General features: G+C 60.9%; 55 protein-coding genes, 1 other RNA gene and 1 pseudogene (2 of these 57 running past the window's edge). 33 read left to right on the top strand and 24 right to left on the bottom strand.

From position 1 onward, the window contains the following. The 11 genes from dagF to PG881_RS15545 all read right to left on the bottom strand — a co-directional run. On the bottom strand, nt 1–650 hold the 5' portion of the coding sequence (gene dagF / locus PG881_RS15595) for a 2-dehydro-3-deoxy-phosphogluconate aldolase (RefSeq protein WP_270801200.1). The gene continues 91 nt to the left of window position 1, outside the view; only the first 650 of its 741 coding nucleotides appear in the window; the start codon lies at nt 648–650; the stop codon falls past the left edge of the window. After that, complete coding sequence (locus PG881_RS15590; RefSeq protein ID WP_270801197.1) at nt 650–1,765, bottom strand: DgaE family pyridoxal phosphate-dependent ammonia lyase; 1,116 nt, start codon at nt 1,763–1,765, stop codon at nt 650–652. The genes dagF and PG881_RS15590 overlap by 1 nt, the downstream gene beginning before the upstream one ends. After that, nucleotides 1,749–2,888 carry an amidohydrolase/deacetylase family metallohydrolase gene (locus PG881_RS15585; RefSeq protein WP_270801194.1) on the bottom strand — a complete coding sequence of 380 codons (1,140 nt, stop codon included), beginning with the start codon at nt 2,886–2,888 and terminating at the stop codon, nt 1,749–1,751. Before PG881_RS15585 ends, PG881_RS15590 begins: the two co-directional genes overlap by 17 nt. 43 nt (nt 2,889–2,931) lie before the next feature. Next, entirely contained in the window at nt 2,932–3,582 is a 651-nt protein-coding gene (locus tag PG881_RS15580) for a DUF4310 family protein (RefSeq protein WP_011707606.1), read from the bottom strand. Nucleotides 3,583–3,593: 11 nt separating this feature from the next. After that, nucleotides 3,594–4,370 carry a DUF4311 domain-containing protein gene (locus tag PG881_RS15575; RefSeq protein WP_016352193.1) on the bottom strand — a complete coding sequence of 259 codons (777 nt, stop codon included), beginning with the start codon at nt 4,368–4,370 and terminating at the stop codon, nt 3,594–3,596. Between the two features lie 40 nt (nt 4,371–4,410). Next, complete coding sequence (locus PG881_RS15570) at nt 4,411–4,707, bottom strand: DUF4312 family protein (protein WP_029304679.1); 297 nt, start codon at nt 4,705–4,707, stop codon at nt 4,411–4,413. Then, nucleotides 4,707–5,072 (bottom strand): glycine-rich SFCGS family protein, encoded by a 366-nt coding sequence (locus PG881_RS15565; protein ID WP_011707603.1) that lies wholly within the window; start codon nt 5,070–5,072, stop codon nt 4,707–4,709. The genes PG881_RS15570 and PG881_RS15565 overlap by 1 nt, the downstream gene beginning before the upstream one ends. Then, on the bottom strand, nt 5,073–5,435 hold the full coding sequence (locus PG881_RS15560) for a transcriptional regulator (RefSeq protein WP_017409378.1): 363 nt from the start codon (nt 5,433–5,435) through the stop codon (nt 5,073–5,075). Nucleotides 5,436–5,743: 308 nt separating this feature from the next. Beyond that, nucleotides 5,744–6,865: an outer membrane-stress sensor serine endopeptidase DegS gene (gene degS, locus PG881_RS15555; RefSeq protein WP_043160650.1), complete on the bottom strand. Its 1,122-nt coding sequence runs from the start codon at nt 6,863–6,865 to the stop codon at nt 5,744–5,746. An 89-nt stretch (nt 6,866–6,954) separates the two neighbouring features. Beyond that, complete coding sequence (locus PG881_RS15550) at nt 6,955–8,316, bottom strand: Do family serine endopeptidase (protein ID WP_011707600.1); 1,362 nt, start codon at nt 8,314–8,316, stop codon at nt 6,955–6,957. Between the two features lie 81 nt (nt 8,317–8,397). Beyond that, the gene (locus PG881_RS15545; protein ID WP_011707599.1) at nt 8,398–8,778 is read right to left on the bottom strand and encodes a YhcB family protein; all 381 of its coding nucleotides are present in this window, start codon (nt 8,776–8,778) and stop codon (nt 8,398–8,400) included. A gap of 140 nt (nt 8,779–8,918) precedes the next feature. On the opposite strand from PG881_RS15545, the gene zapE reads away from it, so the two are divergent. The 8 genes from zapE to PG881_RS15505 all read left to right on the top strand — a co-directional run bounded on the left by zapE (nt 8,919) and on the right by PG881_RS15505 (nt 15,086). Further along, on the top strand, nt 8,919–10,007 hold the full coding sequence (gene zapE / locus PG881_RS15540; protein ID WP_270801191.1) for a cell division protein ZapE: 1,089 nt from the start codon (nt 8,919–8,921) through the stop codon (nt 10,005–10,007). A 266-nt stretch (nt 10,008–10,273) separates the two neighbouring features. Next, complete coding sequence (rplM, locus tag PG881_RS15535) at nt 10,274–10,702, top strand: 50S ribosomal protein L13 (RefSeq protein WP_005336289.1); 429 nt, start codon at nt 10,274–10,276, stop codon at nt 10,700–10,702. A gap of 15 nt (nt 10,703–10,717) precedes the next feature. Next, the gene (gene rpsI / locus PG881_RS15530; RefSeq protein WP_005336286.1) at nt 10,718–11,110 is read left to right on the top strand and encodes a 30S ribosomal protein S9; all 393 of its coding nucleotides are present in this window, start codon (nt 10,718–10,720) and stop codon (nt 11,108–11,110) included. 295 nt (nt 11,111–11,405) lie between these two features. Then, nucleotides 11,406–11,996, top strand: a complete 591-nt coding sequence (petA, locus tag PG881_RS15525; RefSeq protein WP_011707597.1) for a ubiquinol-cytochrome c reductase iron-sulfur subunit — start codon at nt 11,406–11,408, stop codon at nt 11,994–11,996. A 2-nt stretch (nt 11,997–11,998) separates the two neighbouring features. Continuing rightward, nucleotides 11,999–13,216: a cytochrome b gene (locus PG881_RS15520; RefSeq protein ID WP_011707596.1), complete on the top strand. Its 1,218-nt coding sequence runs from the start codon at nt 11,999–12,001 to the stop codon at nt 13,214–13,216. Continuing rightward, nucleotides 13,213–13,947, top strand: a complete 735-nt coding sequence (locus tag PG881_RS15515; protein WP_085734751.1) for a cytochrome c1 — start codon at nt 13,213–13,215, stop codon at nt 13,945–13,947. Before PG881_RS15520 ends, PG881_RS15515 begins: the two co-directional genes overlap by 4 nt. A gap of 87 nt (nt 13,948–14,034) precedes the next feature. Next, nucleotides 14,035–14,664, top strand: coding sequence for a stringent starvation protein SspA (sspA, locus tag PG881_RS15510; protein ID WP_011707594.1), 630 nt, complete (start codon nt 14,035–14,037; stop codon nt 14,662–14,664). Continuing rightward, nucleotides 14,661–15,086 (top strand): ClpXP protease specificity-enhancing factor, encoded by a 426-nt coding sequence (locus PG881_RS15505; RefSeq protein WP_017409380.1) that lies wholly within the window; start codon nt 14,661–14,663, stop codon nt 15,084–15,086. The genes sspA and PG881_RS15505 overlap by 4 nt, the downstream gene beginning before the upstream one ends. 52 nt (nt 15,087–15,138) lie before the next feature. Here the strand turns inward: PG881_RS15505 and dolP are convergent, their stop codons facing one another. The 4 genes from dolP to PG881_RS15485 are packed head-to-tail and all read right to left on the bottom strand — an operon-like array spanning nt 15,139 to nt 18,422. Continuing rightward, nucleotides 15,139–15,717 carry a division/outer membrane stress-associated lipid-binding lipoprotein gene (gene dolP / locus PG881_RS15500; protein ID WP_024945441.1) on the bottom strand — a complete coding sequence of 193 codons (579 nt, stop codon included), beginning with the start codon at nt 15,715–15,717 and terminating at the stop codon, nt 15,139–15,141. Nucleotides 15,718–15,721: 4 nt separating this feature from the next. Further along, a complete protein-coding gene (locus tag PG881_RS15495; RefSeq protein WP_270801186.1) occupies nt 15,722–16,312 on the bottom strand; it encodes a D-sedoheptulose-7-phosphate isomerase in 591 nt (196 codons plus the stop codon). Between the two features lie 9 nt (nt 16,313–16,321). Beyond that, nucleotides 16,322–16,714 (bottom strand): YraN family protein, encoded by a 393-nt coding sequence (locus PG881_RS15490; RefSeq protein WP_073351968.1) that lies wholly within the window; start codon nt 16,712–16,714, stop codon nt 16,322–16,324. Beyond that, nucleotides 16,635–18,422: a penicillin-binding protein activator gene (locus PG881_RS15485; RefSeq protein ID WP_045525728.1), complete on the bottom strand. Its 1,788-nt coding sequence runs from the start codon at nt 18,420–18,422 to the stop codon at nt 16,635–16,637. Before PG881_RS15485 ends, PG881_RS15490 begins: the two co-directional genes overlap by 80 nt. A 199-nt stretch (nt 18,423–18,621) precedes the next feature. Here PG881_RS15485 and rsmI point away from each other — a divergent pair, with 199 nt between their 5' ends. The 21 genes and pseudogenes from rsmI to mutT all read left to right on the top strand — a co-directional run bounded on the left by rsmI (nt 18,622) and on the right by mutT (nt 42,585). Continuing rightward, on the top strand, nt 18,622–19,455 hold the full coding sequence (gene rsmI / locus PG881_RS15480; RefSeq protein WP_039213937.1) for a 16S rRNA (cytidine(1402)-2'-O)-methyltransferase: 834 nt from the start codon (nt 18,622–18,624) through the stop codon (nt 19,453–19,455). A 115-nt stretch (nt 19,456–19,570) separates the two neighbouring features. Next, an RNA gene (gene rnpB / locus PG881_RS15475) (RNase P RNA component class A) lies at nt 19,571–19,957 on the top strand. Nucleotides 19,958–20,406: 449 nt separating this feature from the next. After that, the gene (gene mraZ, locus PG881_RS15470; protein ID WP_005305730.1) at nt 20,407–20,865 is read left to right on the top strand and encodes a division/cell wall cluster transcriptional repressor MraZ; all 459 of its coding nucleotides are present in this window, start codon (nt 20,407–20,409) and stop codon (nt 20,863–20,865) included. Beyond that, entirely contained in the window at nt 20,866–21,804 is a 939-nt protein-coding gene (gene rsmH, locus PG881_RS15465; RefSeq protein WP_043126896.1) for a 16S rRNA (cytosine(1402)-N(4))-methyltransferase RsmH, read from the top strand. Nucleotides 21,805–21,807: 3 nt separating this feature from the next. After that, on the top strand, nt 21,808–22,122 hold the full coding sequence (gene ftsL, locus PG881_RS15460) for a cell division protein FtsL (RefSeq protein WP_005305726.1): 315 nt from the start codon (nt 21,808–21,810) through the stop codon (nt 22,120–22,122). Continuing rightward, nucleotides 22,119–23,873: a peptidoglycan glycosyltransferase FtsI gene (locus tag PG881_RS15455; RefSeq protein WP_011707586.1), complete on the top strand. Its 1,755-nt coding sequence runs from the start codon at nt 22,119–22,121 to the stop codon at nt 23,871–23,873. Before ftsL ends, PG881_RS15455 begins: the two co-directional genes overlap by 4 nt. Further along, a complete protein-coding gene (murE, locus tag PG881_RS15450) occupies nt 23,854–25,338 on the top strand; it encodes a UDP-N-acetylmuramoyl-L-alanyl-D-glutamate--2,6-diaminopimelate ligase (protein WP_139388330.1) in 1,485 nt (494 codons plus the stop codon). The genes PG881_RS15455 and murE overlap by 20 nt, the downstream gene beginning before the upstream one ends. Then, the gene (gene murF / locus PG881_RS15445) at nt 25,335–26,690 is read left to right on the top strand and encodes a UDP-N-acetylmuramoyl-tripeptide--D-alanyl-D-alanine ligase (protein WP_270801170.1); all 1,356 of its coding nucleotides are present in this window, start codon (nt 25,335–25,337) and stop codon (nt 26,688–26,690) included. Before murE ends, murF begins: the two co-directional genes overlap by 4 nt. After that, nucleotides 26,684–27,766, top strand: coding sequence for a phospho-N-acetylmuramoyl-pentapeptide-transferase (gene mraY / locus PG881_RS15440; protein ID WP_011707583.1), 1,083 nt, complete (start codon nt 26,684–26,686; stop codon nt 27,764–27,766). Before murF ends, mraY begins: the two co-directional genes overlap by 7 nt. A gap of 3 nt (nt 27,767–27,769) precedes the next feature. Continuing rightward, nucleotides 27,770–29,053, top strand: coding sequence for a UDP-N-acetylmuramoyl-L-alanine--D-glutamate ligase (gene murD, locus PG881_RS15435; RefSeq protein ID WP_017409430.1), 1,284 nt, complete (start codon nt 27,770–27,772; stop codon nt 29,051–29,053). Then, nucleotides 29,050–30,231, top strand: coding sequence for a cell division protein FtsW (gene ftsW, locus PG881_RS15430; RefSeq protein ID WP_016352178.1), 1,182 nt, complete (start codon nt 29,050–29,052; stop codon nt 30,229–30,231). Before murD ends, ftsW begins: the two co-directional genes overlap by 4 nt. Beyond that, on the top strand, nt 30,231–31,316 hold the full coding sequence (gene murG / locus PG881_RS15425; protein ID WP_270801168.1) for an undecaprenyldiphospho-muramoylpentapeptide beta-N-acetylglucosaminyltransferase: 1,086 nt from the start codon (nt 30,231–30,233) through the stop codon (nt 31,314–31,316). The genes ftsW and murG overlap by 1 nt, the downstream gene beginning before the upstream one ends. Further along, nucleotides 31,313–32,767 carry a UDP-N-acetylmuramate--L-alanine ligase gene (murC, locus tag PG881_RS15420; protein ID WP_270801165.1) on the top strand — a complete coding sequence of 485 codons (1,455 nt, stop codon included), beginning with the start codon at nt 31,313–31,315 and terminating at the stop codon, nt 32,765–32,767. Before murG ends, murC begins: the two co-directional genes overlap by 4 nt. Before the next feature lie 97 nt (nt 32,768–32,864). Then, on the top strand, nt 32,865–33,617 hold the full coding sequence (locus PG881_RS15415; RefSeq protein WP_270801163.1) for a cell division protein FtsQ/DivIB: 753 nt from the start codon (nt 32,865–32,867) through the stop codon (nt 33,615–33,617). Continuing rightward, nucleotides 33,598–34,857: a cell division protein FtsA gene (gene ftsA / locus PG881_RS15410; RefSeq protein ID WP_005305690.1), complete on the top strand. Its 1,260-nt coding sequence runs from the start codon at nt 33,598–33,600 to the stop codon at nt 34,855–34,857. The genes PG881_RS15415 and ftsA overlap by 20 nt, the downstream gene beginning before the upstream one ends. Nucleotides 34,858–34,897: 40 nt before the next feature. Beyond that, complete coding sequence (gene ftsZ, locus PG881_RS15405) at nt 34,898–36,049, top strand: cell division protein FtsZ (protein ID WP_005305686.1); 1,152 nt, start codon at nt 34,898–34,900, stop codon at nt 36,047–36,049. A gap of 101 nt (nt 36,050–36,150) precedes the next feature. Next, entirely contained in the window at nt 36,151–37,074 is a 924-nt protein-coding gene (gene lpxC / locus PG881_RS15400; protein WP_011707578.1) for a UDP-3-O-acyl-N-acetylglucosamine deacetylase, read from the top strand. A 140-nt stretch (nt 37,075–37,214) separates the two neighbouring features. Next, nucleotides 37,215–38,120: a M23 family metallopeptidase gene (locus tag PG881_RS15395; protein ID WP_016352175.1), complete on the top strand. Its 906-nt coding sequence runs from the start codon at nt 37,215–37,217 to the stop codon at nt 38,118–38,120. Nucleotides 38,121–38,179: 59 nt separating this feature from the next. Then, the gene (secA, locus tag PG881_RS15390; protein ID WP_011707576.1) at nt 38,180–40,900 is read left to right on the top strand and encodes a preprotein translocase subunit SecA; all 2,721 of its coding nucleotides are present in this window, start codon (nt 38,180–38,182) and stop codon (nt 40,898–40,900) included. A gap of 74 nt (nt 40,901–40,974) precedes the next feature. Further along, a pseudogene (locus PG881_RS15385) lies at nt 40,975–42,163 on the top strand (tetratricopeptide repeat protein). Between the two features lie 8 nt (nt 42,164–42,171). Beyond that, complete coding sequence (mutT, locus tag PG881_RS15380) at nt 42,172–42,585, top strand: 8-oxo-dGTP diphosphatase MutT (RefSeq protein ID WP_016352173.1); 414 nt, start codon at nt 42,172–42,174, stop codon at nt 42,583–42,585. 60 nt (nt 42,586–42,645) lie between these two features. On the opposite strand, the gene yacG is transcribed toward mutT, so the two are convergent. From yacG to PG881_RS15335, 9 genes are all read right to left on the bottom strand, one after another. Continuing rightward, complete coding sequence (yacG, locus tag PG881_RS15375; protein ID WP_005305661.1) at nt 42,646–42,840, bottom strand: DNA gyrase inhibitor YacG; 195 nt, start codon at nt 42,838–42,840, stop codon at nt 42,646–42,648. A gap of 9 nt (nt 42,841–42,849) precedes the next feature. Further along, a complete protein-coding gene (zapD, locus tag PG881_RS15370) occupies nt 42,850–43,572 on the bottom strand; it encodes a cell division protein ZapD (protein ID WP_024945431.1) in 723 nt (240 codons plus the stop codon). A 37-nt stretch (nt 43,573–43,609) separates the two neighbouring features. Further along, the gene (gene coaE / locus PG881_RS15365) at nt 43,610–44,224 is read right to left on the bottom strand and encodes a dephospho-CoA kinase (protein ID WP_270801156.1); all 615 of its coding nucleotides are present in this window, start codon (nt 44,222–44,224) and stop codon (nt 43,610–43,612) included. 19 nt (nt 44,225–44,243) lie between these two features. Next, nucleotides 44,244–45,116, bottom strand: coding sequence for a prepilin peptidase (locus tag PG881_RS15360; protein ID WP_270801150.1), 873 nt, complete (start codon nt 45,114–45,116; stop codon nt 44,244–44,246). A 62-nt stretch (nt 45,117–45,178) separates the two neighbouring features. Next, the gene (locus PG881_RS15355) at nt 45,179–46,420 is read right to left on the bottom strand and encodes a type II secretion system F family protein (protein ID WP_270801147.1); all 1,242 of its coding nucleotides are present in this window, start codon (nt 46,418–46,420) and stop codon (nt 45,179–45,181) included. Nucleotides 46,421–46,535: 115 nt separating this feature from the next. Further along, nucleotides 46,536–48,242, bottom strand: coding sequence for a PilB family type IVa pilus assembly ATPase TapB (gene tapB, locus PG881_RS15350; protein ID WP_270801144.1), 1,707 nt, complete (start codon nt 48,240–48,242; stop codon nt 46,536–46,538). Between the two features lie 3 nt (nt 48,243–48,245). Then, nucleotides 48,246–48,680, bottom strand: coding sequence for a prepilin-type N-terminal cleavage/methylation domain-containing protein (locus PG881_RS15345; protein WP_168754635.1), 435 nt, complete (start codon nt 48,678–48,680; stop codon nt 48,246–48,248). 322 nt (nt 48,681–49,002) lie between these two features. Next, nucleotides 49,003–49,860 carry a carboxylating nicotinate-nucleotide diphosphorylase gene (nadC, locus tag PG881_RS15340; protein WP_270801136.1) on the bottom strand — a complete coding sequence of 286 codons (858 nt, stop codon included), beginning with the start codon at nt 49,858–49,860 and terminating at the stop codon, nt 49,003–49,005. A 5-nt stretch (nt 49,861–49,865) separates the two neighbouring features. Next, nucleotides 49,866–50,336 (bottom strand): retropepsin-like aspartic protease family protein, encoded by a 471-nt coding sequence (locus tag PG881_RS15335; RefSeq protein ID WP_024944772.1) that lies wholly within the window; start codon nt 50,334–50,336, stop codon nt 49,866–49,868. Nucleotides 50,337–50,483: 147 nt separating this feature from the next. Between PG881_RS15335 and ampD the strand changes: the two genes are divergently transcribed. The 4 genes from ampD to aceF all read left to right on the top strand — a co-directional run. Further along, the gene (gene ampD / locus PG881_RS15330) at nt 50,484–51,056 is read left to right on the top strand and encodes a 1,6-anhydro-N-acetylmuramyl-L-alanine amidase AmpD (protein WP_270801134.1); all 573 of its coding nucleotides are present in this window, start codon (nt 50,484–50,486) and stop codon (nt 51,054–51,056) included. A gap of 275 nt (nt 51,057–51,331) precedes the next feature. Further along, nucleotides 51,332–52,096, top strand: coding sequence for a pyruvate dehydrogenase complex transcriptional repressor PdhR (pdhR, locus tag PG881_RS15325; protein ID WP_011707564.1), 765 nt, complete (start codon nt 51,332–51,334; stop codon nt 52,094–52,096). A gap of 79 nt (nt 52,097–52,175) precedes the next feature. Then, nucleotides 52,176–54,836, top strand: coding sequence for a pyruvate dehydrogenase (acetyl-transferring), homodimeric type (gene aceE / locus PG881_RS15320; protein ID WP_049046594.1), 2,661 nt, complete (start codon nt 52,176–52,178; stop codon nt 54,834–54,836). 113 nt (nt 54,837–54,949) lie between these two features. Then, nucleotides 54,950–56,827, top strand: partial view of a pyruvate dehydrogenase complex dihydrolipoyllysine-residue acetyltransferase gene (gene aceF / locus PG881_RS15315; protein WP_270801131.1) — the 5' portion only. 24 nt of this gene lie beyond the right edge of the window; only the first 1,878 of its 1,902 coding nucleotides appear in the window; it begins with the start codon at nt 54,950–54,952; its stop codon lies beyond the right edge, outside the window.

The raw sequence follows: 56,827 nt of genomic DNA, 5'->3' as shown, positions 1-56,827 counted from the left end.
ATATGGGGGATCACCTTCTCGACCCCGGCATCCAGCGCAATCCGCACTATCTCCTCGAAGTTGTCGAGATCGATGCCGCCGGTGGGCTCCAGCCAGAAACCGTGGCGAGCGCAGGCCTCGGCCACCGCCTGATACTCGGCGCGGCAGGCCAGTCCGCCCATGGGGAAGAACTTGACCGAGCTGCCGCCCATGTCCTTGAGCAGGGCGATGGCGGTGTCGATGGGGACGATGCCGTCGGGCTGCTGGCTACTCAGGGGGCCGGTGGAGATCTTCACCATCCCCGGGGTGCCGGTGGGGGAGACAAGGCCATTGACGAGGGTGTCAGACTGGCCGAGCAGTGCCCGGCTGGCGCCGACCCCGGTGAACACCTGGTTGACGTGCTGGGGCTGCAGCTGGCGAGCCAGCTCGGCCACCATGGCGGACTGGCGCGGATCGCCGGCCCCCAGCCCGATGGAGAGGGCGTTGTCGATAAGCTTGGCGTAGGCCTGCATGTCAGCGACGGCGGAGGGCACATCCGGGTAGTTTTTGGAGAGCACGCCGACCAGCACATGGCCCTCGGCGGCCTCATAAATGTCGACGGCATTCTGTCGGGAGCCGGCCAGCACGTTGAGGCAGACCCGATCGCGGTGGTAATTGGGAGTCAAAGGCATCAGTTGTTCTCCTGAACGAGGTGGGCAATGGCGGCATGGATCTGGTCGAGCTGGGGCAGGGTGACGCTGCGCACGTCTATCTCGATGTGCCCCTCGTTGGCCTTGTAGCCACGGCAGTAGATGGCAGGTGTGCCCTGTTGCAGACGGGCGACGACCTGCATTGTGGTCATGCCGATCTGCTGGTGGTCGAAGGCGATGTCGGTGCGGGCGATGTCGCGCCCCGCGCTGTCCCACACCACCTTGGCGCTGACGCCGGGCAGCTGGTTGAGGCGCTCGATGAAGGGGGTCATCTTGGCGACCATGGCGGCGCCGCTCTCCTTCTCCTTGGCCAGATAGCGCTCGATGGCGTGGGTCAGGCCGAGGATCCCCTCCTTGCCCACCTTCATGGCACGGCCGATGCCGTTGGCCTGCTGCTTGACCCACTCCACGTACTGGCGCTTGCCGAGTACCAGCCCGCTGGTGGGCCCTTCGATGGCCTTGGCGCCGCTGTAGATGACCAGATCCGCCCCCTGGTTGTAGTAGAGACGCAGATCTTCCTCGGCCGCCGCATCGACGATGAGCGGGAGCCCGTGGGCCTTGGCCACCTCGGCTGCCTCTGCCACCGACAGAATGCTCTTCTGCACGCAGTGGTGGGACTTGATGTAGAGGATGGCGGCGGTGCTGGCATTGATGGCGGCGGCCAGCTGGGCGGCAGAGCATTCGTTGGCGTAGCCGGCCTCCACCACCTTGCCGCCCCCCAGATTGACCATGGTGCCGACCGGCGCGCCGAAGTTGACGTTGTGCCCCTTGGGCAGCACGATTTCGCTCGGCACATCGTGGGCATGGGCGTGCAACTGCTCGAGGCGGTAGGGGTCGCCGCGCACGATCACCGCGGCCACCGACTGGGCGATGCCGGCGCTGGCGCAGGAGACCACCACCGCATCTTCCACGTCCAGCAAGCCCGCCAGATAGGCGCCGGTCTTGTTGACCAGATCCTTCACCTCGAAGTAGTGGCCGAGGCCGAAGTTGACCGCGTCGACCACCTCCTGTTCGGGGGTGGAGACGCCGAGAATGGTCATGCGCCCGGAGGCGTTGATCACCGGTTTGAGCTGATATTTCTCATACACAGAAGGCATGGTGTGATTTCCCATAGTGAGTCAGAACCAGTTCGCCACCGACCAGGGCGGCGAGGGGCAGCAGCTGCCGATCGCCATTACGGGCGCCGGCTTCGGTATCGGTAAAGAGGGTGGGGCCGCTGCTCACCTCGAACAGGGTCAGGTCGGCAGCGGCGCCCACCTCGAGCTGCCCCTTGCCGGACAGGCGCAGGGCATCGGCGGCATGGTTGGTGACGCAGGCCAGCACCTGCTCCAGCGTCATGCCGATGGCGAGAAATTTCGACATCACGTGGGCCAGGCTGTAGACCGGCCCCTTGATGCGGTTCTTGCAGTAGATGTCGGAGCTGATGGTGCGGGGCAGGATCCCCTGGGCAATGGCCAGTTCCGCCACCTCGAAACTGAAACTGGCGCCGCCGTGGCCGATGTCGAGCAAGAGGCCCCGTTGCATCGCCTCACGCACCGTCTGGCGCAGTTCGCCGGCCGGGGTCAGGATGCGGTTGGGCTTGCCGTTGAAGCAGTGGGTCAGCAGATCGCCATCCCCCAGCAGGGCGACGATCTCGTCCAGATCCGGCGGCGTGTTGCCCACGTGTACCATCAGCGGCAGCCGACCGTGGGCCTGTTGCAGTGCCTTGGCCATGCGCAGCGGCTGCAGGCCGTTCTCACCCACCACGCTGCCGCTCATCCGCGCCTTGATGCCGACGATGAAGCCGGGGTGGCGGGCAATGGCCGCCGAGGCGAGATCCATGTCGAGGTCCCGGCTGTCGGCCAGCTCGTTCTGTCGCAGCAGGCCGATGCGGGAGATGTTGAGCAGGGCGTGCACCCGGGTCTTGCAGCCGGCGGCGAGACGCTGGAAGTCATCCACGTCGTCGGCCCCGGTGCTGCCGGCGTCGATGACGGTGGTGACGCCGGACTCCACGCCCACCTTGTCCGGCTCATCGTGATAGATGGGGGAAGCGGGATAGCAGTGGGTGTGGCCGTCGATCCAGCCGGCGCTCACATGCACCCGGCCGCCGAGATCCAGGATCTGCTGCGCCGCGGTCGTCTCCGGCAGGGTGCCGATGGCGGCTATCTTGCCCTGCTGGATGGCGATATCGACGAGCTGGCCATCTCCCTGGCGCCCCGCTCTGATGATGATGTCGTACATGCTAGATGGCCTCTCGAGCGCCGCCCCGCAGGGCGGCGGATGGTTATGCAAGTGCAACCGGGAAGAAGGTGCCGAGCAGCATGGCCCCCAGGATGGCACCGCCGGTGATGGGCTTGCCCCACACGTAGAACAGCAGCGCACCCAGCAGGGAGCCGATACCGATGGGGATCGAGGCGCCCATGGCGGAGAGGATGATGAGTGGGCCGAGGAAGCGGCCCGAGCTGTTGCCAGCCCCCATCATGACGTCTGCACCGTAGGTGGAGTTGCTCTGGTTGATGGTGAACTTACGCGCCAGGATGATCACGTAGCCGATGGCCAGACCAATCCCCATGCCGGTTGCCAGCGAGGCACCGAAGTTCTCCACCGGATAGACGATGCCGGCCCCCAGCAGCAGGGCGGGTACGCCGAGGCCGACCCCGGTCTGGATGGCACCGCCGATATCCAGGATCCCCACCAGGGAGCCCTCGATGATGCGGGCAAACAGGAAGCTGGCGCCGAAGGCCGCCACCGCGCCATAGGCACCGGTGTCCATGCCGGCCTTGAGCATGGCGACGAAGGCCACCTCGTTGAAGGCACCGACCCCGTACAGATAGAACATGTGGGTACCGGCAAAGACCCCGGCCGACAGCAGGCCGACAAAGATGGGGAAGGACCAGTCGGCGTACCAGAAGTTGTTTTTCAGTTTCTCATCCACGGTGTGACCCCTTATTTGCCGCTCAGCAGGTTATGGACGTTTTCCAGCCACAGGGGAACACCCAGATGGAAGGACTCGATGAGTTTCATGTCGAAGCCGCGGAAGAAGCCGCTCAGCACGAACAGCAGGACAATGGCTGCCATCATCACCTTGGTGACATGGTTCCAGCCGCTCTCTTCCACGCCCTTGCCGATCAGGATGCCGAGCACCAGGCCCGGTACCGCGTTGCCCATGATGAGCTGGGCCAGGCCGCCGAAGATGGTGGCCCAGAAACCGGACTTCTTGCCCGCCTCGATGGCGGCCAACCAGAAGATCACCGGCATGACGGTGTTGACCAGCAGGTTGGCGGCCGGTACCAGCACCTTGACCGCGGTGACCTGCAGGGCGGCCGGTACGGCGGCGGCCGTGCTGTTGAGGAAGGCGACCACGATGGCACCTATGATGCCGCCGGCAATGGCCATCTTCTTCGGGTCGTGCAGGGTGGTGGCGAGATCCCGGTTCTTGAACAGCAGTGCCGCCGTGGCCCAGTGCGGAATGATGCGGTGATCCACATCCTGGGTGAAGGCGCCGGCTGCCACGGTGGAAGCCCAGGCGTTGAAGAAGAAGCCCAGACCAAACGAGAAGTGGGAGGCGGGGTCTCCTTCGCAGGAGTTGAGCTCGCCCAGGGTACGGAAAGCTCCCATGCCCTGTACGGTCGGCGCGTGGAACATCCGTGCCGCGCCAGCCCCCACCCCGACGCCTACCAGGCCGCCGATGATGAGTGACTTGATAAATATGATTAGAAACATCCAACGTATCCTTCTTGTGGGGTGGTACCCGCGTGCGGCGTCACACCAGGGTGAACGTCACTTGCTCGGCATCCAGGCTGGTGACCTTGACCGTGATCGCCAGCTGGACCCGGAATTCGCGGCGCTGGCGCGGCAGGAAGAAGAACAGGAACTTCTCCACCCGGACCGACTCTTCGGCCTTGAGCACCTGCACCTCGAGCGGCTCGATGCGCAGCATCACCCGCGGGTTGTCCTTGAGCAGCGTTGGCTGCACCTGGCTGAGGGCGGCGGCGAACGCCTGCTGGCGAGTCGGCCCCTTGCCGTTGACCATGACCTGGGTGGTGAAGTCCTCTTTCATCAGGCGCGTCCGTGTTTCTTGGCGAAGGCTTCGATCAGCTTCTGACCCAGCTCTTCCTTGTCCATGAAGCCGAAGCCCAGCACCACGCAGCCTTCGTTGATGGCGGTGACGCCCTCTTCGATGGAGCGCATGCCGTAGCGGCACTTGTAGCCGTACTTGGTCTGCGCCGTGATGGCACCGGCGCCGCCGCTGCCGCAGAAGGAGATGCCGAGATCCGCCTGCTCCTTGTTCATCACGTCACCGAGCTTCATGTCGGCGGCCATGCCGGGGATGATGGTCACGCTGGCGCCGGCGGTTTCTGCGCCTGCCCCCACTTTCTGGCCCTTGCCGAGTCGATCACCGATCACGAGTTTGATGGCTGTCATTTAGCTTTCTCCTTTCACTGAGCTGAGTTCGTTTTCTTTGGCAACTTCGAAATGGACGGACAGCAGATGGGCCTCTTCATAGGCCAGCTTGTCCAGCCAGGCGACGACCTGTTCGGCCAGGCGCAGGGAGAGGGGGGAGATCTCCTCGAACAGGCTGAGATCCACCTCCGGCAGCGACTCACCGCTGTAGGAGCGCCACACCATGGCTTTGACGTGGGAGGCCAGCATCTGCCGCTGTACCTCGTTGGGGCGGATGCCCTGCTCGCCGAGCAGGGTGTGGATGCGCGCCAGCGTGTGGTCGGTCTGGCGCAGCAACGCCGGGCTGTCCGGGGTCAGGTTCTGGTCATGGGTCTCTGTGTGCAAGGTCTGCTCTCCAAGGCTGGCAGAAGGGATAGCGTTACCCTAAGCCGGCAGTAGAGGAGAGAGGAGGCACTGTTTTTCCGATTCGAAGCGGAAATTCCCGCACGCCTGGGCCGAAAACGGTGATTTTTGTGGAGTGGAGAGGCAAAGGGCTGCTATCGGGGCCGACTTTGTGTGATCGAGGGCGCACTTGGCCCGTCGGGCCGGGACGAGCAGGCTTGCTGGAAACTGTGAGTCGCCTCACGGATGGGGGAGTGTGGGGGAAGCAAACAGGGGCGGTTGACCGCCCCTGTTAAAGAGTATTGGCGGGATCAGCTGGCGGTGGCGGCGCTCGGGCTGGCCCGGTTCTGGTAGCGCAGATCCTCTTCGATGGTGACCTCCACCTCCAGCGGCTTGCCGTCACGGATCACCGAGATGGTGAGCTTGGTGCCCGGCCGGCTCTCGACGATCTTGTCCATGGCGGTACGCACGCCGCTGATGGCCTCGCCGTTGATCTTGAGCAGCACGTCGCCCCGCTTCAACCCGCCTCTGGTGGCCGGGCCGTTGGGATCCAGGCTCTCCACCACCAGGCCGCGCAGATCGCCCAGATTCATCATGCGGGCGACGATGGGGTTGATCTCGACGCTGGAGATGCCGAGGTAGCCACGAATCACCCGACCGTTGGCGATCAGCTCATCCATGATGCGCTTGGCCAGCTTGTAGGGGATGGCGAAGCTGATGCCGTAGCTCTCCTGGTTGCCGTTGAGGTGGTAGGCGGCGGTGTTGATGCCCACCAGATCGCCGCGGGCATTGACCAGGGCGCCCCCCGAGTTGCCCTCGTTGATGGCGGCATCGGTCTGCAGCAGATCCTGCCGGCCGTTGCTGTCCGGGCCCATGCTGGAGAGGCCGATGCGGCCGGTGGCGCTGATGATGCCCTGGGTGATGGTCTGGCCGACGTTGTAGGGGTTGCCGATGGCGAGCACCACGTCGCCCACGTCGGGCAGGCGCTCCGGATCCTGCGGGATCACCGGCAGATTGTCCGACTCGATGTAGAGCACCGCCAGATCGGTCAGCTGATCGGAGCCGACCAGCTCGGCGCTGAATACCCGCCCATCCTGCAGCGCAACGATGATCTGGTCCGCATCGGCGATGACGTGATAGTTGGTCAGCACGTGGCCGCGCTGGCTCATGATGACGCCGGAGCCGAGCCCCTGCGGCCTGAGCTCGGCCTGATTGCCCTGGTTGCGGGCGAAGCTGCGGGTATAGATGTTGACGACCGCCGGCCCGGCGCGGTGGGCGGCGTAGGAGAAACTCAGTTCACGGGCATTGGTGATGAGGCCGGGCAGCTGGGCCCCGCCACGGAAATTGGGAAACAGCAGCAACAGAAGAGCCGCCACGGTGAGACCGAAGCCGACAGACTTGCCCAAGTAACTGACTAGAGGGGGAATTTTCATGTCATTCTCATCCGTACATACAGCGCGCAGAGAATAACACTATCGGTGGATAAAAATCACCCGCGGCGAGGGCCGCGGGTGAGAGGGAGTTAACGGATCACCAGATAGAGGGAGGATTCCCCGCGCTGGATGTTCAGCGCCAGCACATCCGGCTTGTTCTTCAACGCCTTGCTCAGCTCTTCCAGCGAGTTGATGCGCAGGCGGTTGACCCCGATGATGATGTCACCTTTCTGCAAGCCGGAAGCGGCGGCAGGCGAGCGCGGATCGATGTCAGCCACAGCCACGCCGGTCACCGGCTCGGCGGTGGTGCTCAGCTTGGCCCCTTCCAGTGCCGGGTGCAGGGCGCTGGCCAGGATCTCGCTGTCATCTGCCTTCTTCAGCGTGACCTTGACGGTCTGCTCCTTGCCATCGCGGATGAGGCCCAGGGCGACCTGCTTGTCAGCCCCCATGGTGGCGATCTTGGCGCGCAGCTCACCAAACGAGCGGATGGCCTTGCCATCGATGCTGATGATGATGTCGCCGGCCTTGATACCCGCCTTGGCTGCAGCGGAGTCAGGCATGACCTGGTTGACGAAGGCGCCATCCTTCTTGTTGTAACCGAAGGTCTTGGCGATTTCGGAGGTGAGCTCGGTGCCGGTGATGCCCAGCTGGCCGCGGCGCACTTCCCCGTATTTCACGATCTGCTCGGACAGGTCGCGTACCATGTTGGATGGAATGGCGAAGCCGATGCCGATGTTGCCGCCGTTCGGGCCCAGGATGGCGGTGTTGATACCGATCAGCTCGCCGCGCAGGTTGAGCAGGGCGCCACCTGAGTTGCCGGAGTTGATGGCCGCATCGGTCTGGATGAAGTTTTCCAGATTTTCGATGTTGAGGCCGCTGCGCCCGAGCGCACTGACGATGCCGGAGGTGACGGTCTGGCCGAGGCCGAACGGGTTGCCGATGGCCAGCGCATAGTCACCGACCCGCAGCTCGTCGGAGTCGGCAAACTTGATCTGCACCAGATCCTCGGCCTTGATTTGCAGCAGCGCGATGTCGGACTGCTTGTCCTCGCCGATCTTCTTGGCGGCGTATTCACGGCCATCCTTCAGGTTGACCTTGATCTCGTCCGCCTCGTGCACCACGTGGGCGTTGGTGATCACGTAGCCCTTCTTGGCATCGATGATGACGCCGGAGCCGAGCGCCTGGAAGGGTTGCTCGCTCACCTGTTCGTCGGGCATGTTGGGGCCGAAGAAGAAACGGAACTGTTCCGGCAGACGCTGGCGGGTGATCTTCTTGCCGGAGACTGAAATGTTGACCACGGCAGGAGTGACCTGCTCGAGTACCGGCGCCAGGCTCGGCATCTCCTGATTGTTCGCCAGCAGAGAGGGCAGTGCAGCCTGTACAGGGGCCGCAGACATGGCGATACCGACACTGAGGGCTAACACACTGAGCACAGAAAGAGGTTTACGCATATGAAAAACAGCTCCCAGAAAAAGTTGCAATGCAATCGTCAAGGTCTGACCACGCTACCGCGCAATTAGTTCCGCAGGGAACTAACTGGACTGCTTGAGCAGACCGGAGGCCCCTGCATAGTCACGGGGTGGTACGCCCGGTTCTTCATTGGCCGGGACATCGCTGCTCTCGTCGAGCAGGGTTTCACGGAACAGTGGCTCCTGAGCCTTGGCCAGGAACTTGCTCTGCTCCGCCATATGGCGATAAAGGGTCTGGTACTGCTCGGCCAGCTGCTCCATCAGGGCGGCGCTGTCAGCGAAGTGGGTATTGATCTGGCCCTGGTAGCTTTCAAGTTCCTTGTGAGCCTTCTTCAGTTCTTGTTCCAGACGGCCGGCATCCCGGCTGCGCACTGTGAAGCGGCCGATGATGACACCGATAATCAAGGCGGCGACAGCCAGCAGGATCCCGTTTAACAGACTCATAGATGCTCCTTGTTACAGCTAAATCAATGTGGGTTGATGCGGCCAAAGCGGCCGCTACGCCTTGATGGCACTATACCGTGCACCCCGAGAGCGTGATACCATTTTGTCCTTCATTCAGGGACTTGAAGGCAATCGACAGGATGACCCCGCAGCAAAAGTATCAGCAGGATTTGCAGCGCCCCGGCTTCGTGGCCGACCCCGCCCAGGCGATGGCAGTGGCCCGTCTGGAGCGACTCTATCAGGATTTGTGCCAAACCCCGACTCCGACCAGATCCCGCGGCCTGCTGGGCTGGCTGCAAAAGCCGAAACCCCGCACGCCCATCCTGGGTCTATATATGTGGGGCGGAGTGGGCAGAGGCAAGACCTGGCTGATGGATACTTTTTTCGACAGCCTGCCGGGAGAGCGCAAGCTGCGCATTCACTTCCACCGTTTCATGCACCGGGTGCACGATGAGCTCAAGGGGCTGACCGGTCAGGCCGATCCGCTCAAGCTGATCGCCAGCAAGCTGGCCGGCGAGACCGACGTCATCTGCTTCGACGAGTTTTTCGTCTCCGACATCACCGACGCCATGCTGTTGGGGACTCTGTTCCAGGAGTTGTTCGGCCATGGAGTGGTACTGGTGGCGACCTCGAACATACCACCGCAGGATTTGTATCGAAATGGTCTGCAGCGGGCCCGTTTTCTACCGGCGATCGCGCTCATCGAGCGCCATTGCGAGATACTTAACGTGGACGGCGGCACCGACTATCGCCTGCGCACGCTGGAGCAGGCGGAGATTTATCACTTCCCGCTGGATCAGCAGGCAAAATCCAATCTGGATCGTTATTTTCGGCAGTTAACCGGGCTGGAAGAGGCCCGGGCGGGCAGTGTCGAGATCAATCACCGTCAACTGATGTCGCTGGGGATGGGAGAAGGTGTGCTCTATATGGAGTTTGAGCAACTTTGCTGTACTCCCCGCTCACAGGGCGATTACATCGAACTGGCCCGGCTGTTTCACACCGTCCTGCTGGCCAATGTGCAGCCAATGGGCACGGATGACGCGGCGCGGCGCTTCATCGCCATGGTGGACGAGTTCTATGAGAGGCACGTCAAGCTGATCATATCGGCGGCGGTACCCATGCAGGAACTCTATGGCAACGGGCTGCTGAATTTCGAGTTCAAACGTTGTCTTTCACGGCTTCAGGAAATGCAATCGCACGAATACCTTGCCAGAGTGCACCTTCCTTAGTCACAATACCGCGCCTGCCAGTCGGATGGGCATCTGCGGCAGGTAGGGCCGGGCGACATTTGCTAGCTTCATGGCAGTGAAATTAGCAGGTGATATTTAAGGCAACTTCACTTATAATCGCCCGGCCCACGTTACAGCTGTCGATAAGACAGCAACACTTTAAGCTTTACTTGTATTCGAAGGGGTACAGGTAGGCCATCGTTTGTTGTTTGTGGGAGAGCCCCCATAAGCAATTGGGTCTGTAACAGGTAATTGGGTTTAACTTAATGAAAACTTTCGTTGCCAAGCCAGAAACCGTAAAACGTGACTGGTACATTGTGGACGCAGAAGGTAAAACTCTGGGTCGTATCGCAACCGAGATCGCTGCTCGTCTGCGTGGTAAGCACAAAGCTGAGTACACTCCGCACGTTGACACCGGTGATTACATCATCGTTGTAAACGCTGAGAAGGTACACGTAACCGGTAAGAAATTTACCGACAAAATGTACCATGCTCACTCCGGTTTCCCGGGTGGTATCAAGTCCATCAGCTTCGACAAGCTGATTCAGCGTAAACCGGAAATGGTAATCGAAGCTGCCGTCAAAGGCATGCTGCCGAAGGGTCCGCTGGGCCGTGCCATGTTCCGTAAGCTGAAAGTTTACGCAGGCGCCGAGCACGCTCATGCTGCTCAGCAACCTCAAGTACTGGATATCTAACGGGAACTGGCAACAATGGCAGAAAATCAATACTACGGTACCGGCCGTCGCAAAAGCTCCACTGCTCGCGTATTTATCAAAGCGGGTAGCGGTAAAATCGTAATCAACCAGCGCTCCCTGGAGCAGTACTTCGGCCGTCCGACTGCCCGCATGGTAGTTCGTCAGCCGCTGGAACTGGTTGAGATGACCGAGAAACTGGACCTGTACATCACCGTTAACGGTGGTGGCATCTCCGGTCAAGCTGGTGCGATCCGCCACGGTATCACTCGTGCTCTGATGCAGTACGATGAAACCCTGCGTTCCGAACTGCGTAAAGCAGGCTTTGTTACTCGCGATGCCCGTAAGGTTGAGCGTAAGAAAGTCGGTCTGCACAAAGCTCGTAAGCGTCCGCAGTACTCCAAGCGTTAATTCGCTTTTTGTACGCGCTCTCGCGAGTGTCAAAAAAGCCTGGCCATGTGCCAGGCTTTTTTTATTGGTAATATTACCAACGACATTGCTAACACCACGTCACAAAAGACAAAAAATTGTGTATTTATTGTTTTTGACCTTCGCTTCTCTTTCTTGTCAAGTTGTTATCTTTTCTTTAAAATTCCCTCGGTTTTTCTGTGACAATTGTAACTCCGCTTCCGCCGCTGTTGTCACGGAAGAAAGGGGAACAGGGACACAATAAGAATGTGCGGAGTCCACATGGGAGAGTTTTTGGATGAGCAATGCGCCAGTTGATACCGGTCGCCGCAGATTTCTTACCTGGTCAACGGTCGCCGTTGGTGGGGTAGGAGCTGCTTTTACCGCAGTGCCGTTTATTAAGTCATGGAACCCGAGTGCCAAAGCCAAAGCGGCGGGTGCTCCGGTAGAAGTGGATATCAGTAAGTTGGAACCAGGCCAGCTCATCCGTGTTGAGTGGCGAGGCAAGCCGGTCTGGGTGGTGAAACGCACCAAGCAGACGCTGGATGCCCTGGCCGCGCACGACGACAAGTTGCGCGATCCGGCTTCCGACGAGCCCCAGCAACCCGACTATGCCCACAACGGTTACAGATCCATCAAGCCGGAGATCTTCGTGGCCGTCGGTATCTGCACTCACCTGGGCTGCTCCCCCTCCTATCTGCCGGACAGCTTTGGCGAGCAGGTGCAAGGCGTGACCTCAGGCTTCTTCTGCCCCTGTCATGGCTCCAAGTTCGACATGGCTGGTCGAGTGTTCCAGGGGGTGCCAGCACCCTTGAACCTGGTCATTCCGCCGTACAAATATCTTAGCGACACCACCATCCTGGTCGGTGCCGATGGCAAGGAGGCCTGACCATGTTTGCCAAACTGATGGGCTGGATTGACTACCGCTTTCCGCTCACTGCCATGTACAACGACCACATGGCCAAGTACCCGGCGCCCAAGAACCTGAACTTCTGGTACTTCTTTGGCTCGCTCGCCATGCTGGTGCTGGTCAACCAGATCATCACGGGTATCTGGCTGACCATGAACTACAACCCCTCCGCCGAAGGTGCCTTCGCCTCCGTCGAGTACATCATGCGGGATGTGGACTACGGCTGGTTGCTGCGCTACATGCACTCCACCGGTGCATCCGCCTTCTTCATCGTGGTCTATCTGCACATGTTCCGCGGCATGATCTACGGCTCCTACCAGAAGCCGCGCGAGCTGCTGTGGATCTTCGGCATGCTGATCTTCCTCTGCCTGATGGCGGAAGCCTTCATGGGCTATCTGCTGCCGTGGGGCCAGATGTCGTTCTGGGGTGCCCAGGTCATCATCTCGCTGTTTGGCGCCATTCCGGTCATCGGTGACGATCTGACCCTGTGGATCCGCGGTGACTACGTCATCTCCGGCGCTACCCTGAACCGCTTCTTCGCGTTGCACGTCATCGCCCTGCCGCTGGTACTGGTGATGCTGGTTGCCATGCACATCCTGGCGTTGCACGAAGTGGGTTCCAACAACCCGGACGGCATCGACATCAAGAAGCACAAGGACGAGAACGGCTGGCCGCTGGATGCTGTGGCATTCCACCCCTACTTCACCGTCAAGGACATGATCGGGGTTGCAGGCTTCCTGTTCCTGTTCTGCGCCATCATCTTCTTCAAACCGGACATGTGGGGTTATTTCCTCGAGAAGCCGAACTTTGAAGTGGCCAACGGTCTGAAGACCCCGGCACACATTGCCCCTGTCTGGTATTTCACCCCCTTCTACGCCATCTTGCGGGCGGTGCCTGACAAGCTGCTGGGCGTCATCATGATGGGGCTTTCCATCGTGGTGCTGTTCCTGCTGCCCTGGCTGGATCGCTGCAAGGTACGTTCGGTGCGCTATCGCAGTACCCTGCACAAGCTGAACATCGCCCAGTTCGTGGTCTGCTTCATCATTCTCGGGGTGCTCGGCGTCTTGCCATCGACTCCGACCCTGACGCTGATCGCCCAGATCTGTACCCTGGGTTATTTCGGGTTCTTCGTCCTGTTGTTCTTCTACAGCAAGAATGAAAGCACCAAGCCGCTGCCGGAGAGGGTGACATTTAAATGAAAAGAATAATTTTTGCAGTGCTGACCCTGCTGCCGTCGCTGGTGTTTGCCAACACCGGGGTTGTGCACCTGGACAAGGCCAACTACGACCTGAACGACAAGGCGTCGTTGCAGCGTGGTGCGGCAACCTTCATGAACTATTGCTTTGGCTGTCACAGCACCCAGTACCAGCGTTACAACCGGGTGGCGGCAGACATCGGTATTCCGGAAGATCTGATGGCGGCCAACCTGATCGTCAATGGTGCCAAGATCGGCGATCTGATGGAAAACTCGGTGCCGGACAAGGATGCGGCCAAATGGTTTGGCGCCCCCCCCCCCGATCTGACCCTGGTTGCCCGGGTACGTGGTGCCGACTGGATTTACACCTACCTGCGTTCTTTCTACGTGGATGAGACCCGTCCGTTTGGCGTGAACAACGTGGTATTCCCGTCCGTGGGCATGCCCCATGTGCTGGAGCCGCTGCAAGGCACGCCCCGCGCCGAGTTCGCGACCCACACCGTCGACGGAGTGGAAGTACAGCAGGTTGTCAGTGTCAAATCTGACGGCAACGGTGAAATGAATAACGAAGAGTATGATCAGACGGTACTGGATCTGGTAAACTTCTTGGTCTACTCGGCTGAACCGGTACAACAGGAGCGCGAACGCATGGGCTTCTGGGTACTTGGCTTCATCGTGATCTTCTTCATCTTCACTGTGCTGTTGAAGAAGGAATTCTGGCGCGACGTTCACTAAGCGACCAGATCCGGGTAATATAATGCACGGCAATGAAGACCAAGAGGCTTCATTGCCGTTTCTGTTTTTTAATGACGGGAGGGTTCAATGGCTGTAGCTGCCAATAAGCGTTCGGTAATGACGCTGTTTTCCGGTGCCAACGATATGTTCAGCCATCAGGTGCGCATTGTCCTGGCGGAGAAGGGTGTTAGCGTAGATATCTGCCAGGTTGACCCAAGCAACCTGCCGGATGAGCTGGCCGAGCTGAACCCCTACAACACCGTACCGACCCTGGTCGATCGCGAGCTGGCGTTGTACACCTCACGCATCATCATGGAGTATCTGGACGAGCGCTTCCCGCACCCGCCCCTGATGCCGGTCTACCCTGTGGCCCGCGGCAACAGCCGTCTGATGATGCATCGTATCGAGCTGGACTGGTATTCTCTGGCCGACAAGATCATGGCGGGTACTGACGTGGATGCGGCGCGTGCCGAACTGCGGGACAACCTGCTGGCCATCGCGCCGATCTTCGGTGAAATGCCCTATTTCATGAGCGAAGAGTTTGGCCTGGTCGACTGCTACATGGCCCCGCTGCTGTGGCGTCTGCCGAGCCTCGGTATCGACTTCACCGGTCGTGGCGCCAAAGAGCTGAAGGCCTACATGGTTCGTCTGTTCGAGCGCGAGTCTTTCCAGGCTTCCCTGACTGAAGCCGAGCGCGAGATCCGTGCCGGCGTATGAGCATGGAACCGACAATGACACCCAGTCGCCCGTACCTGCTGCGGGCGTTCTTCGACTGGTTGCTGGACAATGACCTGACCCCGCATCTGGTGGTCAACGTCAACATCCCTCATGTGATGGTGCCGATGCAGTTTGTCCAGGATGGACAGATAGTGCTGAACATCGCCCCCCGTGCGGTAGGGCAGTTCCACATGGACAATGAAGCCATCAGCTTCAGCGCCCGTTTTGGTGGTGTCTCCCAGCAGGTTTACATCCCGATGGCGGCCGTATTGGCCATCCATGCCCGGGAAAACGGCGTGGGAACCCTGTTCCCGCCTGAGCCGGGTTATGACCTCTGGCTGGAGCAAGCCGAAGCACCGGTGGAACCCGAGCCGGAACCGCCGCGTCCGAGCGGTCGTCCGACCCTGAAGGTCATCAAATAAAAAACGCAGCCAGCTGGCTGCGTTTTTTTATGCCGAGAGTCGGCGGTCAGTGCTAGTTCTGGGCGAACTCGAAGGCCTTGATCACGCGCTTCACGCCGCTGACGTGGCGGGCGATCTCGACGGCGTGATCCCCTTCCTGGCGGGTCACCAGGCCAATCAGGAATACCTCGCCGTTCTCGGTGACCACCTTGACCTTGGCACTGTCAAAATTCTTGGCGCCCAGCATGTCTGCCCGCACCTTGGAGGTGATCCAGGAGTCGTTGCTGCGAACCCCTATGCTGACCGGCTGGCCGAGGCGCAATTCGTTGTAGACGTGGCGCACCCCCTCGATGCGGGCCACTATCTTGCCAGCTTCGAGCTTGTAAGCGTCAGAAGGTGTCTGGCCGACCAGCAGCACGCGGCCGTTGTTGCTGTAGACGCTGATCTTGCTGGCCGCGCTCAGCGGCTTGTTGTCAGCCAGCAGGTTGGCCGCTTTCAGCTCGATGGCCTGATCATCCCACTGGGCGCCCAGGGTGCGGCGATCGCCGGAGGCTTTGGCGGTGCCAGCGGCACCGCCTACCACTACGGCCGCGCAGCCTTGCAGCAGCAGGGTGCCGGCCAGCAGGCCGAGCAGGAGCATTTGCTTGTTCATGGTTTCAATCTTCCTGTTGCGGGAAAAGAGTCTGGTCGATGAGATCACACAGGCAGTGCAGGGTCAACAGGTTCACTTCCAGAATGCGGGGTCGACGAGCCGACGGTACCCGGATCTCCACGTCGTTGGGGCCGAGCAGGCCGGCGATCTCGCCGCCGTCACCACCACCCAGCACCACTATGGTCATGTCGCGGGAGAGGGCGGCCTCGGCGGCCTTGATCAGGCTGCGGCTGTTGCCGGTGGTGGTGATGACCACCAGGATATCGCCGGGCTGACCGAGCGCCCGGATCTGCTTGGCATACACCTCTTCAAAACCGTGATCGGTGGCGATGGCACTGATGGTGGCCATGTCAGGGGTCAGCGCCATGCCGGGCAGGGAAGGGCGCTCGGTTTCGTAGCAGTTGACCAATTCCGAGATGAACAGCTGGGCCAGCGCTGCGGAAGGACCGTTGCCGCATGCCATCACCTTGTGGCCATTGAGCAGGCAGATGGTCAGCATCTGGGCTGCGGTATGGATGGCATCCGACAGCGCCTCGGCGGCGGCTATCTTGGTCTGGATGCTCTCGGTGTAGTTCTCTTTGATGCGGTCAGTCATGGGGTCCTCTTAAAATGCGTTCTGGATCCAGTCTGGCTGGTCGCCCTCGAACGCGATCACATCGAATCGGCAGGCCTGGCTGGCCTCGTTGATGGCATGTTGCTTGAAATAGTGGCGCGCTGCCAGCACGATCTTGTGCTGCTTGCGCCGGGTGACCGAGGCGGCGGCGCCGCCATGGCTGGTCTGGGCGCGGTAGCGGACCTCAACAAACACCAGGGTCTCCCCCTGGCGCATGATGAGATCGATCTCGCCGCCCCGGCAGCGGTAGTTGCGGGTCACGGGTTGCAGGCCGCGGGCCTGCAACCAGCGTTCCGCTAGCTGCTCAAAGTGCTGTCCCTTGCTCGGTGCTGACGGGAACAGGTTCTGCCACTGCTGGTGCATCCGTGCCAATAGACCCTTCATGGGGGGCTCCCTCGAGCTGAGGCATGGCACTGTCGCTGACCAGCTTGCCATTCTGGTAGGTGGCCCAGTCCAGTACCCGCACTATGTTACCGCTGGCATCCACGCTCAGCTGGCCGCTCATGCCAGGCTGCTGCATGGCATTGACCTTGCGCATTTGCTGCAGGTTTTCCGCCAGCGCCACGGCATCGTAGCCCAGGGCGAACAGGCGCAGCAGATCACCCTGGGTTTGCGGCCAGAGCAGGGCGATCTGTTCGCGCTGCTTCTCGTAACCGCCCAGCAGCAGCGGCATGTCGGAGATATGCATGCCGTTGAGCTCGGAGGCCACTTCGGTGGTGGCGCTGTCATAGCTGCGCGAGCTGCTGTAGATCGGCAGGCTGCCCATCGGATTGACCGAGATGTCCACATACGGCTTGATCATCCGGGTCTCCAGGCTGTTGGCGACCACATAGACCACGTCGATGCTGCGTGGCGCCGTGTCAGCCAGCTGCACCACTTCGCCGGCCCGGGCGGTGGAGCGACCGCTCAGGGCGTTCTTGACCATGCCCTGCACTTCGTTGCGAGCGCCGAAGGTGGCGACGACCGGCTTGTCCTGGCTCACGGTAGCCCAGGCCTGTTCAAACGCCTTGATGCTGCCATAACCGATCCGCCCCTGGGCGGCGATCAGCAGGGGTTTGCGATAGCCCTGGCCATAGAGGTACTGGGCAGCCTGCGCTGCATCGGCGGCGGCGGAGAGGGAGAAGTAGAAGGTGTTGTCATTGACGATCGGCTTGTCCAGCTCGTTGAGTGCCAGCACCGGTACGGTCGGATTGGACTTGAGCAGCTCCTCGACCCGGTCTTTGAGCAGCGGGCCGATGATCATGTTGGCCCCTTCCTGAATCGCCTGTTTGTAGAGCTCGCCCATCGCCTTGGTCTGGGTGTCGTAGAAGTTCAGGGTGAACTGGCCCTGATTCTCCTTGTAAGACATCAGCATGCCGTTGCGGATGGCGGCGCCCTGAGGCTCCAGATTGCCGGAGAGCGGCAGGAACACGGCGATCTGCTGCAGGGTGTTGATGTTGCTGGTCGTCAGATCGCCCAGACCCGCTGGCATGTCTTTCTGGGCAGGGTGGTTCGGGAAGGCCTGCTTCCAGCCAGCGAGCTGGCGTGCCAGCTGATTGGGCTGGGCGCCGAACTCGTTCACCAGCGCCGCCAGTCGCAGCCAGCCGGTAGTCACGTCGGGAGCCGGCGCCTCTTCCAGTGCCTGCAGGGTGGAGGGGGTCATGCTTTTGAGCAGTGACCAGATTTGCTGGTGATTGGTCGCCAGCTCATTCTGGGCCAGATAGGGCTCCAGCAGGATCAGCGACTTGGCGGCACCGAACTTGTTGTTGATGTCCAGTTGCAGCACCACCCGCTGGCGATACCAGTCTTTCTGGGTATCGGCATCCAGCGCCACCTCGGGTTTGCCCTCCAGCAGGATCAGCGCCTGGTTGGCGTTGCCCTGGGCGAGCAGCAGGTGAGCCTGCAACAGTTGCAGCTGGGCTTTTTGCTCGGCGCTCTGGCCCTGCTTCTGCAGTTGCTGGAACAGGGCCGCGGCCGGCTTGGCCTGACCGAGCGCCAGATAGCTGCGCGCCGCCATCACCTGCCAGGTGAAGGCTTCGGCCGGTTTGGCCGGATCCACCTGCGCCAGATACCACTGGGCATTCTTGGTCAGATCCGAGAAGGCCGACGGCATGCCGGATTGTCCGGTTGATTGATTGGGCTCCGACGCACAGGCGGCAAGCAGTACTGCCGCGAGTAGGATGCCGAAGAGTCGTGATACACTTAGCTGCTTTGTAACCCGGTTCAAGTTCATTCCCCGACCAGTGTTGAAATTCTCCATAGTGTAAACGGGCCAATATGGCGACACAATTGTCGGGACACTCGGAGCTCCCATGAGTGACATCCCAACCCTGTACATAGTCCCCACCCCGATCGGCAATCTGGCTGACATTACCCAGCGTGCATTGGACATTTTACGCAGTGTCGATCTGGTGGCTGCCGAGGATACCCGCCATACCGGCATCCTGCTCAGCCACTATCAAATCTCGGTGTCCACCTTCGCGCTGCACGATCACAACGAACAGCAGAAGGCGGACGTGCTGATCGGCCGGATAAAAGATGGCAAGAGCGTGGCCCTGGTCTCCGATGCCGGTACGCCACTCATCAGCGACCCCGGTTATCACCTGGTCACCCGTTGTCGCGAAGCCGGGGTCAAGGTAGTTCCGCTGCCCGGCCCCTGCGCTGCCATCACGGCACTTTCTGCGGCCGGGCTGCCCACCGACCGGTTTGCCTTCGAAGGTTTTTTGCCTGCCAAGAGCAAGGGACGTGACGACCGTTTGCAGGCGGTGATCGAAGACACCCGCTCACTGGTGTTCTACGAATCCCCGCGTCGGGTGCAGGACACGGTGGAAGCGATCGCCCGCATTCTCGGCGAACGCCAGGTGGTGGTGTGTCGCGAGCTGACCAAGACCTTCGAGTCGATCCACGGTCTGCCTGCTTCCGAGATGCTGGTCTGGCTGGGCGAAGACGAAAATCGCTGCCGCGGCGAGATCGTGCTGGTGGTCGCGGGCGCCAATAAAACGGAAGAGGAACTGCCGGCCGAGGCGATCCGTACCCTGGGGCTGCTAGTGGCCGAACTACCGCTCAAAAAAGCGGCGGCGCTCACCGCCGAGATCCACGGGGTGAAGAAGAACGCGCTCTACAAGTACGGCCTCGAACATTACTGAGGCGGGCAGATACAGGCCGGAGGCCAGCCTTGGCGTTCTCTCGAGTACGATTAACTCGGTCAAAACTCAATTGCAGGTTTACCCGAGGTGCCGGACAAGGCTATAATTCGCGCCCGGAGTTGGCTGGGCAATCGCTGCTTCGTCGTTGTGTCCCTCGGGACAGACGGGCGGAGGGGAGGAAAGTCCGGGCTTCATAGGGCAGGGTGCCAGGTAACGCCTGGGGGGCGTGAGCCTACGACCAGTGCAACAGAGAGCAAACCGCCGATGGCCCGCAAGGGATCAGGTAAGGGTGAAAGGGTGCGGTAAGAGCGCACCGCGCGACTGGTAACAGTTCGTGGCACGGTAAACTCCACCCGAAGCAAGACCAAATAGGCCCCTATTGGCGCGGCCCGCGTTGGGGGCGGGTAGGTTGCTTGAGCCAGCGAGCGATTGCTGGCCTAGAGGAATGATTGCTACCCGGGGCAACCCGGTACAGAACCCGGCTTACAGGCCGACTCCGACCTATTCCTGAAGAGCCTTGCGATTTATCGCGAGGCTCTTTTTTATTGGCGAGAAAATAGCAGCTTGTACCGAGAGATATATGTGTTGGCGGATCGTGAGATGGTCGACTCTATGCATATAGATCAGTTGGTTATGGTTTTTTCATACAAAATGCCTGAGTTATGTGGGTACCTGTGAATCTGAGCGGATCATCCCGCTGCTTATTGGTTCACCCTGCTGATCTTTTAATTCTTCGCAATTAATCGGATTGCCGTAAACACAAATAACTTGTGGAAAATCAACTCATTTAATCCTCGCTGCTGAAACGCTGCGTCAATATGTTCCCCATGCCCGAGATCCTCGCTTGAAAAGCCCTCAGCACGTCCTTAAACTTCAAGGTGGGGAAAAGTGGATCAAAGTGGTTTTTATCGGGCGGTTTGCCCCCTTTAACTCATTTTCAGGGACTGCAATTTGTTGCGTGGTGCGCATGCCATCAGCCTCGACAGCAAGGGGCGATTGGCGATTCCGACCAAGTACCGTGATTGGCTGCGCGACGAAAGCGAGGGCCAGCTGGTCTGCACCATCGATATTGCTCATCCCTGCCTGCTGCTTTACCCCCTGAATGAATGGGAAGAGATCGAGCGCAAGCTCAAGACGCTCTCCAGCATGAATCCCCTTGAGCGCCGCCTGCAGCGGCTGTTGCTCGGGCATGCGACCGAATGCGAGCTGGACGGCAATGGCCGTCTGCTGCTCAGCCAGCCACTGCGCAGCCATGCAGGGCTGGACAAGAAGATCATGCTGGTGGGCCAGCTCAACAAGTTTGAGCTGTGGGATGAAGCCCGCTGGCAACAACAGGTCAATGACGACATTCAGGGTCTGCCCGAAGATGACTGGGCAAGCTCGCCACGACTACAGGATTTCTCTTTATAAATGACCCAAGCCGCTGAACACATCACAGTGCTGCTGCACGAAGCCGTTGAAGGGCTGGCCATCAAGCCGGACGGCATCTACGTCGACGGTACGTTTGGCCGGGGTGGTCACTCTCGTCTCATTCTCCAGCAGCTTGGCCCCCATGGCCGGCTGATCGCCATCGACCGGGATCCCCAGGCCATTGCCGAAGCGGCCAAGATCCAGGATCCGCGCTTCGAAATCGTGCACGGCCCCTTCTCCGGTATTGCCTCCTATCTGGATGAACGCGGCCTGCTGGGCAAGGTAGACGGTTTCCTGCTGGATCTCGGGGTGTCTTCTCCCCAGCTGGACGATGCCGAGCGCGGTTTCAGCTTCATGAAGGACGGTCCGCTCGACATGCGGATGGACCCCACCTCCGGTCAGAGCGCCGCCGAATGGCTCGCTCGCGCCGATGTGGACGACATCGCCTGGGTGCTGAAGACCTTTGGCGAGGAGCGTTTCGCCAAGAAGATCGCCCGCGCCATCGTGCACGATCGTGTCACCGAGCCCTATGTCCGCACCCGTCAACTGGCGGAGATGATTGCCCGGGTCAATCCGAGCAAGGAGAAGGGCAAGCACGCCGCCACTCGCAGCTTCCAGGCCATCCGTATCTACATCAACAGCGAGCTGGACGAGATCGAGACTGCGCTCAACGGGGCCCTGCAGGTGCTGGCACCGGAAGGTCGTCTCTCCGTCATCAGCTTCCACTCGCTGGAAGATCGGCTGGTGAAGCATTTCATTCGCAAGCATGAGAAAGGCCCGGAAGTGCCGCACGGCATTCCGTTGACCGAGGCCCAGTTGGCCGGCGGTCGCAAATTGAAGTCGGTCGGCAAGGCGCTTAAGCCTTCCGAGCACGAGGTCAATGAAAACAGCCGATCCCGCAGCTCGGTGCTGCGGGTTGCCCAGCGGTTGGCGGAGTAAGCCATGAGCGAGGTGCGCGTTCATCTGGCCAGGGAGATCCTCGGTGATCTCTGGCGGCACAAGCTGCAGGTAGTGCTCGCCATCGCCGTGCTGATCACCGCCTTTGCGGTGATCCTGGTGACCAACATGACCCGCGGTCTGACGGCCAAGCAGAACGACCTGATGGCGGAGGAGGATCGGCTCAATATCGAATGGCGGCACCTGTTGCTGGAGCAGGGCACGCTGGCCGAGCACTCCCGGGTGGCGAGTCTGGCCATGGACAAGTTGCAGATGGCTCGCCCGCTGGTGACCACCGAGAAGGTAATTACACAACCATGAAACGCAAGGCTTCCGCCAAGGCCCAACCCAAGGTCAAAGCTCCGTCACTCTATCCGTGGCGCTTTCGCACGCTGGTGTTCTTCATCGGCATTGCGTTTGCCGGCTTGATCCTGCGACTGGCCTGGATCCAGGTGATCGACCCGGATCGGCTGCGCCAGGAAGGGGACATGCGTTCGCTGCGTACCACCGCCACTCAGGCGGTGCGCGGCATGATCACCGATCGCAACGGCGAGCAGCTGGCGGTTTCGGTGCCTGTTGAGGCTGTCTGGGCCGATCCCAAGACGGTGCACGAGTCTGGCGCCATCCATAACGAGCGGGCCTGGCTGGCCCTGTCCGCCGTGCTCAAGCTCGACATCAACACCCTCAAGCACCGCATCTCCAACCCGAGCAAGCGCTTCGTCTACCTGCAGCGTCAGGTGACGCCGGCGGTGGCGGAATACATCAAGGGCCTCAAGCTGGGTGGCATCTATCTGCGCCCCGAGGCACGCCGTTTCTACCCGACCGGCGAGATCAGCGCCCACCTGGTGGGGGTAACCAATATCGACGGCAGCGGCATCGAGGGGATCGAGCGCAGCTACAACGAGTGGCTGACGGCAACCCCTGGCGAGATGCGGGTGCGCAAGGACAGGCAGGGCCGGGTCATCGAGCGGCTTGGTCTGGTGAAAGAGGGCAAGAACGCCAACGACCTGCAGCTGAGCATCGATCAACGGGTGCAGGCGCTGGCCTACCGGGCACTCAAGCGTGCCACCGACGAGAACAAGGCGACCTCCGGCTCCATGGTGATGCTGGACGTCAAGACCGGCGAAGTGCTCGCCATGGTCAACACCCCCTCCTACAACCCCAATAATCGCGGTCAGTATCAGAGTTTCCGGGTACGCAACCGGGTGGTGACCGATACCTATGAGCCGGGCTCCACCGTCAAGCCGCTGATCCTGCTCAGCGCCCTGCAAGCCGGCGTTACCAGCTGGAAGGACACTATTCCGGGCGGCCCGCTCTTTATCGGGGCCAAGCAGATCCGCGACGTGAGTATCCACAAGGCCACCAACCTGTACGACATTCTTCGCTACTCCTCCAACATCGGCATGTCGCGCATTGCGCTGCGGATGCCGGCGCAGGAGATGATCAACACCCTCAGCATGGTGGGCTTCGGGATGGACACCGGCAGCGGCCTGATGGGTGAGAGCAGCGGCATGTTGCCCCAGCGTCGGCGCTGGTCTGACATCGAACGGGCCACCCTGTCGTTCGGCTATGGCCTGCGGGTCACCCCGCTGCAGCTGGCCTCCGCCTATGCCACCCTGGCCAACAAGGGTAAGCGGGTGCCGCTCTCCATCGTCAAGGTGACCGAGCCACCCAAAGGGGAGCAGGTCATCGACCACAACAACGCCACCGCCATGTTGCAGGCGCTGGAGTACGTGGTCAGCAATGCCATTCCGAAAGCACAGATCCCCGGTTACCGGGTCGGCGGCAAGAGTGGTACCGCCAAGGTCGCGGTCGCAGGTGGCTACGGCAAGGATTACATGGCCTGGTTCGCCGGTTTCGCCCCGGCCAGCAATCCCCGTTTCGTCATGGTAGTGGTGATCAACGAGCCCAAGGGCGACGCCTACTACGGTGGTGCCGTGGCGACGCCGCCGTTTGCCGAAGCCATGGGCGGGGTACTGCAGCTCTTCAATATTCGTCCCGACGCGGTACCGCCTGCGGTGCCCACCAAACTTGCCCGTACGGAGGCTTCCAATGTTGTCCCGCGCACTTGATCAACTGATGCGCCCCTTTGGCATTACAGCCCCGGCGCTCGCGCTTACCGACATCCAGCTGGACAGTCGGCGGGTCGGGCCCGGTTGTCTCTTCGTGGCGATTCGCGGGCATCAGGTGGATGGCAGACGGTTTATCGAACAGGCGGTGGCTCAGGGAGCGACCGCCGTACTGTTTGAAGAGGACGGTGAATTCGTGGCACCGGCGCTGAGCGTGCCTTGTCTCGGGATCCCGAGTCTGCCAGCTAGGCTCTCCGAGCTGGCCGGCTATTTCTACGACCAGCCGGCCAGCAAGCTGGATCTGGTGGGTATCACCGGCACCAACGGCAAGAGCACCACGGCGCTGCTGGTGGCCAACTGGCGCACCCTGCTGGGGGGCAAGGCCGGGGTGATGGGCACCATCGGCAACGGCCTGTTCGGCGAGCTGGTGGAAGCGGAAAACACCACCGGCAGCGCGGTGCAGGTGCAGGCCAATCTGGCCGCTCTGCAAGCGCAGGGGGCGGATCTGGTGGCGATGGAGGTTTCCAGCCACGGCCTGGTACAGCATCGCGTGGCGGCCCTGCCGTTTGCTGCCGCCGTGTTCACCAACCTGAGCCGGGATCATTTGGACTATCACGGCACCATGGAGGCCTACGGCGCCGCCAAGGAAGAGCTGCTGAAACTGGTAGACGAACCCTGCGCCGTGCTCAATGCCGACGACCGGTTGGGCCGCCAATGGCTGGCCGCCTACCCGGCCGCCGTGGCGTTCAGCGTGCACGGCCCGGTGGCCGGTCACCCGGGGCGACAGCTGACGGCGCAGGATCCCCATTTCCACCAGCAAGGTTTTCGCACGCAGATTAACTCCAGCTGGGGGAATGGTGTATTATCCGCCCCCTTGCTCGGGCGCTTCAACGTCAGCAACGTGCTGGCCGCGATGGGCGCCATGCTGGTGCTCGGTTATGACTTCGACGAGTTGCTGGCCAGCGCGCCGCAACTGCAGCCGGTAACCGGCCGCATGGAGTGCTTCGGTGGCGGCAAGGCGCCGCTCGCCGTGGTCGATTATGCCCACACGCCGGATGCGTTGGAGAAGGCCTTGCAGGCCCTGCGGGTGCACTGTGAAGGGCGGCTCTGGTGCTTGGTGGGTTGTGGTGGCGACAGGGATCGCGGCAAGCGGCCCATGATGGCCGCCATGGCCGAGCTGCATGCGGATCGCGTGATCCTGACCGATGACAATCCCCGTACCGAGGAGCCGGCCCGGATCATGGCCGACATGGTGGCGGGTCTTCGCGATCCCGGCGCCGTGCAGATCGAGCACGACAGGACCAAGGCAATCCAGCTGGCACTGAGCCAGGCGAGCAAACAGGACATCATCCTGGTGGCCGGTAAGGGTCACGAGGATTATCAGATCATTGGAACCGACAAGCGGCACTACAGCGACCGGGAAACCGTCGCGGCCGCTTTGCACACATTATTGGAGTCATTCGCATGATGACCCTCAGGCTTGCCGAGCTGGCGCAGGTACTCGATGCCCGTCTGATTGGTGAAGACGGAGCGATCACGGCTGTCAGCACCGACACCCGTACCCTGGGCGCAGGCGCGCTGTTTGTTGCGCTGCGCGGCGAGTGTTTCGATGCCCACGATTTCTGCGAGCAGGCCGTGGCCGCCGGGGCATCGGCCCTGCTGGTCGAGCGTGAACTGCCGTTGGCGATCCCCCAGCTGGTGGTGACCGACAGTCTCAAGGGGCTGGGTCGTCTCGGCCGGTTGGTGCGCGAGCGGATCAACCCGAAAGTGCTGGCCATCACCGGCAGCTGTGGCAAGACCACGGTGAAGGAGATGGCGACCGCCATCCTGCGTCAGGAAGGGGAAGTGTTGGCCACCGCCGGCAACTTCAACAACGAAGTGGGGGTGCCGCTGACCCTGCTGCGCCTCGAGCCACAACACCAGTTTGCGGTGATGGAGCTGGGGGCCAACCACCCGGGCGAGATCGCCTGGACCACCTCGCTGGCCAAACCCGATGCCGCCATCATCAACAACGTGGCGGCCGCGCACCTGGAGGGCTTCGGCTCGCTGGAAGGGGTATTCCACGCCAAGAGCGAAATCTTCGAGGGGCTGGGTGAAGGTGGCTGCGCCATCGTCAATGCCGACAACGAATTCTGGCCGAAGTGGCAGGCCCGCGGGATCCACTGCGCCTTCTCCATCGAGGATCAGCGTCAGCCGTTCCACGCCAGAAACGTGGTGATCAACCAGCAGGGTTGTGCCGAGTTCGTGATGGTGACCCCGCAGGGCGAAGTGAGCCTGACCCTGGCCATCCCGGGCCGCCACAACGTGGCGAACGCCCTGGCCGCCGCCGCCGGCACGCTGGCGCTCGGCGCCTCGCTCGCCTCGGTCAAGGCCGGGCTCGAGCAGATGGCACCGGTCAAGGGCCGTTTCTGCGTCCAGCGCTGGGGTGGTCTCACCTTGGTGGACGACACCTACAACGCCAGCGTGGAGTCCGTGCTGGCGGGCATCGATGCCCTGACCGCCATGAGCGGCTACAAGGTGCTGGTGTTCGGTGACATGAAGGAGTTGGGTGAGGAGTCCGCCGAGCAACACGCCCGGGTCGGACGCCACGCCAGCGAGCGCGGCCTCGATGCCGTGCTGACCGTAGGGGAACAGAGTCGCCACACCGCAGATGCCGCGGCTGGCCGACATTTCGATAACAAGGCGTCGTTGTTTGAAGTGCTTGCGCAAATGATAAATACACATCAAGAAATCGCGATCCTGGTCAAGGGTGCCCGCGGCTCCCGCATGGAAGATATCGTCGAGATGGTCAAAGACCGTCAGGAGTCAGCCACATGCTAGTCTGGCTGGCGGAACTGCTCACCCCGCACTTCACCTTCTTCAACGTCTTCTCCTACCTGACGTTTCGCGCCATCCTGTCGATCATCACCGGCCTGGTGGTGGCGCTCTGGATGGGGCCGCGCCTCATCCGTCGCCTGCAGATCCTCAAATTCGGCCAGGTGATCCGCAACGACGGTCCGGAGTCGCACCTGAGCAAGAAAGGCACCCCGACCATGGGCGGCCTGATGATCATCGCCGCCATCTTCATTTCGGTGCTGCTCTGGTGCCGCCTCGACAACCCCTATGTCTGGCTGGTGCTGTTCGTGCTGGGTGCCTATGGCGCCATCGGCTTTGCCGATGACTACCTCAAGGTGGTACGCAAGAACACCGACGGCCTGATCGCCCGCTGGAAGTACTTCTGGCAATCCGCCGTTGCGCTGGGGGTGGCCGTGTTCCTTTACGCCACCGCCACGCACGACGGTCAGACCCAGCTGGTGGTGCCCTTCCTCAAGGATGTGATGCCGCAACTCGGGCTGATGTTCATCGTACTGACCTACTTCGTCATCGTCGGCACCTCCAACGCGGTCAATCTCACGGATGGCCTGGATGGTCTGGCCATCATGCCGACCGTGATGGTGGCGGGGGGCTTCGCCTTCATCGCCTGGGCCACCGGCAACGTCAATTTCGCCAACTACCTGCATATTCCCTATGTACCCTATACCTCCGAGCTGGTGATCGTCTGTACCGCCATCGTCGGGGCGGGTCTGGGTTTCCTCTGGTTCAACACCTATCCGGCCCAGGTGTTCATGGGGGACGTGGGCTCCCTGGCGCTGGGCGGCGCACTCGGCACCATCGCCGTGCTGGTGCGTCAGGAGTTCCTGCTGGTGATCATGGGCGGCGTCTTCGTGATGGAGACCGTCTCGGTGATCCTGCAGGTGGGGTCCTACAAGCTGCGCGGCGTGCGCATCTTCCGCATGGCACCGATCCATCACCACTATGAGAAGAAGGGCTGGCCGGAGCCGCGCGTCATCGTGCGCTTCTGGATCATCACGCTCATGCTGGTGCTGCTCGGCCTCGCCACCCTGAAGGTGAGGTAAGCCATGGTCATCATCATCGGACTCGGCAAAACCGGACTCTCCTGCGTCGACTATTTCCTCGGCCGTGGCGTGACGCCGCTGGTGATGGACACCCGCGCCAACCCGCCCGGCAGGGATCAACTGCCTGCCGAGGTGGAACTCATCCACGGGCTGGATGGCGAGCTGCTCAAGCAGGCGCACATGATAGTGGCGAGTCCGGGCATTGCCCTGGCAACGCCGGAACTGCAAGCGGCCGCCGAGTTCGGGGTGCGCATCGTCGGCGACATCGAGCTGTTCGTGCGCGAGACCCAGGTGCCGGTGATCGCCATCACCGGCTCCAACGGCAAGAGCACGGTCACCACCCTGGTGGGTGAGATGATTGCCGAAGCCGGCCTCAAGGTCGGGGTGGGTGGCAACATAGGCACGCCGGCGCTCGAGCTGCTCAAGCAGCCGATGGATCTCTGCGTGCTGGAGCTCTCCAGCTTCCAGCTGGAGACCACCCACAGCCTGCGTGCCGCCGCCTCCGTGGTATTGAACCTCAGTGAAGACCATATGGATCGCTATCAGGGCATGGCCGACTATCGCGCCGCCAAGATGGAGATCCATCAGCACTCCCAGCACATCCTGATCAATCGTGACGATGCCCAGACCCTGCCTGACGTGGGTCAGGTGTGGCAGAGCTTCGGCCTCGACTGCAACGGCTATGGCCGCTGCGAGCTGGATGGCCGTCACTGGCTGACCCTGCACGGCGAGCCGTTGCTGGCGGTGGACGAGATGAAGATCGTCGGTGCCCACAACCAGGCCAACGCGCTGGCCGCCATGGCCCTGTGCGATGCGGTCGGCATCCCGCGCGAGCCGCAGTTGCGAGTGCTGCGCCGTTTCGAGGGGCTGCCTCACCGTGCCCGCTTCGTGCGGGAGGTGAATGGGGTGCGCTGGATCAACGACTCCAAGGCCACCAACGTGGGGGCGACCCTGGCTGCCGTGGCCGGGGTGCGCGAGTCGGTGAAGGGCCGTCTGCTGCTGCTGGCCGGTGGCCAGGGCAAGGGCCAGGATTTCGGCCCGGTTCAGGCGCTGCTCGGCAGCCAGATCGATCACATGTACTGTTTCGGCCAGGATGCCGAGGTGCTGCTGGCGCTGGGTGAGCAGACCGAACGGGTCGCGGATCTGGATGCCGCGGTCGCCAAGGCGGCCGCCGATGCCAGACCCGGCGACTGGGTGCTGCTGGCGCCGGCCTGCGCCAGCCTGGACCAATTCAAGTCTTTCGAAGCGCGCGGTGATCGTTTCACCGAGCTGGTACAAAAGTTATGAACGCCCTTCGCGCAGTCGCAGGCTTCTTGCAGCGCTGGCTGTTGCCGGCGCGCCCTGCCGGTCTCTATGACCGGCAGCTGGTCGTGCTGGCGCTGGCGCTGATGGCGGTAGGTCTGGTGATCGTGGCCTCCGCCTCGATCCCGGAGGGGATCGCCATCAACAACGATCCCTTCATGTTCGTGAAGCGTCACGGCCTGTTTCTGCTGATGGCGCTCGGCATCTCCTGGTTCGTGCTGCAGGTGCCGATGGCGCGCTGGCAGCACTACAACGGCCCCATGCTGCTGCTGGCTATCGTCATGCTGGTGCTGGTGCTGCTGGTGGGACGCAGCGTCAACGGCTCGGTGCGCTGGTTGCCGCTTGGTCCGTTCAACCTGCAGCCGGCCGAGTTCGGCAAGCTGGCACTGTTCGTCTATCTGGCGGGCTATCTGGTGCGTCGCCAGAGCGAGGTGCGCGAGCGCTTCATCGGTTTCATGAAGCCGATGGCGGTGTTGTTCGTGGTGGCCATCCTGCTGCTGGCCCAGCCCGATCTGGGATCGGTGGTGGTGATGTTCGTCACCTCGCTCGGCATGCTGTTCCTGGCCGGCGCCCGCTTGGTGCAGTTCATCGGTCTTATCCTGGTGGGGGTGAGCGCCGTGGTGACCCTGATCATCGCCGAGCCTTACCGGATGCGGCGGGTGACCTCCTTCCTCGATCCCTGGGCCGATCCGTTCGGCAGCGGCTACCAGCTGACCCAGTCGCTGATGGCCTTCGGCCGTGGCAGCTGGTTTGGCGAGGGGCTTGGCAACTCCATCCAGAAGATGGAGTACCTGCCGGAGGCGCACACCGACTTCGTGTTCGCCATCCTGGGTGAAGAGCTGGGCTATGTGGGCGTGCTGGGCGCGCTGTTTCTCATCTTTGCGCTGGCAATCAAGGCGCTCAAGCTGGGGCACCAGGCGCTGGTGGCCGAGCGACTGTATGAAGGCTATCTGGCCATCGGCATCGGCATCTGGTTCAGCTTCCAGACCTTCGTCAACGTGGGGGCAGCCAGCGGCATGATGCCGACCAAGGGGCTGACCCTGCCGTTGGTCAGTTATGGTGGTTCGAGCCTCATCATCATGATGGTGGCGGTGAGCATGTTGATTCGTATCGATTTCGAGTTGCGCCAGGCCAGTGCCCAGGCGCGCGTGCGGGAGGTTTAGTGAGCAAGACGCTGTTGGTGATGGCAGGCGGTACCGGGGGCCATGTGTTCCCCGGCTTGGCCGTGGCTGATCGCCTCAAGGCCCAGGGCTGGACCATTCACTGGCTCGGCACCGCCGACCGGATGGAGGCCGAGCTGGTGCCTGCCCATGGTTACCCCATCTCCTTCATCGATATCCAGGGGGTGCGTGGCAACGGCATCAAGCGTCTGCTGGTGGCGCCCTATCGCATCGTCAAATCCGTGCTGCAGGCGCGGCGGGTGCTCAAGACCATTCGCCCCGACGTGGTGCTCGGCATGGGCGGCTTTGCCTCCGGCCCGGGTGGCGTGGCGGCCTGGCTGTCCGGTATCCCGCTGCTGCTGCACGAGCAGAATGCTGCCGCCGGCCTGACCAACAAGCTGCTGGCTCGCCTCGCCAAGCGGGTGCTGATGGCATTTCCGGGCGCCTTTGCGCCGAGCCGTCGCACCGCCGTGGTGGGCAACCCGGTACGCCCCGAAGTGGTGGCACTGCCGGATCCTCAACTGCGCAGCGGGGAAGAGCCACTGCGGCTGCTGATCGTCGGTGGCAGCCTGGGGGCCCGGGTGCTCAACGAGCAGGTGCCGCCAGCGGTGGCGGCGGCTGGCGTGCCCATCGAGGTGCGTCACCAGTGTGGCAAGGGCAATCGGGATGCCGTGGCCGAAGCCTACGCCAAGCAGGGTGTTGCGGCTGAAGTGAGTGAATTTATCAAGGACATGGCAGGTGCCTATGCCTGGGCCGATCTGGTGGTGTGCCGGGCGGGGGCGCTGACCGTCTCCGAAGTGGCTGCCGCCGGGGTGGCCGCCATTTTTGTACCACTGCCCCACGCGGTGGATGATCACCAGACCCGCAACGCCCTGACCCTGGTCGACGGCGGTGCGGCTGAATTCCTGCCCCAATCCGAGCTGACGACGGCCTCGCTGGCCGCCCGTCTCTCCTGGCTTGCCGGGCGCAGAGAAACCCTATTGAACATGGCCCAGGCCGCCCGTCGCGTGGCCATTACCGATGCCGCCGAGCGGGTTGCCGACGAGTGCAAACGCCTGGCGACCGGGCAGATTGAGAGAGAACTATGACCAAGGTTGAACTGGCAAAACTGCGTACCGTTATCCCTGAAATGCGCCGCGTGCGTCGCATCCACTTCATCGGCATCGGTGGTGCCGGGATGGGCGGTATCGCCGAAGTACTTGCCAACGAAGGGTATCAGGTAACCGGCTCGGATCTGGCCCGCAATGCGGTGACCGAGCGACTCGAGTCCCTTGGTGCCCACATCTTCGTCGGCCACAGTGCCGAGCACGTGAACGAGGCGAGCGTGGTGGTGGTCTCCACCGCCATCAAGCAGGACAACCCCGAGCTGCTGGCCGCCCGCGAGCTGCGCATTCCCGTGGTGCGCCGCGCCGAGATGCTGGCCGAGCTGATGCGCTTCCGCCACGGCATCGCCATCGCCGGCACCCATGGCAAGACCACCACCACCAGTCTGGTGGCGAGCATCTATGCCGAAGCGGACCGGGATCCGACCTTCGTCATCGGCGGCCTGCTCAACAGCGCCGGCACCAATGCCCGCCTGGGCAGCAGTCGCTATCTGATTGCCGAGGCGGACGAGAGCGACGCCTCCTTCCTGCATCTGCAGCCGATGGTCTCCATCGTGACCAACATCGAAGCGGATCACATGGACACCTATGGTGGCGACTTCTCCAGGCTGAAGGCCACCTTCATCGACTTCCTGCACAACCTGCCGTTCTACGGGCTGGCCGTGGTATGCGTGGATGACCCGGTGATCCGCGGCATGCTGCCGGAGATCGCCCGTCCCACCATCACCTACGGCCTGAGTGATGATGCCGACGTGCAGGTGCTGGACTTCGTACAGACCAGCAACCGCAGTCGCTTCCTGGTGCGCCGCAAAGATGCCGGCGAGCTGGAGGTGACCCTCAACCTGCCCGGCATCCACAACGCGCTCAATGCCGCCGCGGCGATTGCGGTCGCCACCGAGGACGGGATCGGCGATGATGCCATCATCCGGGCGCTGGCCAAGTTTGAAGGGGTGGGTCGCCGCTTCCAGCAGTATGGCGAGTTCGAGACAGGTCGCGGCAAGGCCATGCTGGTGGACGACTACGGTCATCACCCGAGCGAGGTCAAGGTCACCATCAACGCAGCTCGCGCCGGCTGGCCCGAGAAGCGGTTGGTGATGGTGTTCCAGCCGCACCGCTACACCCGTACCCGCGATCTCTACGAAGACTTCGCGGATGTGCTCTCCAAGGTGGACGTGCTGGTGATGCTGGAGGTTTATGCCGCCGGTGAAGAGCCGATTCCGGGCGCCGATGGCCGCGCCCTGTGTCGCTCCATCCGTTCCCGCGGCAGCCTGGAGCCCATCTTTGTCGCGACGCCGGACGATGTGCCGGCGGTGCTGGCCGGGCTGGTCGGTGAAGGCGATCTGGTGCTGACCCAGGGGGCAGGGAACGTCGGCGCACTGGCTCGCCGTCTCGGCGAGATGAAATTGAGCATCGAGAGCATGAAATCCGGCGCCTGAGGGCCCAATGAGTATTTTGACCGCCAAGCCGGGGCCTATATAATGGCGAACCGGTCTGCAAAGGGCCGGCATGGCGCGTTAAACGGGGATCGATCGGGTGGAGGCAAGGGCACAAGGGCGCACCAAGGGGGGCTTCATCGCCGGGGTGGGATTTTTCATCCTGGTCATGTGGGGCCTCTACCAGACCGCGCTGGATGTTAAAGATTGGCTGACGGATGCCAATCGGTTGCCCATGAGCGAGCTGTTGCTGCAGGGGCAACACCAGTATTTGCAAACCGATGAACTGCGCAGCGCCGTGCTGGATGGCGCCGAGTTGCGCAACTTCTTCGAGTTGGATGTGAACGAATTGCAGGCGCGGTTGAACGCCTTGCCTTGGGTGGCCCAGGTCTCGGTACGCAAGAAGTGGCCCAACAAGATCAAGGTCTACCTCACCGAACAGGCGGTCGCGGCCCGCTGGAATGGCAACCGCTTCGTCAACACCAAGGGTGAGGTGTTCAGTGCGCCGGACAGGGTGAAGACCCCTCTGATCCAGCTGTCCGGGCCAGAAGATCAGGCCGTCAAGGTGCTGGAGGCCAGCCGCCAATACGAGGCGCAGCTGGCGGCTAGAGGGTACAAGCTGCTGGGGGTGAATCTGACCCCCCGCCATGCCTGGGAACTGACCCTGGATGGCAACATTCAGCTGTTTTTGGGGCGCTCGGATATCGCGCTTCGATTGCAGCGGTTTATCGATGCCTTTCCGGTCATCGAACCTCGTGAGCGGGTTGCTTACGTGGATCTTCGATACGACACCGGAATGGCAGTTGGCTGGAAGAAGAACGAAGAGAAAGTGAATGACCAAAACCGCAGATAGAAATCTGATTGTCGGGCTGGATATCGGCACAACCAAGGTGGCGGTTCTGGTTGGCGAAGTGCTGCCAGACGGTGAGCTCAATGTCATCGGCATGGGCAGTCACGCCTCTCGCGGCATGGACAAGGGCGGGGTCAACGATCTTGATTCCGTGGTCAAGTCCCTGCGTCGCGCGGTGGAAGAGGCTGAAATGATGGCCGACTGCCAGATCAGCTCCGTCTATCTGGGGTTGTCCGGCAAGCATATCGACTGTCGCAATGAAACCGGCATGGTGCCCATCTCCGATGAAGAGGTGACTCAGGAAGACGTGGACAACGTCATCCACACCGCCAAGTCGGTACGGTTGTCCGATGAGCTCCGGGTGCTGCACGTGCTGCCCCAGGAGTTCGCCATCGACTACCAGGAAGGGATCAAGAACCCGGTCGGCCTCTCCGGCGTGCGGATGGCGGCCAAGGTGCACCTGATCACCTGCCACAACGACATGGCTCGCAACATCGAGAAATGCGTGGAGAAGGTGGGTCTGCGGGTGGATCAGCTGATCTTCTCCGCACTGGCGTCCAGCTACGCCGTGCTGACCGAAGATGAGAAAGAGCTGGGTGTCTGCGTGGTGGACATCGGTGGCGGCACCATGGACATGTCGCTGTTTACCGGCGGCGCCCTGCGTCACACCAAGGTGATCCCGTACGCCGGCAGCACGGTGACCAGCGACATCGCCTATGCCTTCGGCACCCCGCCGCTGGATGCGGAGGCGATCAAGGTGCGCTATGGCTGCGCCCTCGGCCGGCTGGTCAGTAAGGAAGACAATATTGAAGTACCCAGTGTCGGCGGTCGTCCGGCGCGCAGCCTGCAGCGGCAGACACTGGCTGAAGTGATTGAGCCCCGTTACACCGAGTTGCTCTCCATGGTGAATGATGAGCTGGTGCGGGTACAAAGCGAATTGAAAGCGCAGGGGGTCAAGCATCAGCTTGCAGCCGGTGTGGTCTTGACCGGCGGCGCTGCCCAGATCGAAGGCATTGTGGAGTGCGCAGAGCAGATCTTCCAGAGCCAGGTCCGGGTAGGGGAGCCCATGAATATCCGGGGATTGAGTGATTATGTGCAGGCGCCTGTGTACTCGACCGCGGTCGGGTTGCTGCAGTATGGCCGCACCCATCAATCCACCGGCAGTAGCAAGGAATATGCCGCCAAGGCAAGCGTAGGTGGGCTGGTCAAACGGGTCAGCAACTGGTTGCGTGGCGAGTTCTAAAAGATTTTGCTGAGTCAGGCAAATAAAGCGGAGAGACAACATGTTTGAATTTATGGATAGCCACACTGACGAAGCCGTCATTAAAGTGATTGGTGTGGGTGGCGGCGGCGGCAACGCGGTCGAGCACATGGTTCGTCAAAACATCGAAGGCGTTGAATTCATTACCGTCAACACCGACGCCCAGGCTCTGCGTAACTCCAGCGCCAACACAACCCTGCAGATCGGCGGTGGCATCACCAAGGGTCTGGGTGCCGGAGCCAATCCGGAAGTGGGTCGTGATGCGGCCATGGAAGATCGGGAAGCGCTGCGCGAGCTGCTGACTGGCTCCGACATGGTGTTCATCGCTGCCGGCATGGGTGGTGGTACCGGTACCGGTGCTGCACCGATCGTGGCCGAAGTGGCTCGCGAGATGGGGATCCTGACAGTTGCTGTCGTAACCAAGCCGTTCTCCTTCGAAGGGAAGAAGCGGATGGGCTTTGCTGCTCACGGCATCGAAGAGCTGTCCAAGAACGTCGACTCCCTGATCACCATCCCCAACGACAAGTTGCTGAAAGTGCTGGGTCGCGGCATCTCCCTGCTGGACGCTTTCAAGGCTGCCAACGACGTACTGCTTGGCGCGGTACAGGGCATTGCCGAGCTGATCACCCGTCCGGGCTTGATCAACGTCGACTTCGCGGACGTGCGTACCGTGATGCGTGAAATGGGTACCGCCATGATGGGTACCGGTTCAGCCTCCGGTGATGACCGTGCCGAAGAAGCGGCCGAGAAAGCCATCTCCAGCCCGCTGCTGGAAGACGTGGACCTGGCCGGTGCCCGTGGCATCCTGGTCAACATCACCGCCGGCATGGACATGACCATCGAAGAGTTCGAAACCGTGGGTAACGCGGTCAAGGCCTTCGCCTCCGAGAACGCCACCGTGGTGGTGGGTACCGTAATCGACCCGGAAATGCACGACGAACTGCGTGTGACCGTGGTTGCCACCGGTATCGGTGCCGAGCGCAAGCCGGACATCACGCTGGTGAAGAACAACATGGTACAAGAGCGTCCGGCCCGTCAGCCCCTGATCAGCGAAGCCCTGCAGTCTCGCGTGATGGAAGAGGCCCCGGCCAAGGTGGTCAACGCCGAGCCGCAAGCTCGTCGCGAACCGGATTATCTCGATATTCCTGCGTTCCTGCGCAAGCAAGCCGACTAAGCCTCCAATGACGCTGGTTTGTTTGTTGCTTAAGGAATGTGCTAAGATGGCCCGGCAACGACCATCTGGTCAGGAATTTGAGCTGTTAAGCGGATACGCCCATGATTAGACAAAGAACCTTGAAAACGAGTGTCCAGGCCACCGGTGTCGGCCTGCATTCGGGTCGGAAAGTCACAATGACGTTCCGTCCGGCGCCTGTTAACACAGGGATCGTTTACTTGCGTACCGATCTGAATCCTGTGGTAGAGCTGCCAGCCAATGCCGATCAGGTGCGTGATACCGTGCTTTGTACCGCTCTGGTCAATGAAGCCGGTGTCCGAGTCTCTACCATTGAGCACCTCTCTGCCGCGCTGGCCGGGATGGGCATCGACAACCTCTATGTCGAGGTTGATGCGCCCGAGATCCCGGTGATGGACGGCAGTGCGCACCCCTTTATCTACCTGCTGCAAGAAGTCGGTATCCGTGAACAGAATGCGCCCAAGCAGTTTGTGCGGATCAAGCAGAGCATCCGGGTTGAAGACGGCGACAAGTGGGCGGAATTCCACCCCTATCGCAACGGCTTCAAAATGGATCTCGAGATCGACTTCCAGCATCCGGTATTTGAAGGACGCAATCAGCGTTGCGTGCTGGACTTCTCCGGTGCCTCTTTCGTGAAAGAGATCAGCCGTGCTCGTACGTTCGGTTTCATGCGTGACATCGAGTACCTGCGTTCCCAGAACCTGGCGCTGGGCGGTAGCCTGGAAAACGCCGTGGTGCTGGATGACTACCGGGTACTGAACGAAGATGGCCTGCGCTATGAAGATGAATTCGTCAAACACAAGATGTTGGATGCGATCGGTGACCTTTACATGTGTAACCGCAGCATCATCGGCGAATTCCGTGCCTACAAGACCGGCCATGCCCTGAACAACAAGCTGCTGCGTGCCTTGCTGGCCAAGCAGGAGGCCTGGGAACTGGTGACCTTCGAGGGTGAGGGCGACAAAGCGCCCATCGCTTACTACGATAACGGTCTGGTTCTGGCCTGATAGCTGTGCAACGGAACGTCGGTCCTCTCTCCGCACCGACGTTCCGTCATTTGTTTACTCCATTCTGTAACACCGATTATCTCCCGGTTTTATTTCCCGTGCGGGCCAATGGCCACACCTGACCGAGCAGACTGATTTCTATGAGCATTACCCTGATCCTCAATGGCAAGCAGCGACGCAAGTTGCACTTACCGAAACAACGTCTGGCCTGGGTCGGCGGTATCTTCTTCACTGTATTGGCCCTGAGTGGTGGCTGGCTCTGGCAGAGCTGGCATCAAAAAATGGAGGCGCTGGAAGTCGCGCTGGCCATGGCCGAACAGCAAAAATCCACGCAAGGGGCTGACGAAGCCCGCGAACAGCTTGCCATGCTGGCCGCCCAGGTGGGCACCATGCAGGGGCAGCTGGGCCGTCTCAACGCGCTCGGCGAGCGGCTGACCGAAAAGGCCGACCTCGATCCCGAAGAGTTCAATTTCAAGGAGCTGCCTCCCATGGGCGGCCCCTCCTATGATGCGGATCTGGAAGTCAGCCTCAACGAGCTGCAGGACTCCATGAAGCATCTCAGCCAGCAGCTCAGCAGTCGTGAAGAGCAGCTGTCGGTACTTGAATCTTTCATCATGAATCACCATATAACCGATGCCGGCTTTATTTCCGGAACACCGGTCAAGCAGGAGCGGGTTTGGGTCTCCTCTGGCTTTGGTGGCCGGGTCGATCCGTTCAACGGTCGCGCCAAGATGCACAAAGGGGTGGATTTCCGTGGCAAGCCCGGCACCCCCATTCTGGCGACGGGCCCAGGGGTTGTGAGCTGGGCGGGCCGTCATCCGGAATTTGGCAACATGGTGGAGATCAACCACGGCAATGGTTTGGTGACCCGCTATGCCCACAACTCCAAGTTGCTGGTCGAAGTGGGCACCCTGGTCGATGAGGGCCAGAAAATTGCCTTGATGGGACGCACCGGTCGCGCGACCGGGGTCCATTTGCATTACGAAGTGTTGAAAGATGGTCGTCAGGTGGACCCCGCGCGTTTTCTCAATGCCAGACGGGGTTAGGTTTTTTTCTCCAGGTTCCAGTGACGGAACACTTATATAACCAGAAATAGTTGGTACCCATGATTAGCACACTGCTTACCAAGATTATCGGCAGCCGGAACGACAGAACGCTCAAGGCTCTGCGCAAAATTGTAAAACAGATCAATGCGATGGAGCCTCAGTTCGAAGCTCTGTCCGATGCACAGTTGCAGGCCAAGACGGCCGAGTATCGTCAGCGTCTGGAGCAGGGTGAGACACTGGAGCAGTTGCTGCCGGAGGCCTTTGCCACCGTGCGTGAAGCCTCTCGCCGGGTGTTCGGCATGCGTCACTTCGACGTCCAGCTGATCGGTGGCATGGTGCTGAACTCCAACCGCATCGCCGAGATGAAGACAGGTGAAGGCAAGACCCTCACCGCGACCCTGCCGGCCTACCTGAACGCCCTGAGCGGTCGTGGTGTGCACGTGGTGACCGTGAACGACTATCTGGCCAAGCGTGACGCCGAGGCGAACCGCCCGCTGTTCGCCTTCCTCGGCATGACAGTCGACTGCAACGTGCCCGGCATGGACGCGTCCCAGAAGCGTGACGCCTACGCTGCCGACATCACCTACGGTACCAACAACGAATTCGGTTTCGACTACCTGCGCGACAACATGGCATTCTCGCCCGAGCAGCGCGTGCAGCGTCCGCTCAACTATGCGCTGGTGGATGAGGTGGACTCGGTGCTCATCGATGAAGCCCGTACCCCGCTCATCATCTCCGGCCCGGCAGAAGACAGCTCCGAGCTCTATATCCGCGTCAACAAGCTGATCCCGCTGCTGGTCAAGCAGGACAAGGAAGACTCCGAAGAGTACACTGGCGACGGCCACTACACGGTGGACGAGAAGAACCGCCAGGCATTGCTGACCGAGAACGGCCAGATCTTCGTGGAAGAGCTGCTCAAGAAAGAGGGGCTGCTGGCCGAGGACGACTCCCTGTTCTCCGCCACCAACATCAGCCTGCTGCACCACGTCAACGCCGGCCTGCGTGCTCACACCTTGTTTGAACGCAACGTCGACTACATCGTCCAGAAGGACGAGATCGTCATCGTCGACGAGCACACCGGCCGTACCATGCCGGGCCGTCGCTGGTCCGATGGTCTGCACCAGGCGGTCGAAGCGAAGGAAGGGGTCAAGATCCAGAACGAGAACCAGACCCTGGCCTCCATCACCTTCCAGAACTACTTCCGTCTGTACGACAAGCTGGCGGGCATGACGGGTACTGCTGATACCGAAGCCTTTGAATTCCAGCAGATTTATGGCCTGGATACCGTGGTTATCCCGACCAACAAGCCGATGGTGCGCAAGGACATGGGCGATCTGGTCTACCTGACCGCCAACGAGAAGTATGCCGCCATCATCGAAGACATTCGCGGTTGCGTCGAGCGCGGCCAGCCGGTGCTGGTCGGTACCGTCTCCATCGAGAACTCCGAGCTGCTCTCCGGCATCCTGACCAAGGAAAACATCCCGCACAAGGTGCTGAACGCCAAGTTCCACGCCATGGAAGCGGAGATCGTCGCCCAGGCAGGCCAGACCGGCGCCGTCACCATCGCCACCAACATGGCCGGTCGTGGTACCGACATCGTGCTCGGCGGTAACTGGCAAGCGGAAATCGCCCAGCTGGAGAACCCGACCGAGGCACAAATCGCCGAGCTGAAAGCGGCTTGGCAGGTGCGTCACGATGCGGTACTGGCCGCCGGTGGTCTGCACATCATAGGTACCGAGCGCCACGAATCCCGTCGTATCGACAACCAGCTGCGCGGCCGTTCCGGTCGTCAGGGCGACCCGGGTTCCTCCCGTTTCTACCTCTCCATGGAAGATACCCTGATGCGGATCTTCGCCTCCGATCGCGTCACCGGCATGATGAAGAAACTGGGGATGGAAGAGGGCGAGGCCATCGAGCACCCGTGGGTGACCAAGGCGATCGAAAATGCCCAGCGCAAGGTGGAAGGTCGCAACTTCGACATCCGCAAGAGCCTGCTGGAATTTGATGACGTGGCCAACGACCAGCGCAAGGTGGTCTATGAGCAGCGCAACGAGCTGCTGGACACCAGCGACATCTCCGAGACCATCCATGTCATCCGTGACGATGTCTATGGCGCCATCATCGACGAGTACATCCCGCCGCAGTCCCTGGAAGAGATGTGGGACGTGCCGGGTCTGGAAGCCCGCCTGAAGTCCGACTTCGCGCTGGATCTGCCGTTGCAGCAGTGGCTGGCGGAAGATGACAAGCTCTATGAAGAGAAGCTGCGCGAGCGCATCCTGGATGAAGCCACCAAACTCTATGCCCACAAGGAAGAGCTGGTCGGCAAGGAAGTGCTGCGCAACTTCGAAAAGGCGGTGATGCTGCAAACCCTGGACGGCCTGTGGAAAGAGCACCTGGCGGCCATGGATCACCTGCGTCAGGGCATCCATCTGCGCGGTTACGCCCAGAAGAACCCCAAGCAGGAGTACAAGCGCGAATCCTTCGATCTGTTCACCCAGATGCTGGAAACCCTCAAGCGCGACGTGGTCAGCATCCTGAGCCGAGTACAGGTTCAGGAGCGCGACGTGGAGGCGATGGAAGAGCAGCAGCGCCAGCAGGCCGAAGCCGCTCCCCGCACCTACACCCATGCCGCGGCCGACAACCAGCTGGCTGACGACGAGGCCCAGGCCGAAGCTGCGCCGGTTACCTTCGTGCGGGACGAGCAGAAGGTGGGACGCAATGACCCCTGCCCATGCGGCTCAGGCAAAAAATACAAGCACTGCCACGGTCAGTTGACCTGATAGCGCAATGACGATGATGCACCGCCTCCGGGCGGTGCATTCATTTCCGGCAGGCAAAGAAGGAGAGCCATGCGATGAGCAAGATGCCGACAGGATGGGATACTACTGCCCACAATAGCTGGCTGGCTGGCGGGCCAGCGCCAGGTTGCCATCCAGCAACTGCTGGCCCGGCTCAACGGCAGCATGGCCAAGCCGATTGCCTTGCTGCTGCAGTTTGCCTATTACCTCTTCCTGTGCGACGACCCGGCTTCCGCGGCGCAGGTGCTGGAGATGGCCCACAAGGCCGAACCCGGCAATGACGAGGTGCTGCGCAACCTCTGCGCTTGCTTGTCGCGGGCCGGTCAGTACGAGCTGGGCGTGGCGCGTTTGCAGACCCTGCTGCAGCGCGTCTCCGACGATTTCCATGCGCTGGACGCCCTCTGCGCCTCGTTGGCCAAGCTGGATCGCTACGATGAGGCTGCCCAGGCGGGAACTCGCTCACTGACCCTGAAGGCCCGGTCGGCGGGAAAGGCGCCACCATCCTGGGCATTGCCTGCGGCAGAACCGGCCGTCTGGTTGGCCGATGGCAGTCGCAAGCCGGATGTCATCGCTTTTTCCCTGTGGGGTAGTGGTCCCCGTTATCTGCGGGGGGCCATCGACAACGTGCTGGCGGCGTCCTATCTCTACCCGGGTTGGCGGGTGCGTTTCTACGTGGATGAGAGCGTGCCTGCCGAGTTGCTCGCTGCGCTGCGCGAACTGGGGGCAGAGCTCTTGTTGCAACCTGCCGGTCAGTCTTTGCGTCAGCGTTTGTGCTGGCGTTTTCAGGTGGCCAATGATCCATTGGTGGGACGCTTTCTGGTACGGGATGTGGATTCGGTGCCGGGCGTGCGCGAGCGGCTGGCGGTACAGGAGTGGCTTGCATCGACGCGCTGGTTTCATATCATGCGCGACTGGTGGAGTCATACCGATCTGGTGCTGGCGGGGATGTGGGGTGGGATGGCCGGCGTATTGCCGCCGTTGGCGCCCCTGCTCGAAGGCTATCAGCCCGACGTGATGGAGACGCCGAACATCGACCAATGGTTTTTGCGCGACCGGCTCTGGGGTTATCTCTCGCAGAGCTGTCTGGTGCACGATCGCTGCTTCACGCCGCCAGGCGCCATACCCTGGCCGCAGCCCGCCCCTGGCGGGAGCGAGCATGTGGGGCAGGATATCTTTACGGCACAAAGGGAGCCGCAGGCCCGTCGGCTGGCGTCCTGGATTGCCCGTTTGCCGTGTTTACGTTGAGGACAATGATGGAACAGAAGAAACGGATCTGGGTGGCGGTCGGCGTCATCGAGAACGAACGGGGCGATATCTTTATCGCCAAGCGCTCCGCCGATCGCCATCAGGGGGATCGCTGGGAGTTTCCCGGTGGCAAGGTGGAAGCCGGAGAGGATCTGCTTACCGCGCTGGATCGCGAACTGTGGGAAGAGATCGGGATCCGGGTGCAGGATTGCGCCCCCTTCATGGAACTGCATCACGACTACCCGGACAAGCAGGTGCTGCTGGATATCTGGAAGGTGACCCGCTTCAGCGGCGAGCCGTTCGGCAAGGAGGGGCAGGAGTGTCGCTGGGTGCCGCTGGCCTCGCTGCACGAGTATCACTTCCCCGACGCCAATGGCCCGATCGTGACGCGCCTGCAGGCATCACTGGCCGCACAGGGCTGATGTGAGCCGCAGTGCATACCAAAACAAAAAGGGCCGTATCGGCCCTTTTTGCTTGCTGGCTTACTGCCACTGCTCCCCTTCTTCGGGGTAGGGCAGCAGCTCCGGGTCTATTTCCCCCGGGATCCGCTTCTCCTCGTCGGCCCACTCGCCGAGATCGATCAGCTGGCAGCGCTTGCTGCAGAACGGGCGAAACGGGCTTTGCGGGCCCCATTCCAGCTCGGTTTGGCAGGTCGGGCACTTTACTTTGGTCACCATGAATGCTCCTTAGCAGCAGGCAAGCTGGAAAGGGACATCACCGATCTGCTGCTCCGTGGTGGGCAGGAAACGCAGGGCGAACCGGTTCTTGTGGCCGCTCAGGGTGGGGTAGCACTGCTGGGTGCCGGTCAGACGGATGCGGATCAGCTCGGCGCTCTCGGCGGTATCCTGGAAGAAGCCGTTGACGGCAACCTGCTCGCTGAAGTTGCCGGACTCACGCCACAGCCGCAGCAGCAGGGAGATGGCGTTCATCAACAGGTTGATGTCGCTCAGCCACAGCTGCATCTGCTGATGACGGGCGATGGCCGGGGTAGCGAGCCAGTGGTGCAGTTGCGGCACGTCGAAGGCGCACAACCCGCCCGGAATGGAGAAGCGCTGGCGAATGGAGCCGAGCAGCCGATCCTCTTTGAGGCGGGCACCTGGACGCGGGGCACTCAGCAGGTTGCGGGAGAGTTGGGCGCTCTCCTGCTGCATCTGGCTGATCTGCTCCAGGTCGACATCGGGCAGGCTGGCCCAGTGGCTCAGGCGCTGGCCGAGGCGCTCCAGATCCTTGATCAGATCGGCGCGCAGGTCGCCGCGCTCCAGCAACTCCTGCAGGTCGAACAGACCCTTGAAAAAGGCGATATGTGCCCAGGACTGGTCGCTCTCCAGATTGTCGCGGATCTGGGAAAACAGGGACTCCAGACGAAGATAGGTCCGGCTTTTTTCATTGAGGGGAAAATCGTAAATCATGCCTAATCCTGGCCAGCCATAAACCGGCCTAGTGTACTCACAGTTGGCGGGCTTGTTGAGAGGCAAATGCCAGATATGTCTCGTGCAGCGCTAAAATTCGGCTCTTTATCGCCTCGGGCGTGCCATTCTGGTTGTCCAGCACATCGTCGGCTGCCGCCAGCCGTTCGGTCCGGCTCGCCTGGGCGGCCAGGATGGCTTGCGCCTGCTCGCGGCTCACACCGTCCCGGCGGCAGGTACGCTCAATCTGGGTCGCTTCGTCCACGTCGATCACCAGTACCCGATTGGCCAGGGCTGTGAGCCGGTTTTCCACCAGCAAGGGCACTACCAGCAAGCAATAGGGGGAGCGAGCGGCCGCACACTGGCGCTGCATCTCGGTGCGAATGAGGGGGTGGAGCAGAGCGTTGAGCCAGCCCTTGGCCTGCGGGTCAGTGAAAACCCGCTCACGCAGCCGACGGCGATCGAGCTGGCCAGCGGGGGTGATGACTGCTGAGCTAAAATGGGCGGCGATGGCGGCCAGGGCCGGGGTTCCGGGCTCGACTACCTCGCGGGCGATGACGTCCGCATCCACTACTTCGATGCCCAGTTCGGCAAACTGATTGGCAACCGTGGTCTTGCCGCTGCCAATTCCACCGGTGATTGCGACTACATACATGGGTCAGTGTTGCCTTTGATCAGAGAAACGTCGTGAGGTACCAGCGGGTGATGGTATCGCCCCACAACAGTGCGATCCAGCCGGCGATAGCCAGATAGGGGCCGAAGGGGATGGGTTTGTTCTGATGATGGTTGCGCAGCAAGATGAGACCAATCCCGATGAAAGCGCCAACCAGCGACGAGAGCAGCAACACGATGGGCAGTGCCTGCCAGCCGAGCCAGGCACCCAGCGCCGCCAGCAGCTTGAAGTCACCATAGCCCATCCCTTCCTTGCCGGTCAGCAGCTTGAAGGCCCAGTAGAGGTTCCAGAGCACCAGATAGCCGGCCATGGTGCCGATCACCGCATCGGCCAGTGGTACAAATCCCCCTGTCAGGTTGAACAGCAGGCCGCCCCACAGCAGTGGCAGGGTCAGCTGATCCGGCAGAAGCATTTTGTCCAGATCGATGAAAGTGAGTGCCACCAGTACCCAGGTGAGCAGCAGGGCGGCCAGTAAGCCCCAGCTTGGTGGGAATATCGCGGCGACGACCAGCGAGAGTAGGGCCGTCAGCAGCTCCACCAGAGGATAACGGGCCGAGATGGGGGCCTGGCATTCACGGCAGCGCCCCTTGAGCCAGAGCCAGCTGAGCAGGGGGATGTTCTCTATGGCCGTGATGGCGTGGCCGCAATGAGGGCAGGCAGAACGCGGCACCATCAGGTTGTAGCGTTCTTCCTGCTGCGGCTGTGTCTCTGGGTTGAAATAGCCGAGATATTCGGCTTGCCACTCCCGCTCCAGCATGATGGGCAGGCGATGGATGACCACGTTGAGAAAACTGCCGATCATCAGAGAAAAGAGGAATACCAGCGAGAAATAGAGCCAGGGCAGGCCATATTCCAGCTCGAGGAGAAGTGTCATAACCAACCGTCTGTCATGAATTGGGAGGAAGGGTATGTGTTGTTAGCACATACCCTCGTGAATCAGCCTACTACATCGCCTAGCTTGAAGATGGGCAAATACATGGCGACCACCATGCCGCCGACCAGAACCCCCAGCACTACCATGATGAGAGGCTCCAGCAGGCTGGTGAGGCCGTCGACCAGATCGTCCACCTCCTGCTCGAAGATGGTGGCGACCTTGGAGAGCATATCATCGATGGCGCCAGACTCCTCGCCGATCATCACCATCTGGATCACCATGTCCGGGAACAGATCGACGGTGCGCATGGCCACGTTGATCTGCATGCCGGCCACCACCTCGTTGCGAATGGCCATGACGGCAGTGCGATAGACATAGTTGCCAGAGGCGCCTGCCGCAGAGACCAAGGCATCCACCAGTGGAATACCGGCGGAGAAGGTAGTGGAGAGGGTGCGGGCGAAGCGGGCCATGGCGGCCTTGTGCAATATCATGCCGACCACGGGGATGGTCAGTATGAACTTGTCGGTGTTGTCCTTGACCTTCTGGGAGGCGCGCCAGGCGCGCACGTAGAGAAAGATGGCGAGCGCTATGCCGCCAAAGATCACATACCACCAGTTCTGCATGAAACGGGAGATACCGATGACGAACTGGGTGAAGATGGGCAGTTCGGCACCGAAGCTCTTGAAGATGTCCTCGAACTGGGGAATGACGAACAGCAGCAGGATGGAGGTAACGACAATGGCCACCAGGATGACCATGGTGGGGTAGAACATGGCTTTCTTGATCTTGGACTTGAGTGCTTCCGATTTCTCGCGATAGGTGGCGATGCGATCGTAGATGGTCTCCAGGGCGCCGGACTGTTCGCCAGCCTCCACCAGATCGCAGTAAAGATCGTCAAAGTGGCGGGGATGGCGGCGCAGCGCTTCGGACATGGGAGTACCGGTCTCCACATCGGCGGCAATCTGGCCCATGAGCTCGCGCATGGCGGCCTTCTCGTGGCTGCGAGCGATGATCTGCAGGCTTTGGACCAGAGGTACGCCGGCTGACAGCATGGTGGTGATCTGGCGGGAGACGACGGCGATGTCCATCGGCTTGATCTTGGCGCCGCCCTTGGAGAAGAGCCCCTGGCTCTTCTTGCTCACCTTGGTGACGTTGACACCCTGTTTGCGCAGCTCTGTCTTGACCGTGTTGATGCTGTCGGCCTGTAATTCGCCGGAGACCTTCTGGCCCTTGCGATTCACCCCGCTCCAGCGAAAGGCGAAGACTTTCTTGGGGGCATTCTGTTTCTGGGTTAGCGTTGCCATCACTGCGTCCTGCAATGGGGCTCGGGTTGCTCGTCATGAGGAGAAGCAGCCTCGGCCTGATGGAAATCGCCAGGGCCGGCGGCACCTGGATGAATCGGCTGAGCGATAGACTCTGTCAGTTGGTTGTTACCCGGTTTATCTCCGCCAGACTGGTCACCCCCAGGCGGGCCTTCTCAAGGCCGGAGGTACGCAAGGTACGCATCCCTTCCTTCTGGGCGATGGCAGCAATTTGCAGAGAGTTGGCCCCCTGCATGATCAATTTTGCGATGTTTTCAGACATTAGCATGATTTCGTAGATGCCGACCCGGCCCTTGTAGCCACCCGAGCACTCTTTGCAGCCAACCGGTTTGAACAGCCGCAAGCCAGCGGCCAGTTGCTGCTGGGTAAAACCCAGCTCAAGCAGCTCAGCCTCTGGCACCACTTCGGGGGCTTTGCAGTGATCGCACAGTTTACGCGCCAGCCGCTGAGCCATGATCAGGGTGACCGAGGAGGCGATATTGAAGGCGGGGACCCCCATGTTCATCATCCGGGTCAGCGTTTCCGCCGCCGAGTTGGTGTGCAGAGTGGAGAGCACCAAGTGGCCGGTCTGGGCGGCCTTTATGGCAATTTCGGCTGTTTCCAGATCCCGGATTTCACCCACCATGACCACATCGGGGTCTTGGCGCAAGAAAGAGCGCAGGGCACTGGCGAAGGTCAGCCCAGCCTTGGGATTGACTTGCACCTGATTGACGCCGGGCAGGTTGATCTCCACCGGATCTTCGGCGGTGGAGATATTGACCTCGGTGGTATTGAGAATATTGAGACCGGTATAGAGCGAAACCGTCTTGCCCGAACCGGTAGGGCCGGTCACCAGAATCATGCCCTGAGGCTTCGACAGGGCACGCAGATATTGCGCCTTCTGGCGCTCATCGAAACCGAGCTGCTCGATATTGAGGCGTGCCGCGGAGGAGTCGAGCAGACGGATAACGATTTTTTCGCCCCACATCGTGGGTAGGGTATTGACCCGCATATCCATCGACTTGTTGCGCGACAGCTTCAGTTTGATGCGACCATCCTGGGGCAGCCGCCGCTCGGTGATGTCGAGCCGTGCCATCACCTTGAGGCGGGCCGAGAAGCGGTTGGCCAGATTGACAGGTGGAGTCGCTATTTCATGCAAGATCCCGTCTATCCGAAAGCGGATGCGGTATTTGGTCTCATAGGGCTCGAAGTGAAGGTCAGAGGCTCCACGCTTGATGGCATCCATCATGATCTTGTTGATGTATTTGACGATGGGGGCGTCATCATCGGTGCTATTGACGTTCTCGTCGAGCCGAGATCCCTCGTCCGAGACCTCCAGTTCGGAGATCTCGGATTCGTCGATGTCCTCCATGCCGAGGGCATCCTGATCGTTCTCCATCAGCTTGCCGATGGCTGTGGTGAGTTTGTTCTCTTCTACCAGCAGCGCCTCGGTATGCAACCCGAAGCTGAAACCAAAATCCTCCAGTGCAGATACATTGGTGGGATCCGACATAGCGATATAGAGGGTGTGCCCCTGGGTGTAAATGGGCAGAACATGATGTTTTTCAATCAGCTTCTGATTGAGATATTTCTGCGGGATCTCGGCCAGGTCGAAGGCGGCAAGATCCAGCAGAGGTACCCCATACTCCAGCTCGCAGAAGTCTGCCAGTGCCTTGCTGTCGAGGATTTCGTTTTCGATCAGAAAGGTCACAAAGGGCTTGCGCTGGGCCTTGGCTTGGCTCAGATAGCGCTGTGAGTCGGACTCACTGAGCAGGGAAGAAGCGGCCAGGCTTAATGCCAGGCCGCTATTGGGGCTAGAGGTCATGTATCAGCAGATGCCTGCGGCTACACATGAACCAACAGATCCACTCGGGTTCGCCTCCCATTTCACTCTTCCTGCATCTTCCGTACCGATTATGTAATAAGTTTCTGCTACAGGAGCTAGACCAGTTGCTTTTACTTCGTAAACTGCAGAACCTTGGGTAGTGTTAGTTGCCCGAACTTCAACTTTATCTACGATTGTGGTCGCAACACTACCACTGACAGCTGTTGTTGCAGCAGTGACGCATGCAGCGGGAGCACTGCCTGATTGACTACATACTTCTATTGCTGTCTTAGCCGCACCTGTTGCCGCAACTACCTCGGTGAATTTGGCCTTTTTGGTATAGGTCTGATACGCCGGCAGCGCGATAGCGGCCAGGATGGCGACGATCGCGACCACGATCATCAATTCGATAAGGGTAAAGCCTGATTGTTTCTTCATTTCAAATATCCTTTTTGTCCTTGGTTCCTGGGAAGTGCCGGTGGAAAACTATCCACACGTCAGTATCTTATCCGAGCTGTTTGACTTGGCAACAGAGGCCGGGGTCTTTGTTAACAATCTTTCTGTCATTTGCGAAAATTTTGATATAAATCATGGATGAAGAGTCCCTATCGACTCTTTTTTACTGGCGGGGATGGGTCCATCTCACACTCCTTTGCCGAGGGATCCTGCCTTAAAGAAAAGGCGCCCGTGGCGCCTTTTGCAAGTCCTTCATCTTGTTATATGTCAGCGACAAGATAGGGGCATGATGATGCCTCTTCGGCTAGATGAATCGCATCGAGAGATCCAGGGCGCGGACATGCTTGGTCAGGGCACCGACCGAGATAAAATCGACGCCGGTCGCGGCATAGTCCGCCAGGGTATCCAGCGTGACATTGCCAGATACCTCCAGCTTGGCCCGGCCCTGATTGAGGGCAACCGCCTCGCGCATCATGGGAATGTCGAAGTTATCCAGCATCACTATGTCGGCGCCGGCAGCCAAGGCCTGCTCCAGCTCGACCAGGGATTCTACTTCTACCTCTACCGGTTTGCCCGGGTTGAGACGGCGGGCTTCGTTGATGGCTTCAGCGATGCCGCCACAGGCGAGAATGTGGTTCTCCTTGATGAGGTAAGCGTCGAACAGGCCGATCCTGTGGTTCTTGCCGCCGCCACAGGTGACTGCGTACTTCTGGGCACTGCGCAGTCCCGGCAGGGTCTTGCGGGTATCGAGCAGCCGACAATCGGTGTCTGCCAGCTCGGCCACGTAGCGAGCGGTAAGAGAGGCCACTCCGGAGAGGGTCTGCACGAAGTTGAGGGCATTGCGCTCACCGGTCAGCAACACGCGGGCCGGGCCATGCAGGCGAAACAGTTCCTGATTGGGGGAGAGCACTTCGCCATCTTGTACCAGCCATTCAACTCTGACTTCGCCACCAAGCTGGACAAACACCTCATCGACCCAGGGCTGGCCGCAAAATACGCCAGCCTCGCGGGTGATGACCCTGGCGCTGGCGAGGCGATCCGCCGGGATCAGCTGAGCCGTGATGTCGGCACTGGCATCCGGTTGATCCAGGGCGGTGAGGGCATCGCCCAAGTCTTCGAGTAGTGCGGCGCGCACGGCGCGGCAGATGTCCTGTTGTAGCATGCCTTTTATTCCTGCAAAGGTCTGAGCAGCAACTGCCGCTCCTTTTGAACCAGCTCCAGCCGGCCGAGGGCGTTCATGCCTACCAGCACCTCGTCGCCAGCTGCTGCCGGATTGATGAAGATGGCCAGATCGTACAAGGTCAGTGGTCCCATCGCCAGCGTTTCGATGGTGCCGTTGCCGACCCGGATAAAGCCGGCTGCCGTATTCACCTGACTGCTGCCCCGGGCGGTCAGGCCAAGCCGCTCGGCAACCTGTTGTGGCACGGTAATGCGGGTCGCACCGGTATCGAGCAGCAGTTGCACCGGCTGACCATTGATGGCACCCTCCAGACGATAGTGGCCGCTGGCATCGGCCTTGAGCAGCAGGTCTCCGCTGGCGGTGACTGATGGTTGTTCGCGGGCATGAAAATAGAGGGTCAGCAATCCCATCAGAGAGAGCCAGGCCAGCAACCAGAAGCGGCGTGCCATCGGGTGCATATCCTTTCCTGAGTCGAGCGGAAGATGGCTCAGCCTACCACAGTTGCCCGTTGTCATGAGGCGACTGCGATGAGCCTGAGAGGTGGATCGCCTTGTTGCCCGTCCAGTGTTGCCAGATGTGCCATCCCATTGCAGAGCGAGTAGACAATGACTCAGCCAAAAATAGTATTTTCCATTGATTCAGACGGTTGGTGTGAGCAAGCCCGCAAGGTGCCGTCACCGCACCACAACGAGCGGGCCACCCCGAACGATATCTCCCTGCTGGTGGTGCATGGCATCAGCCTGCCGCCTGGCGAGTTTGGCGGCCCCTTCATCGATGATCTTTTCCTTGGGCGGCTCGATCCCGACGCTCACCCCTATTTTGCCGGTATCCATCAGCTGCGGGTCTCGGCACACTGCCTGATCCGGCGCGACGGTGAGCTGGTGCAATATGTGCCGTTTGGTGCCAGAGCCTGGCATGCGGGGATATCGAGCTGGCAGGGGCGAGAGGCGTGCAACGACTTTTCCATCGGGATCGAGCTGGAAGGGACCGATGAGCAGCCCTACACGGATGCACAATACGAGGCATTGGTCGGGCTCAGCCGAACCTTGTCTAGCCATTACCCCGCCATTACGGCGGATCGCATCGTCGGCCATTGCGACATAGCGCCGGGGCGCAAGACGGATCCGGGTGACAGTTTCGAATGGCCGCGCTACCGTCAGGCACTCAACTTTAAGTAATTATTCTAAAAATAAGTTTGTTTTTTTAAAACAATGGCTTGCCTTTATGGCAGGCCATTTTTACTGGCTGTTGATCAAATGTTGCCTGTGAGCGATGTCAAAAATATTGGTCTGACCAATTTCTATGAGCTAAATCATAAATCCCTCTCTTTACCCCTTAAGTGGCAAGGTTGATTCTTGATTCAGATCATCTTTTGGGTGGACTTTTCCCATGCCCTCTGCTAATTTTCGCCCCATTCATGAAATTGGTAATACCAATTTAACAAAGCAGCCTCATGCCCTATCTCAAGATTACTCAACCCAAGTTGGCCGACGCCATTGTCGCCGAGCTGGAACAGATGATTCTGGAAGGCAGTTTGCAGCCGGGCCAGAAGTTGCCGCCCGAGCGGGAACTGGCCATCCAGTTTCAGGTGTCGCGCCCCTCGCTGCGCGAAGCCATCCAGCGCCTCGAGGCAAGAGGACTCTTGTATCGTCGTCAGGGCGGCGGCACTTACGTACAAAACGCCTTGAGCAAAGGGATCGCCGATCCCCTGTTCGAGCTGCTCAGCACCCACCCGGAAGCCCAGTATGACCTGCTGGAGTTTCGCCACGCACTGGAAGGCATCTGCGCCTACTATGCTGCGTTACGGGGTACGGACGCCGATTTCGAGCGCATCCGTCAGGTGCAGTCCGCCATCGAGGAGGCCGGTCAGCAAGGCTCGCTGGTCAGCGAATCCGCTGCCGTCACCCAGTTCTATCTGGCGGTGGCCGAGGCGTCCCACAACGTGGTGCTGCTGCATCTGCTGCGGGCCATGGGCCCCATGCTTGAGCAGAACATTTTACGCAATAACGAAATTCTGAATCGCCGTCCGGGAGTGGTCGCCAAGATCCGTCGCCATCGCGCGCATCTGATCGAGGCTATCCTGTCGGGGGCTCCGGAGCGGGCCAGGGCAGCTTGTCATGAGCACCTGGCCTTTATCGAGGACACCTTGTTGGATATGCAGAGGGAAGACAGCCGGATCCAGCGATCCATGCGTCGGATCCGTCAGCAGGAAAACTAATCCCACAAGGCTTTATTGTCGAATGCTTGCGCCCTTCGCCGTGCAATGCCGTGCAATCACAACAAAATAGGAACCAGCCATGTCTGATATCCTGAAGAACGATGTGGACCCGATAGAAACGCTGGAGTGGCTTGCCTCTCTGGAATCCCTGCTGCGTGAAGAGGGTCCCCAACGCGCTCAGTTCATCCTTGAACAGTTGGCCGAGAAAGCCCGCGCAAGCGGTGTGGACGTGGCTGCCAAGGCAAACCGCGATTACATCAACACCATCCCGTCCAGCGAAGAGCCGGACTACCCGGGCGACCTGGAGATGGAGCGCCGCATTCGCGCCATCATCCGCTGGAACGCCATGATGATCGTGCTGCGCGCTTCCAAGAAAGACCTGGACCTGGGTGGTCACATGTCTTCCTTCGCTTCTTCCGCGACCATCTACGAAGTCTGCTACAACCATTTCTTCCGCGCTCGCAGCGAGAAGGACGGTGGCGACCTGGTCTACTTCCAGGGTCACATCTCCCCGGGCATCTATGCTCGTGCCTTCGCCGAAGGTCGTCTGACCGAAGAGCAGCTGGACAACTTCCGTCAGGAAGTGGATGGCAAGGGTATCCCTTCCTACCCGCACCCGAAACTGATGCCGGATTTCTGGCAGTTCCCGACCGTTTCCATGGGTTTGGGCCCCATCGCCGCCATCTATCAGGCTCGCTTCCTGAAGTACCTGACCGACCGTGGCATCAAGGATTGCTCCGAGCAGACCGTTTATGCCTTCCTGGGTGACGGCGAGATGGACGAGCCGGAAGCCAAGGGCGCGCTGACCGTTGCCGTGCGTGAAAAGCTCGACAACCTGGTGTTCGTGGTCAACTGCAACCTGCAGCGTCTGGATGGTCCGGTTGTCGGCAACGGCAAGGTCATCAACGAGCTGGAAGGCCTGTTCTCCGGCGCCGGCTGGGATGTCACCAAGGTGATCTGGGGTCGCAAGTGGGATGAGCTGCTGAAGAAAGACACTTCCGGCAAGCTGATCCAGCTGATGAACGAGACCGTGGACGGCGACTATCAGACCATGAAGTCCCGTGATGGCGGCTACGTGCGTGAGCACTTCTTCAACCGTTACCCGGAAACCGCCGCGCTGGTCAAAGACATGACCGACGAGGAGATCTTCGCCCTGAACCGCGGTGGTCACGATCCTCGCAAACTGTTCGCCGCCTTCTCCAAGGCTGCAGCGACCAAGGGCAAGCCGACCGTGATCCTGGCCAAGACCATCAAGGGTTACGGCATGGGTGAAGCGGCCGAAGGCAAGAACATCGCTCACCAGGTCAAGAAGATGGATCTGGGCTCCGTGCGTCACCTGCGCGATCGTTTCAACCTGCCGGTCACCGACGAGCAGCTGGAAAACCTGCCGTACCTGAAGATCGAAGAGGGTACCGAAGAGCACAAATACCTGCACGCCCGCCGTGCCGCGCTGAAGGGCTATGTACCGACCCGTCTGCGCGAGAGCACCACCAAGCTGGAAATCCCGGCGCTGGATGCTTTCGGTCCGCTGCTGGGTGAACAGGCGCGCGAAATCTCCACCACCATGGCGTTCGTGCGTTCCCTGAACGTGATGCTGAAAGACAAGTCCATCGGCAAGCGCATCGTCCCGATCCTGGCTGACGAAGCCCGTACCTTCGGTATGGAAGGTCTGTTCCGCCAGATCGGTATCTACAGCCCGCACGGTCAGCAGTACACCCCGCAAGACCGCGACATCGTCTCCTACTACAAGGAAGACAAGCAGGGTCAGGTTCTGCAAGACGGCATCAACGAGCTGGGCGCCATGTCCTCCTGGCTGGCTGCTGCGACCTCTTACAGCACCAACGATTGCCCGATGATCCCGTTCTACATCTACTACTCCATGTTCGGCTTCCAGCGGATCGGCGACATGGCGTGGGCAGCCGGTGACCAGCAAGCCCGTGGCTTCCTGCTGGGTGCGACCTCCGGTCGTACTACCCTGAACGGCGAAGGTCTGCAGCACGAAGATGGTCACAGCCACATCCTGGCCAACACCATCCCGAACTGCGTCTCCTACGACCCGTCCTACGCCTATGAAGTAGCGGTGATCGTACAGGATGGTCTGCGTCGCATGTACGGTGAGAAGCCGGAGAACGTCTTCTACTACATCACCACCCTGAACGAGAACTACGCCATGCCGGCCATGCCGGAAGGCGCCGAGGAAGGCATCCGCAAGGGTATCTACAAGCTGGAAACCGTGGCCGGCACCAAGGCCAAGGTACAGCTGCTGGGTTGTGGCTCCATCCTGGGTCACGTGCGCACCGCCGCCCAGATCCTGGCCAGCGAGTACGGCATCGGCTCCGATGTGTTCAGCGTCACCTCCTTCAACGAGCTGGCTCGTGACGGTCAGGACGCGGATCGCTGGAACATGCTGCACCCGAACGCCGATGCTCGCGTACCGTACATCGCTCAGGTACTGGGTTCTGAAGCCACCATCGCCGCGACCGACTACATGAAGTCCTTCGCCGATCAGGTGCGTGCTTTCGTACCGACCGAGAACTACCGCGTGCTGGGTACCGACGGTTACGGCCGTTCCGACAGCCGTGCCAACCTGCGTCGTCACTTCGAAGTGAACGAATTCTACGTGGTGGTTGCTGCCCTGACCGAACTGGCCAAGCGCGGCGAGGTAGACAAGCAGGTTGTGGCTGACGCCATCGCCAAGTACGGCATCGATGCCGACAAGGTCAACCCGCTGTACGCGTAAGAGGATCAAGTGTCGTGCCGGGACTCGCTGCCCGGCACGACCTTGCAAAGGTTAACGCGAGAGACGCGTGACAGCAGTCGGTCACGCGGATGCACGCAAGAGGATAAAGCACAATGTCCAAACAGATTATGGTGCCGGATATCGGCGCCGATGAAGTTGAAGTCACCGAGATCATGGTGGCCGTGGGTGACAAGGTCGAACTCGATCAGTCCATCATCGCGGTAGAAGGCGACAAGGCCTCCATGGAAGTACCGGCCCCGTCCGCCGGTATCGTCAAAGAGATCCTGATCAAGGTGGGTGACAAGGTTGCCACCGGTTCCCAGATCATGATCTTCGAAGCCGAAGGTGCTGCCGCACCTGCGCCGGTTCAGGCCGCTGCACCGGTTGCAGCCGCACCGGCCGCAGCTCCTGCTGCTGCCGCTCGCAAAGACGTGCACGTGCCGGACATCGGTGACGACGAAGTGGACGTGACCGAGATCATGGTTGCCGTGGGCGACATGGTTGAAGCCGACCAGTCCATCATAGCCGTGGAAGGTGACAAGGCCTCCATGGAAGTGCCGGCACCGTTCGCGGGCCGCGTGGTCGAGATCAAGGTTGCCGCTGGCGCCAAGGTCTCTAACGGTTCCCTGGTGATGGTCTTTGAAGTGGCTGGCGCCGCTCCTGCCGTTGCTGCTGTACCGGCCCAGGCTGCCGCTCCCGTGGCTGCTGCCCCGGTTGCCGCCGCTGCCAAAGAGGTCAATGTACCGGATATCGGTGGCGACGAAGTCGAAGTCACCGAGATCATGGTCGCCGTGGGTGACAAGGTTGAAGCCGACCAGTCCCTGATCGCCGTGGAAGGTGACAAGGCCTCCATGGAAGTGCCTGCGCCGTTCGCCGGTGTGGTCAAAGAGATCAAGGTGAAGGCGGGTGACAAGGTCTCCACCGGTTCCCTGATCATGGTATTCGAAGTGGCTGGTGCTGCTCCGGCCGCCGCCGCTGCCCCGGTTGCTCAGGCTGCCGCCTCGGTCGCTGCTGCCCCTGTTGCCGCTGCTCCGGCTCCGGTTGCCCAGGCTTCTGCCGCCTCCGACTTCGTTGCCAACGATGCCTACGTACACGCCTCTCCGGCCGTGCGCCGTCTGGCGCGCGAGTTCGGCGTCAACCTGGCCAAGGTGAAAGCCTCCGGTCGCAAGGGCCGCATCGTCAAAGAAGACGTGCAAGCCTACGTGAAGGATGCGGTCAAGCGCGCCGAGTCCGCTCCGGCTGCAGGTCAAGGCACTGGCAACGGTAGCGGCATGAGTGTGCTGGCGTGGCCGAAGGTCGATTTCAGCAAGTTCGGTGATGTGGAAGAGGTCGATCTGACCCGGATCCAGAAGATCTCCGGTCCGAACCTGCACCGTAACTGGGTCATGATCCCCCATGTCACCCAGTTCGACGAAGCCGATACCACCGAGCTGGAAGCGTTCCGCAAAGAGCAGAACGCGATGCTCGAGAAGCAGAAGGCTGACGTGAAGATCACCCCGCTGGTGTTCATCCTGAAAGCCGCCGCCAAGGCGCTGGAAGCCCATCCACGCTTCTGCAGCTCCCTGTCCGAAGATGGCAGCAAGCTGATCATGAAGAAGTACATCCACATCGGTGTGGCGGTGGATACCCCCAACGGTCTGGTTGTGCCCGTGGTGCGCGACGTCAACAAGAAGGGCATCATGGAGCTGTCTCGCGATCTGGCCGAGATCTCCAAGAAGGCCCGTGCCGGCAAGCTGACCGCTGCCGACATGCAGGGCGGTTGCTTCACCATCTCCAGCCTGGGTGGCATCGGCGGTACCAGCTTTACCCCGATCGTCAACGCGCCGGAAGTGGCCATCCTCGGTGTCTCCAAGTCCGAGATGAAGCCGAAGTGGAACGGCAAAGAGTTCGCGCCGCGCCTGATGCTGCCGCTGGCCCTGAGCTACGACCACCGCGTCATCGATGGTGCCGATGGAGCCCGCTTCATCACCACCATGAACGGCGTACTGTCC

Source organism: Aeromonas sp. QDB54 (assembly GCF_027707385.1).
GTDB classification, from domain to species: domain Bacteria; phylum Pseudomonadota; class Gammaproteobacteria; order Enterobacterales; family Aeromonadaceae; genus Aeromonas; species Aeromonas hydrophila.
This window is presented reverse-complemented; position numbering and strand designations above follow the sequence as displayed.

Coding starts and splice junctions, on each gene's coding strand:
- PG881_RS15590 (WP_270801197.1), bottom strand. CDS start 1,765: ATGCCTTCTGTGTATGAGAAATATCAGCTCAAACCGGTGATCAACGCC.
- PG881_RS15585 (WP_270801194.1), bottom strand. CDS start 2,888: ATGTACGACATCATCATCAGAGCGGGGCGCCAGGGAGATGGCCAGCTC.
- PG881_RS15575 (WP_016352193.1), bottom strand. CDS start 4,370: ATGTTTCTAATCATATTTATCAAGTCACTCATCATCGGCGGCCTGGTA.
- PG881_RS15570 (WP_029304679.1), bottom strand. CDS start 4,707: ATGAAAGAGGACTTCACCACCCAGGTCATGGTCAACGGCAAGGGGCCG.
- PG881_RS15565 (WP_011707603.1), bottom strand. CDS start 5,072: ATGACAGCCATCAAACTCGTGATCGGTGATCGACTCGGCAAGGGCCAG.
- degS (WP_043160650.1), bottom strand. CDS start 6,865: ATGAAAATTCCCCCTCTAGTCAGTTACTTGGGCAAGTCTGTCGGCTTC.
- PG881_RS15550 (WP_011707600.1), bottom strand. CDS start 8,316: ATGCGTAAACCTCTTTCTGTGCTCAGTGTGTTAGCCCTCAGTGTCGGT.
- PG881_RS15545 (WP_011707599.1), bottom strand. CDS start 8,778: ATGAGTCTGTTAAACGGGATCCTGCTGGCTGTCGCCGCCTTGATTATC.
- zapE (WP_270801191.1), top strand. CDS start 8,919: ATGACCCCGCAGCAAAAGTATCAGCAGGATTTGCAGCGCCCCGGCTTC.
- rplM (WP_005336289.1), top strand. CDS start 10,274: ATGAAAACTTTCGTTGCCAAGCCAGAAACCGTAAAACGTGACTGGTAC.
- rpsI (WP_005336286.1), top strand. CDS start 10,718: ATGGCAGAAAATCAATACTACGGTACCGGCCGTCGCAAAAGCTCCACT.
- petA (WP_011707597.1), top strand. CDS start 11,406: ATGAGCAATGCGCCAGTTGATACCGGTCGCCGCAGATTTCTTACCTGG.
- PG881_RS15520 (WP_011707596.1), top strand. CDS start 11,999: ATGTTTGCCAAACTGATGGGCTGGATTGACTACCGCTTTCCGCTCACT.
- PG881_RS15515 (WP_085734751.1), top strand. CDS start 13,213: ATGAAAAGAATAATTTTTGCAGTGCTGACCCTGCTGCCGTCGCTGGTG.
- sspA (WP_011707594.1), top strand. CDS start 14,035: ATGGCTGTAGCTGCCAATAAGCGTTCGGTAATGACGCTGTTTTCCGGT.
- PG881_RS15505 (WP_017409380.1), top strand. CDS start 14,661: ATGAGCATGGAACCGACAATGACACCCAGTCGCCCGTACCTGCTGCGG.
- dolP (WP_024945441.1), bottom strand. CDS start 15,717: ATGAACAAGCAAATGCTCCTGCTCGGCCTGCTGGCCGGCACCCTGCTG.
- PG881_RS15495 (WP_270801186.1), bottom strand. CDS start 16,312: ATGACTGACCGCATCAAAGAGAACTACACCGAGAGCATCCAGACCAAG.
- PG881_RS15490 (WP_073351968.1), bottom strand. CDS start 16,714: ATGAAGGGTCTATTGGCACGGATGCACCAGCAGTGGCAGAACCTGTTC.
- PG881_RS15485 (WP_045525728.1), bottom strand. CDS start 18,422: ATGCCGTCGGCCTTCTCGGATCTGACCAAGAATGCCCAGTGGTATCTG.
- rsmI (WP_039213937.1), top strand. CDS start 18,622: ATGAGTGACATCCCAACCCTGTACATAGTCCCCACCCCGATCGGCAAT.
- rsmH (WP_043126896.1), top strand. CDS start 20,866: ATGACCCAAGCCGCTGAACACATCACAGTGCTGCTGCACGAAGCCGTT.
- ftsL (WP_005305726.1), top strand. CDS start 21,808: ATGAGCGAGGTGCGCGTTCATCTGGCCAGGGAGATCCTCGGTGATCTC.
- PG881_RS15455 (WP_011707586.1), top strand. CDS start 22,119: ATGAAACGCAAGGCTTCCGCCAAGGCCCAACCCAAGGTCAAAGCTCCG.
- murE (WP_139388330.1), top strand. CDS start 23,854: ATGTTGTCCCGCGCACTTGATCAACTGATGCGCCCCTTTGGCATTACA.
- murF (WP_270801170.1), top strand. CDS start 25,335: ATGATGACCCTCAGGCTTGCCGAGCTGGCGCAGGTACTCGATGCCCGT.
- mraY (WP_011707583.1), top strand. CDS start 26,684: ATGCTAGTCTGGCTGGCGGAACTGCTCACCCCGCACTTCACCTTCTTC.
- murD (WP_017409430.1), top strand. CDS start 27,770: ATGGTCATCATCATCGGACTCGGCAAAACCGGACTCTCCTGCGTCGAC.
- ftsW (WP_016352178.1), top strand. CDS start 29,050: ATGAACGCCCTTCGCGCAGTCGCAGGCTTCTTGCAGCGCTGGCTGTTG.
- murC (WP_270801165.1), top strand. CDS start 31,313: ATGACCAAGGTTGAACTGGCAAAACTGCGTACCGTTATCCCTGAAATG.
- ftsA (WP_005305690.1), top strand. CDS start 33,598: ATGACCAAAACCGCAGATAGAAATCTGATTGTCGGGCTGGATATCGGC.
- ftsZ (WP_005305686.1), top strand. CDS start 34,898: ATGTTTGAATTTATGGATAGCCACACTGACGAAGCCGTCATTAAAGTG.
- lpxC (WP_011707578.1), top strand. CDS start 36,151: ATGATTAGACAAAGAACCTTGAAAACGAGTGTCCAGGCCACCGGTGTC.
- PG881_RS15395 (WP_016352175.1), top strand. CDS start 37,215: ATGAGCATTACCCTGATCCTCAATGGCAAGCAGCGACGCAAGTTGCAC.
- secA (WP_011707576.1), top strand. CDS start 38,180: ATGATTAGCACACTGCTTACCAAGATTATCGGCAGCCGGAACGACAGA.
- mutT (WP_016352173.1), top strand. CDS start 42,172: ATGGAACAGAAGAAACGGATCTGGGTGGCGGTCGGCGTCATCGAGAAC.
- yacG (WP_005305661.1), bottom strand. CDS start 42,840: ATGGTGACCAAAGTAAAGTGCCCGACCTGCCAAACCGAGCTGGAATGG.
- zapD (WP_024945431.1), bottom strand. CDS start 43,572: ATGATTTACGATTTTCCCCTCAATGAAAAAAGCCGGACCTATCTTCGT.
- coaE (WP_270801156.1), bottom strand. CDS start 44,224: ATGTATGTAGTCGCAATCACCGGTGGAATTGGCAGCGGCAAGACCACG.
- PG881_RS15360 (WP_270801150.1), bottom strand. CDS start 45,116: ATGACACTTCTCCTCGAGCTGGAATATGGCCTGCCCTGGCTCTATTTC.
- PG881_RS15355 (WP_270801147.1), bottom strand. CDS start 46,420: ATGGCAACGCTAACCCAGAAACAGAATGCCCCCAAGAAAGTCTTCGCC.
- tapB (WP_270801144.1), bottom strand. CDS start 48,242: ATGACCTCTAGCCCCAATAGCGGCCTGGCATTAAGCCTGGCCGCTTCT.
- PG881_RS15345 (WP_168754635.1), bottom strand. CDS start 48,680: ATGAAGAAACAATCAGGCTTTACCCTTATCGAATTGATGATCGTGGTC.
- nadC (WP_270801136.1), bottom strand. CDS start 49,860: ATGCTACAACAGGACATCTGCCGCGCCGTGCGCGCCGCACTACTCGAA.
- PG881_RS15335 (WP_024944772.1), bottom strand. CDS start 50,336: ATGCACCCGATGGCACGCCGCTTCTGGTTGCTGGCCTGGCTCTCTCTG.
- ampD (WP_270801134.1), top strand. CDS start 50,484: ATGACTCAGCCAAAAATAGTATTTTCCATTGATTCAGACGGTTGGTGT.
- pdhR (WP_011707564.1), top strand. CDS start 51,332: ATGCCCTATCTCAAGATTACTCAACCCAAGTTGGCCGACGCCATTGTC.
- aceE (WP_049046594.1), top strand. CDS start 52,176: ATGTCTGATATCCTGAAGAACGATGTGGACCCGATAGAAACGCTGGAG.